Origin of the sequence: Castellaniella denitrificans (assembly GCF_042653765.1) — a bacterium.
Lineage (GTDB): Bacteria > Pseudomonadota > Gammaproteobacteria > Burkholderiales > Burkholderiaceae_B > Castellaniella > Castellaniella denitrificans.
Genome location: NZ_JBHSEZ010000009.1, coordinates 1 through 54111, shown reverse-complemented (window position 1 = coordinate 54111; position 54111 = coordinate 1). Strand labels below are relative to the sequence as shown.

Genomic DNA, 54111 nt, shown 5'->3' with positions numbered 1-54111 from the left:
GACCACTACCTGCGGCTGAGCAACGACATGGCGATTTCACCGGCCGTGCGCTACCACAGCATCATCGCCCGCCGCTCCATGGACGGTCCGCTGGAGGACTCCAACGACGGCCTGGTGCCCTGGCGCAGCGCCCACCTGGAAGGCGCGGAATCGGAAACGATCATCCCGGGCTCGCACAGCATCCAGGAAACCCCGCCGGCCATCCTGGAAATCAGGCGGATCCTGCACGAGCACCTGCGGGGGCTTGTGCCGTATCGCTGACGGCGCGGCCGGGCTACCCTTCCGAAAACCGTCCGGCGCCCGCCAGGATCTCCACCTCGGCGAGCCGTTCCTTGATGAAGTCGATGAATACCCGGGCCCGGGCCGGCATCATCCGGGACGGGAACAAGGCCGCCATGGGCATGGGCGCGAAGGACCAGTCCGGCAGCACCCGGACCAGGCCGCCGCCCTTCATGTCCTGAATGGACAGGGGCACGATGCCCATGCCCGATTCCCCCATGCGGCGCAGCATCAGCACCTGGTTCAGCGCGATCCGCCCCTTGACCCGGACCTGCCGTTCCCGGCCGTCACTGGAGAACAGCGTCCAGACGGAATCCCCCCGCTCGGTGGTGGACCGCAGGCATTCATGGCGCGCAAGGTCCGCCGGATCGGCGGGGATGCCCCGCGCGTCCAGGTACTCGCGGGATGCGTACAGCCCCAGGACGAGGGTCCCCAGCCGCCGCGACACGATCCCGGAATCGGGCGGCTCCCCCACCCGGATCACCACGTCGTAGGGATCCGACTGCAGGTTGATCCGGCGGATGCTGAGATCGTATTCGCATTCGATTTCCGGGTAGCGCAGCGAGAACTCCCGCAAGGCGTCCGAGAGCAGGGCCATGGCCAGCGTGGACGGCATCGAGACCTTCAGGCGCCCGCGCGGGTTGCTGGCCTCGTCCGCGAGCATCTCATGGGCGATGCGCGCCTCTTCCACGATGTGCTGGCAGCGCGCGAAATACGCCGCGCCCGCCTCGGTCAGGCTCACCTTGCGGGTGGAGCGGTTCAGCAGCCGCACGCCGATGGATTTTTCCAGCGCGGAGATCCGCCGCGAGAGGGTGGACGCCGGCATGTCCAGCGCCTCACCCGCGCGGGTGAAGCTGCTGCCGCGCGCCACCTCGACGAACAGCTCGATATCGTTCAACGAAGGAGACATGGCTTCTTTCCAGGACGGGGCCCGGCGGCCCCGGCATGGCATTGTCCCGCATTCCCAGCCTCATTGCTTTCATCAATGGAAAACTGAATTCGCATCCAGCCCATTTATCGCCAGGCAGCCACGGCGCAGAATACGTTTCACCGAGGCAGGACATGGCGCGCAAAACGGAAAGCCCGCAGCGCCCTGCCCCATTTACCCACTTTGATTGAAGGAAACCATCATGAAAGTCACCGCCACCCTCGCCGCCCTCACGCTCGGCCTCGCCACCGCCGGCCTGGCCCAGGCCGCCGACCTGAGCCGCGCCCAGGTCGTCGAGCAGTTGCACGCCGCCCAGGCCCAGGGCCTCGTCACCATCGGCGAGCACCCCGGCTATCCGGTCGAAAGCACGCCCAGCACCCTGAGCCGCGCGGAAGTGGTCAATGCGCTGCGCCTGGCCCAGGCCCAGGGCCGGATCGCGTCCGGCGAACAGGCCGACTACCCGCAGGCCCGGTCCGCCGGCGCGTCCAAGACCCGCGCCCAGGTCCTGGCCGAACTGGCCGCCGCGCGCGCCGACGGCTCGCTGATCGTCGGCGAAAGCGAACACTACCCGCTGTAATCCCCGGCGATCATTCCGGCGGCGCCCCGGGCGCCCGCGCCGGCCCGTCTGCCTCCGCCCGCCGCTCCCCGCGGGGGCGGGGGATAAGGCAGGACACGAGCCGGTCCCTTCGGACCGGCTTCGTGCCTGACGAATCCGAGCAGCATGCAAGCTGCGAGGTGGAAGTCATGAGGCTTCATTCCCAGTAATGAAGCTTCATTCCCAGTACATGGCGCCCACGTCATGGGCGAAGACCGGATAGTCCATCGGCACGCCGTTCAGGCCCTTGCGCACCACCGAGATGATTTCCGGCGAAAAGATCCAGGCGTTGACCGCGTCGTCGGCCAGATGGCGCTGGATCTGCCGGAACAGGCGGCTCTGCACGCGCGGGTTGGTGCTGGCGGCGTGCTCTTCCACCAGCGCCCGGAACGCCGGGCTGTCATAGCCGAAGTAATAATCCGGCCGGGTGTAGATGTCGTAATCCAGCGGCTCGACGTGCAGGATCAGGGACAGGTCGAACCGGCCGCGGAACACGCCGGACAGCCACTCGGCCCAGGAAACCCGCACCAGGCGGACCTGGATGCCCACGGCCTGGAGATCGCGCGCGATCACCGGACCGCCCGCCAGCGCATAGGGCGTCGGCGGCAGGGTCAGGTCCAGCGCGAGCGGCGTCCGCACGCCGGCTTCCTTCAGCAGCGCCCGCGCCCGGTCGGGATCGTAGGGATGGACCGCCGTCAGGTTGACGTAGTCCGGGTCGGTCGGCACGAAATGGCTGCCGATCGCCCGGCCCCGGCCATGCAGCACCTCGCGGATGAAGGCCTCGCGGTCGATGGCGTGCGTCAGCGCGCGCCGGACCCGCACGTCGCCCAGGGGCGCGCGCCGATGGTTGATGGCCACCATGCCCTTGCCGGAGGAACTGCCGGCCAGGACCTCGTAATCGCTGCTGGCGTCGAACCGGTCGATGCTGGTGGTCGCCGCCCGGAACAGCAGGTCGACCCGCCGATCCAGGACCGCCTGGATCTGCCGTTCGGGATCGGGAATGAAGCGGAAGGCCGCCGCATCGATCCGGATCGCCCCAGGATCGCGGAATCCGCTCCATCGCTCCAGCTCGATGTCGCCGTCCGGCCGCCGGGCCAGCCGATAAGGACCCGTGCCGACGGGGGCCTGCGAGGCCCGCCCCGCGCTGCCGGGATGCAGGATGACGGCCGGCGACTCGCCCAGCCGGAACGGCAGGAACGGATCGGCATGCCGCAGGACCAGTTCGACGGTCAGCGCATCCGGCGTCCGGACGGCTTCGATATTGGCCAGCGTCCCGGCCAGCTTGTTCGCATGGCCCAGGGATTTCGCCCGCTCCAGGCTGAAGGCGACGACCGCCGCGTCCAGCGGCGCCCCGTCGTGGAACCTGACGCCCGGCCGCAGCCGGAAGCGATGAAGCAGTTGATCGCCGGACACGTCCCAGTCTTGCGCCAGCAAAGGAGCGACCTTGCCGTCTTCTCCGATCCGGGTCAGGCCTTCGAGGACGTTGCCGTGCACGACTTCGCCGACCGCGGCGGCGGCCACCGAGGTCGGGTCCAGGCTTTCGGGCCGCAACGACAGGCAGATCACGAGGGGCCGGTCCCGTGGTCCCGCCTCGGCCCGCAAGGGCATTCCGGCGGTGGCGGCGGCCGCGAAAGGCAGGGAAATGAGCGCGCGACGGGAAATCACTTCGAGGTTCCTCGACCGGATCCGGGTGTTTCAACCATCAAGTGTCATGGGGGTGTGCGGTAAGATGCGAGAGGCCGCCGCCGGCGCAGCCGCGCCGCACGGGGAGAAAAGAGCGGGATTCCAGCCTGGACACCGGGTCGCCAGACATGAAGATGGCTCATGATAACTTGAACCCATGGCTGCGGTCAGCCCTGCTGATGGTGCTCGCCTCCGGCCTGCTGCTGATCCTGGGCGGGTTCCTGATCTACCAGGACATCAAGGAACGCCATCAGCACCTGGCCGAACGGGAACTGCTCCTGGTCAACCGGCTGCAGTTGCAGAACCTGAGGACCTGGCGCGAATCCCGGCTGGCGGATGCCCAGACCCTGATGGGCGACGTGCCGTTCAGCCGCGTCGTGGGCCAATGGCGCCTGGCCGTCTCCGCGGACCTGGCCGACGAGCCGGCGCTGCGCGCCCTGATCCAGGGCAGGCTGCGCCTGCTGCGCGAGCAGGCCGGCTACGACGCCGCCTACCTGGTCGATGCCGAAGGCGCGTTCCTGCTGACTCCCGAGGGCGGCGCCTCGGGGCACCTGCCTCTCGCCGAATCCGACGCCCTGCGCCTGGCCTGGACCCAGGCCCGGCCCGCGGAGGTCGAGCCCCGCCTGAATCCGGTGTTCGCCTTTCCCTTTTTCAGCATTCTGGCGCCGGTCTATTTCGACGACGAACCCATCGCGGCCGTCTGGATGGCCGTGGACGTGCGCGCCTCGCTGTATCCCCTGCTCGAAAAATGGCCTTCCGCCAGCCGCACGGCGGAATCCGCTCTCGTCGTCAGGGACGGCGACCAGGTGCGGGTGCTGAGTCCGCTGCGCGACCGGCCTGACGAGGCGCCGGGCCTGCGCATCCCGCTGAGCGACAAGGACGACCCGATGGTCCGGGCCATCTACGGCATGCGGGGCCTGTTCTACGCGCGCGACTACCGCGGCCAGCCCGTCATCGCCATGGCCTCGTCCATGACCGGCTCCCCCTGGTACCTGGTCTCCAAGATCGATACGCAGGAGGCGCTGGACAGCCGCTGGCGGGAACTGCTGCGCATCGCCGCGCCGATCGCATCCGGACTGCTGTGCGTGTGGCTCGTCCTGGCCTACGTGCAGCACCAGGCCTGGCGCCGCGAGCGCGCCCTCAAGCGCCTGCTGGAGCAGCAGGTGCGGCAAGACCCCCTGACCCGGGTCGCCAACCGGCTGGCGCTGGACGAACGGCTCAGGGAGGACTGGCACCGCGCGATCCGGAGCGGCGGGCCCCTGTCGGTGCTGATGATCGACGTCGACGATTTCAAGCGCTACAACGACCACTACGGCCACGTCACCGGCGACCAGTGCCTGAAACGCGTCGCGGCGGCGATCTCTTCGGTGATATCCCGCGCGACCGACCTGGTGGCCCGCTACGGCGGCGAGGAATTCGTGGTGCTCCTGCCGGACACCGGCCCCGACCAGGCCAGGGTCCTGGCGCAGGCGATCTGCGCCGCGGTGTCCGACGCCGCCCTGGAGCACCCGTTCTCGGCCCACGAGCGGCGCGTCACGGTCAGCATCGGAGTCGCGGGCATGGCGCGCGGGCCGGCCGTGGGCACGCATTTCGACGAGGCCCGGAAGAGCCTGCTGGAACGCGCGGACGCCGCCCTGTACGCGGCCAAGCACGCGGGCAAGAATCGGGTCGAGATGGGATGAGAAGGCGGGATGGTGGGCGGTACTGGGTTCGAACCAGTGACCCCTGCCGTGTGAAGGCAGTGCTCTACCACTGAGCTAACCGCCCAATCGGGCTGTTCAGGATCTGCGCGAAACGCGCGGGACCAGCCGACTGGAAAGACGATAATTATACATGGTTTTGGGGCGGATCGCAGGGCGCCGCCTCAGGCCGCCGCTTCGTCCGCTTCGGCGGGGGTGTCGATCCGGCGCCACAGGCAGGGCTTGCCCGCGGCCTTGTCGAGGCCGTCCAGATAGGCTTCGTGGGCCTGCAGGGTTCGGGCATCGACCTGGATGACCGGCAGGCCCGAGGCATCGAAACGCCCCGCCGCTCCGGCCACGCCGGCGCCGGCCCCGCCCGCCGCGTCGTCGGGCGCCTCGTCCAGCAGGGAATCCTGGCCGCGCGTCATGGCCAGCCAGACCTCGCCCAGCAATTCGGAGTCCAGCAAGGCTCCGTGCAGGGTCCGGTGCGCGTTGGAAATGCCGAACCGTTCGCACAGCGCGTCCAGGTTGTTGCGCTTGCCCGGGAACATCTCGCGCGCCACCATCAGCGAATCGGTGATCTTGGCGCACAGGTCGGTGAACGGCGGCAGCTTGGCGCGGCGCAGTTCGGCGTTCAGGAACTTCACGTCGAAGGCCGCGTTGTGGATGATGACCTCGGCGTCGCGCACGAAATCCACCAGTTGCTGGGCGACTTCCGGAAAGCGCGGATGCCCGGACAGGAATTCGGTCGTCAGCCCGTGGACCTGCAGGGCCTCGGGATCGCTGTCGCGGTCCGGGTTCAGGTACAGGTGCAGATGGCGGTCGGTGACCCGCCGGTTGAGGATCTCGACGCAGGCCAGTTCCACCACCCGGTGGCCCTGATCGGGCTCCAGGCCCGTGGTTTCGGTATCCAGAATGATTTGACGCATGGGTTTCCTTGCCGGTCCGCCGGGACCGGCCCTATCGCGAAATTCAGGAGGCGCGGGTGCCCTGGGGGTCCTCGACGCCGAGATTGGCCAGGGCGTCCGCCCGCTCATTACCCGGGTCGCCGGCATGGCCCTTGACCCACCGCCAGTGTAATTCATGCCCGGCGGCCAGCTCGTCCAGGAGCCGCCACAGATCGGCATTCTTCACCGGCTTCCTGTCCGCCGTGCGCCAGTCGCGCCGCTTCCAGTTGGGCAGCCATTCGGTCATGCCCTTCTGGACGTAGGAAGAATCGGTGTGCACCGTCACGACGCAGCGCCGCTTGAGCGCCCGCAGGGCCTGGATCACGGCCATCAGCTCCATGCGGTTGTTGGTCGTGTCCGGCTCGCCGCCGTGCAGGGCCTTTTCGTGCGGGCCCTGGCGCAGCAGCACGCCCCAGCCGCCCGGACCGGGATTGCCCTTGCAGGCGCCGTCCGTCCAGGCATCCACTCTAGGTTCAGCCATGTATATCCTCGTTGATTCGGTTGGCGACGGGCGCCACGGCGCCCCGGCGCACGCGGCGGCGGCGCGGCTCGCGCCAGGCGGGCCCGACCAGGCGCATGCCCGCCACCCGCTTGACCGCCGCGATCGCGTACACGGCGCCGCCGGCGGGCCACCAGCGGTCGCCTGCATGTTCCATGAAGCGCCAGCGATGCAGCCAGGACTGGGTCGCGCACAAGGGAGCGTAGCAGCCGAAGCGGCCCCGGTCCGGCTCGAAGGACAGCAGCTTGAACCAGTCCTTCAGGCGCGCCGGGGAAACCTGGGACGGTACCGGCACCGGCAGGCGCAGGTCCAGGCCCGGCAGGGATTCGCGCAGCCCCCACAGGCTGTAGGGGTTGAAGCCGGTCAGCACCACCCGGCCCTCGGGCATCAGGACCCGCTCGACCTCGCGCAGCGCCTGGTGCGGGTCCGCGCACCATTCCAGGGCGTGCGGCATGACCACCAGGTCGATGCTCTGCGTGTCGAAGGGCAGTTGCTCCGGTTCGCAGACCAGGCGGCCGGCCCGCGTACCGAAAGGCGCGCTGGGGCTGTGCGCCCAGGCCTTGTAGGGAATGCGGTTGGCCTGCAGCAGGTTCCAGTGCGGCAGCCCGATTTGTATGGCATGATAGCCGAACGCATTGCTGACCATGGCATCGACTTGGTGCTGTTCCCAGGCGCGCACGTACCGCCCCGCCGGGGTTTCCAGCCATTCGGCCAATTCGATCGGCATTTCGCGCTGCGGTGCCACCTTGACTCCCTTGCCATGAACCCGTCCGCCCCCGCTCCAGCCGCGCAGGCCGTCCTGACGCCCATCCCGGCCCTGTCGGACAACTATATCTGGATGGTACAGAAAAACGGCCACGCCCTCGTCGTGGACCCCGGGGAACCCGGCCCCGTCGAAGCCCTGCTGCGCGACGGGCCGATCCTGGAAGCCATCCTGATCACGCACCATCACGGCGACCACGTCGGCGGGGTGCGTGCATTACAACAGCGAACCGGGGCGCGCGTCTACGGGCCGCGCCACGAAAACATCCCGGTCCGCGACGTGGCTCTGTCCGAAGGCGACACCGTGGACCTGCCGGGCACGGGGCTGCGATTCCAGGTGCTGGACATCCCCGGCCACACGGCGGGCCACATCGCCTACGCCGGCCTGCTGGACCCCGGCCGGCCCGTGGTCTTCTGCGGCGACACGCTGTTCGCGGCCGGCTGCGGACGCCTGTTCGAAGGCACCCCCGCCCAGATGTCCGACTCCCTGGACAAGCTGGCCCGGCTGGCGCCGGACACCCTGGTGTGCTGCGCGCACGAATACACGGAATCCAACATCCGCTGGGCCCTGCGGGTCGAACCCGACAACGCCGCCCTGCGGCGCCGCGCCCAGGACGTGGCCCGGCTGCGTGCCCGGGGCATGCCCACCGTGCCATCCACGATCGGCCTCGAACGGGAAACCAACCCGTTCCTGCGCGCAGGCCGGGCCGAGGTCCGCGCGGCCGCCGAAGGGCATGCCCGGTCGGTCCTGGACACGCCCCAGGCGGTCTTCGCCAGCCTGCGGCAATGGAAAAACGACTTCAAGTAGGCTGCCGATTCGGGCGATTTCTGAAGTTCTCCGCACAAACACGTGATTCCGTGGGTAAAATCGGGAAATTCGCGCCTCAAATCCCCCCGATGATCCACCCATGAAAACCCTGCGACTTCTCCTGCCGCTGATCCTGGTGGTGCTGGCCGGCTGTGCCACCCGCCACCAAACGGCCGACCAGCGCCAGGTCTATGTGGCGGAAGACACCTCGCGCACCGTCGACCTGACCCACCCGCCCCGCGACATGTGGGACCGCATCCGGCGCGGCTTCGCCATCCCCAACCTGCGCAACGAACGGGTCGACTACTGGACGGACTACTACGCCTCGCACCCGCAATCGGTGCTGCTCATGAGCCAGCGGGCGGGCAAATACCTGTACTACATCGTCGACGAGCTCAACCGGCGCGGCCTGCCCACGGAACTGGCGCTGCTGCCCTTCGTCGAATCCGCCTACAACCCCAACGCCCTGTCGCGGTCCCAGGCATCCGGCCTGTGGCAATTCATTCCCAGCACCGGCCAGCACTACAAGCTGGAGCAGGACTGGTGGCGCGACCAGCGGCGCGATCCGGTGGCCTCCACCCAGGCGGCGCTGGACTACCTGAGCTACCTGTACGATTTCCAGGGCGACTGGTACCTGGCGCTGGCCTCGTACAACTGGGGCGAGGGCGCCGTGAAGCGCGCCATGGACAAGGCTTCCGACGCCGGCAAGCCCACCGGCTACACCGCCCTGGACATGCCGGAGGAAACCCGCAACTACGTGCCCAAGCTGCAGGCCATCAAGAACATCATCGCCCGCCCGGAAAAATTCGGCATCACCCTGCCCAACGTCAGCAACGCCCCGTACTTCACCACGGTGCACAAATCGCGCGACATGGACGTCGCCGTGGCCGCGGCCCTGGCGGAAATGCCGCTGGAAGACTTCCAGGCGCTGAATCCGTCGTACAACCGGCCCGTCATCCTGGCCGCGCACAATCCGGCCCTGCACCTGCCGCTGGACAAGGTCGGCGTCTTCAACGAGAACCTGGAATCCTACACGGGCCGCCTGTCGTCCTGGCAGGTCGTCCATCCGCAAAAGGGCCAATCCCTGGCCAGCATCGCCAAGGCGCACGGCATCACCCTGGACCAGCTGCGCCAGGCCAACAAGCTGGGATCGAAGCAGACCCGCGCGACCGTCGCCACCCTGCTGATCCCCGCCCGGGAAGCCCCGGCCGGCGGCCTCATGCTGGCGTCCTACCAGGCGTCCGCCACGGAACCGGCGGCCAGGTCCGCACCGGCCAGGCAGGCCGGCGCCCCGTCCCGCGCATCCGCCCGGCTGAACGCGCCGGACCTGCGGCCCAAGCCCAGCGTCCGCACCCACACGATCCGCCAGGGCGACACCCTGTATTCGCTGGCGCGGCGCTACAACACCTCGGTGGACGCCCTGCGCAAGCTCAACAACCTGAAGGGGTCCTCCCTGTCCGCCGGCCAGCGCCTGCGCGTACCGGGAACGGATGTACAAGGATGAGTCCGGTCACGGAACAGTCCCCGCGGACTGTTCCGTGCCTGACGAATCCGAGCCGCATGCAGGCGGCGAGGTGGAGAGATCTTCGCTCCAATTAAACTGTCTAGACTGGAACACACCATGGGTTTTCTTAACGGCAAACGCCTCCTGATCACCGGCGTACTCTCGAACCGATCCATCGCCTACGGCATCGCGCATGCCTGCCGCGCCCAGGGCGCCGAACTGGCCCTCACCTATGTCGGCGAGCGTTTCGAAGGCCGGGTGCGCGGCTTCGCCGAGGAACTCGGCAGCAGCATCGTCATCCCCTGCGACGTCGCCGACGACGCCCAGATCGAATCCACCTTCGCCACCCTGCGCGAGCACTGGGACGGACTGGACGGCCTGGTGCATTCCATCGGCTTCGCTCCGCGCGACGCGCTGGAAGGCGACTTCCTGGACGGCATGACGCGCGAGAACTTCCGCATCGCCCACGACATTTCCGCCTACAGCTTCCCCGCCCTGGCCAAGGCCGCCCTGCCGATGCTGGAAGGCCGCAACGGCTCGGTCCTGACCCTGACCTACCTGGGCGCGGAAAAAGCCATCCCCAACTACAACATGATGGGCCTGGCCAAGGCGTCCCTGGAAGCCAGCGTGCGCTACCTGGCCCGGTCCCTGGGCAGGAAGGGCCTGCGCGCCAACGGCATCTCCGCCGGTCCGATCAAGACCCTGGCGGCCAGCGGCATCCGCGACTTCTCCAACATGCTGAAGTACGTGGAATCCCAGTCCCCCCTGGGCCGCAACGTCACCATCGAGGACGTCGGCAACGCCGCCGCCTTCCTGCTGTCGGACCTGGCCAGCGGCATCACCGGCGAGATCCTGCACGTGGACTGCGGCTTTTCCAACACCGTGCCGGGCATGGACTGAAGCCCGGCGGCGCGCGGCCGGTCAGGCCTGCCAGCACGCCAGCGCCACCGGGGCGCAGCGCGTGATCCCGGGCGGCGCGGCCAGCAGCGCATCGAAGCGCCCCAGCGCCTCGCGCACCGGCTCCAGCGCCATGTGCGCTTCCCAGGCGGCCTCGTCCCGGTACCATTCGCACAGCAGGAACACATCGGGCCGATCCTCGCGGCGCTGCGCGGCATAGCAGGCGATGCCGGGCTCGGTCCCGGCCACCGCGGCCAGCGAACGCAGCACCGACTCCAGTTCGTCCAGGCGCTCCGGGCGGCCGCGCAATTCCACCATCAAAATGTACATGGCATGCTTCCTTCATCCAAACGGGATGGAGCGCACAGCATGCCAGCCGCCTCCAGGCGGGTATTGTAGAAATGCGTCCTGGCCCGCGCCGCCGCCAGCCAGGCGCCCGGTGCGATGCCGACCCGGCATCCGAAATCCCGGACGAAATGCGCCTGGTCCCAGTACCCGCCTTCCAGCGCCGCGTCGACGACGCGCACCCGCCGGTCCAGCATCAGGCGGCGCACCGTACGCTGGAATCGCGCCAGGCGCGCGAATTCCGCCGGCGACTGGCCTGTCCGCACCCGCCAGCGCCGTTCAAGCTGCCTGCGCCCCAGGCCCAGCCTGCCCGCCAGGCCATCCATCCGCAGCCGCCCGCCTTCCCGGTACGCCAGGGCCATGCCCGCCTCGACCCACGGGTCGGCGGCCTCGGGACGCAGGCGGGCCAGCAGGAAACGCTGCAGCAGCCCGGCGCGCTCGATCCGGTCCGCCGCGTCCGACAGCCGATCCAGCAGGATCCGGCCCTCCGGTCCCCAGACCTGGGCGAACGACGGCGCCTCGTCCCGCAGCGCGGATTCCGCCATCGGCACGAACCGGCACACCGCGCCGGCCCTGAAGCGGACCGCGACGAACCCGACCCCGGACTGAGGCGCCAGGTCCAGGACGGCGCTGCGCAGGCAGAGCAGGTGGCCCTTCCCCAGGGACGCCGCCGGGACGCCCGCCACACACGGGCGGAAGGGCGCGCCATAATGGAAATACAGTTCGGCGCCGGTGCCCGGCAGCAGGGCCGGCAGGGCGATGGACTCGCCGGGAGCCGCTTCCCAGCCCCACAGTCGGTCGATGAAAGGACGCAGCGCCGGGACCGGCGCTTGCTGGAATGTGATCATCGAGGCAGCGCTAATGAAAAAGCCCTTGATTCCGGGTGGAATCAAGGGCTCGAGTCCTGGCGGACAAGGGGGGATTCGAACCCCCGATACGCTATTCACGTATACACGCTTTCCAGGCGTGCGCCTTCAACCACTCGGCCACCTGTCCTGCACGCCCGCACGCCATGGCGGCAGACGAAGTCCGCTATTCTAACAGAAGAATGCCCGATTCGTCAGGGCCTGATCCGGACCTGGCACGGCCGGCGGTGCGCGCCGGGCCGAGACCAGGACGCATGCAGCGCACGTCCGGGCGCTCAGGCGGCGCCCAGGCCCGCGGGCGCGGCCGCCCCCATGCCGCCGACCATGCGCTCGACGTAGCGGGCGATCAGGTCGATCTCGAGATTGACGGGAGAGCCGACTTCCAGGTTGCGCAGGGTCGTGACCTGGACGGTGTGCGGGATCAGGTTGATGGAGATCTCCGTGCCCTCTTCCTGGTCGTCCACCCGGTTGACCGTCAGGCTGACGCCGTTGACCGTGACCGAGCCCTTGTAGGCTAGGTATTTCGACAGATGGGCCGGGACGATGATGCGCAGTTCGGTCGATTCCCCCACGGCGTCGAAGCAGGTCACGCGGCCCACGCCGTCGACGTGGCCGGACACCAGATGCCCGTCCAGGCTGTCGCCCAGCCGCAGGGCGTGTTCCAGATTGACCTCGCCGGGCCGGTCCAGGCCGCAGGTGCGGTCCAGGCTTTCGCGCGAGACGTCGACCTCGAACGCGTCCCCGTGCAGGGCGACGGCCGTCATGCAGGCGCCCTGGATGGCGATCGAGTCGCCCAGGCGGGTCGCCGCCAGCGGCAGGCTGCCGGCCTGGATGAACAGGCGCACGCCCGCGTCCTCGCCGTCCCCCAGGGGACGGACTTCGGTGATGCGGCCCACGGCCGCGACGATACCAGTGAACATGGATTACCCCATTTTCAAGCCGCAGGCCTCGACCAGCGTCCGCCAGCGGGCCGGATCGCGCAAGCGCAGGCGCATGTCCCGGCCCAGCGGCAGGACGTCCAGGAATTCATACCGATAGGCCCGGTCCAGGCCCTCGATGGGTGTCGGCAGCGCCGCCAGGCCCTGGCCGTCGCCGAGGACGCTGGGCGCAAGGTAGGCCACCCATTCGTCGACCAGGCCGGCCTGGACCAGCGCGCCCTGCAGCCGCGCGCCGGCCTCGACGTGGACCTCGTTGATCTCGTGGTCCCCCAGCCAGCGCGCCAGCGCCTCCAGGGAGAGGCCGCCGCGCTCGTCCGCGGGCAGCGCGATGACGCGCACGTTGCGCGCCGCCAGGCGGGCGGCCTTGCCGGCATCGGGCCGCGCGGTGAAGATCCAGACCGGATCGCCGTTGATGATCCGGGCCTGCTCGCCCAGGACAAACTGCGTGTCCAGCACGGCGCGGATCGGCTGGCGCGGGGTTTCGACCGCGCGCACGTCCAGCATGGGATCGTCGGCCAGGACCGTGCCGATGCCGGTTAGCACCATGCAGGCCCGGGCCCGCCAGCGGTGCCCGTCGTCGCGGGCGGCGTCCCCCGTGATCCATTGCGAGCGCCCGTCCGGCAAGGCCATGCGCCCGTCGAAGGACGAGGCGGACTTCAGCCACAGCCAGGGCGTGCCGCGCGTCATCCTGGCGCAGAAGCCGGGATTCTGCGCCAGGGCGTCCTCGGCGAACAGGCCGACGTCGACCTGGATGCCGGCGGCCCGCAGCCGTTCGATGCCGCCGCCGGCCACCTTGGGGTTGGGGTCCCGGAGCGCGACCACCACCCGCGCGACGCCGGCCGAGACCAGCGCGTCGGCGCACGGCGGCGTGCGGCCCGTGTGGCTGCAGGGTTCCAGTGTGACATAGGCCGTGGCGCCGCGCACGTCCACGCCCTGGAGGGCGGCTTCGTGCAGGGCCTGTGCCTCGGCGTGGCGCCCGCCCGCCCGCTGGGTGCTGCCCTCGGCCAGCCAGCGGCCGTCGCGCACCAGCACGCAGCCGACGCGGGGATTCGGACTGCTGACGAACATCGCCTGCTCGGCCACCCGGAGGGCGCGCCGCATCCAGCGGTGGTCCTCGGTGGAGAAAACGGGGCCCGATGGAGGGGTATTCTCAGTCCGTGTCATCGGCATCATCCGCGCGGCGGAATTCGTCGATGGCCTGGACGAATTCCCGAAGGTCCTCGAAGCTGCGGTAGACCGAGGCGAAGCGCACGTAGGCCACCGGGTCGAGCTGGCGCAATTCCGACATTACCAGTTCGCCGACATGGTCGGACGGCACTTCGCGCTGGCCGCTGGTCATCAGGCGTTCCTGGATGCGCGCCACGGCGGCGTCCAGCGCCGTCGCGCTGACCGGGCGCTTGCGCAGCGCGAGCGCCATGCTGCCATGCAGCTTGGCCGGGTCGAAATCCACCCGGGTCCCGTTGCGCTTGACGATGGAAGGCATCATCAGGTCGACCCGCTCGTAGGTCGTGAAGCGGCGGTCGCAGGCCGTGCAGCGGCGGCGGCGGCGGATCGTGTCGCCTTCCTCGGAGACCCGGGAATCCACGACCTGGGTATCGGCACAACTGCAGAACGGACACTTCATCTGCGCTGCGGGCGCGCGGGCGCCCGTTCCGGTTGGTTTAGCGATAGACCGGCAGGCGCGCGGTCAGCTCGTTGACCTGCGCGCGCACCCGGGCGATGTTGTCGGCATCATCGGGGTTGTCGAGCACGTCGGCGATCAGGTTGCCGGTGAGTTCCGCCTCGGCTTCCTTGAAGCCGCGCGTGGTCATGGCCGGCGTGCCCAGGCGGATGCCGCTGGTGACGAAGGGCTTTTCCGGATCGTTCGGGATGGCGTTCTTGTTGACCGTGATGTGCGCCTGGCCCAGGACGGCTTCGGCGGCCTTGCCGGTGATGCCCTTGGCGCGCAGGTCCACCAGCATCACGTGGCTTTCGGTGCGGCCGGACACGATGCGCAGGCCGCGCTTGACCAGGGTGTCGGCCAGCACGCGGGCATTGGCGGCCACCTGGGCGGCATAGGCCTTGAATTCGGGCTGCAGGGCCTCGCCGAAGGCCACGGCCTTGGCGGCGATGACGTGCATCAGCGGACCGCCCTGGATGCCGGGGAAGATGGCGGAATTGACGATTTTCTCGAATTCGGCCTTCATCATGATCACGCCGCCGCGCGGGCCGCGCAGGGACTTGTGGGTGGTCGAGGTGACGAAGTCGGCGTGCGGCACCGGGTTCGGGTAGACGCCGCCGGCCACCAGGCCCGCGTAGTGGGCGATGTCCACCATGAACAGGGCGCCGTTGTCGTGGGCGATGCGCGCCATGCGCTCGAAGTCGATGTGCAGCGAATAGGCCGAGGCGCCGCCGACGATCAGCTTGGGCTTGAGGGTGCGCGCGAGTTCCTCGAGCTTGTCGTAGTCCAGGACCTCGTTGGCGTCCAGGCCATAGGAATGGAAGTCGTACAGCTTGCCGGAGGCGTTCACCGGCGAACCGTGCGTCAGGTGGCCGCCTTCGGCCAGGCTCATGCCCAGCACGGTGTCGCCCGGCTTGAGCACGGCCATGTACACGCCCTGGTTGGCCTGGGAGCCGGAGTTCGGCTGCACGTTGGCGGCTTCCGCGCCGAAGATCGCCTTCAGGCGGTCGATGGCCAGCTGTTCGACCACGTCCACGTACTCGCAGCCGCCGTAGTAGCGCTTGCCGGGATAGCCTTCGGCGTACTTGTTGGTCAGTTGCGTGCCCTGGGCCTGCATGACGGCCGGGCTGGCGTAGTTTTCCGAGGCGATCAGCTCGATGTGCTGTTCCTGGCGGACGTTTTCCTGCTGGATGGCGGCCCAGATGTCCGGGTCGGCCTGATCGAGGGTGCGGGAACGGTCAAACATATGAGGTAGTGGTCCTGGAGGCAGAAAGTTCAGAAAGATCGGGGAAATCGGGTCATTCTAGCGCGAACCCCCGCGCGCCTACAGGGCGTGCAGGCGGGGGTTCAGGGTATAGGTGCCGGTCAGGGAAGCCTGGGCCAGGACGTGTCCCCGCATGGCCTCCAGGGCCTGCGCGCCGGTGAAGCGGCCGGACACGCCCAGCTCGGCCACGTCCAGCGCGTAGACCGTGAAGACGTAGCGGTGGACCCGCGCGTCGTTCCAGGGCGGGCAGGGGCCGTCGTAGCCGAAGTAGTCGCCGTTCATGTCGCGGTCGGCGGCGAACCAGCCGGTGTAGTCGTTCAGGCCCTGCCGCGTGCCGTCCAGGGCCAGGGGGCCGGCCTTGCCGCGCGGCGTGATGCCGTTGGAGTAGTCGCCTTCGGCGATGGCGCGCGTGTCGGGCGACACGTCCACCAGGACCCAGTGGAAGAAGTCGGTGCGCGGCAGGTCGGCCGGGACTTCGCGGCCTTCCTGGTTGACGTCGTCGGGCCGCGTCGGCACGTCCGGATCGACGCACAGGACCGCGAAGGATCGCGTGCCCTCGGGCACGTCCGTCCAGGCTAGGTGCGGATTGCGGTTGCCGGCCAGGGTGACGTGGGTTTGCGGATCGACCCGCGCGAAGGCGTTGCGTTCGGGAATGACCCCCTGGTCGGGGAAGGATTCGCTGTGCAGTTTCATGGGGTCCTCCGTGGGTGCTTCGGGCTCAGGTCAGGGTGACCCGGGCGAACTTGCGCTTGCCGACCTGCATGACGTAGGTGCCCGCCGGCAGCAGCAGGGACTTGTCCTCGACGCGGTCACCGTCGATGCGCACGCCGCCCTGCTCGATGTTGCGCTGGGCCTCGGACGCCGAGGCCGCCAGCCCCGATTCGCGCAGGACCTTGAGGATGCCCATGGGCGCGGCCCCGGCGGTGACTTCGGGCATGTCCTCGGGGATCGCGCCGTCGCGGAACCGGGCGTTGAACTGGTCCAGCGCGCGCGCGCCCGCGCCCGCGCCGTGGAACCGGTCGACGATCTCTCGGGCCAGCAGGACCTTGGCGTCGCGCGGATTGCGGCCGGCGGTGACTTCCGCCTGCAGGGCGCCGATGTCCTCCAGAGAGCGGAAGGACAGCAATTCGAAATAGCGCCACATCAGGGTGTCGGAGATCGACATCAGCTTGCCGAACATGGAATCCGGCGCTTCTGTGATGCCGATGTAGTTGCCCTTGGACTTGGACATCTTCTCGACCCCGTCGGTGCCTTCCAGCAGCGGCATCGTCAGGACGCACTGGGGTTCCTGGCCGTATTCCTTCTGCAGTTCGCGGCCCACCAGCAGGTTGAACTTCTGGTCGGTGCCGCCCAGTTCGAGGTCGGCCTTCAGGGCCACCGAATCGTAGCCCTGCAGCAGCGGGTACAGGAACTCATGCACCGAAATCGGCACGCCGCCCTTGAAGCGGCGGGTGAAGTCGTCGCGTTCCATCATGCGGGCCACGGTGTAGCGCGACGCCAGCTGGATCAGGCCGCGCGTGCCCAGCGGATCGCACCATTCGGAGTTGTAGCGGATTTCCGTGCGATCGGGGTCCAGCACCAGGCTGGCCTGGGCGTAGTAGGTCTTGGCGTTTTCGCGGATCTGTTCGGGCGTGAGCGGCGGGCGGGTGGCGTTGCGGCCGCTGGGATCGCCGATCTGGGCGGTGAAGTCGCCGATCAGGAAGATCACCGTATGGCCGAGATCCTGCAGCTGGCGCATCTTGTTCAGCACCACCGTGTGGCCCAGGTGAATGTCGGGCGCGGTGGGATCCAGGCCGAGCTTGATGCGCAGGGGCGTGCCGGTGGCGCGGCTGCGGGCCAGCTTGGCGGCGAATTCGGAGACGACGAGCAATTCGTCGCAACCCCGCTGGGCCACGCGCAGATCTTCGGCGATCCGGGGGTCGACGGGGTCGGAGGGGGACGACATGATATACGCTTTTACCAGAAAAAAATGAAAAACCGCTCGAAAAAACAGCAGGTATGCGCTAGCATAACGTGCCATCGCAGCTTCTGTACAACATATTCGACGCCAGTCCGGGCGGCGGGGATCTCATGTTAGCAGAACCCCCCTCCTCGCCCAGGACAAGTGCAGCCTGAATCCACCACACCGATTTCGCCCATGATGCCCGAGGCCCCCCAGCCGCAACGCCGCCGTCACATCACCCGCAGTCTGTTGTTCGCCGCCGGCGGCCTGTTCCTGACCGCGGCCGCACTGGCCGTCGTCCAGCCCTCCGCTCCTCCGGAACCCGTCTTCCAGGCCCGCCAGACGCTCGACCTGCCGCCCCTGGGCGCCCGGGCGGCCCACGACGCCGCGCCCTACATCGCCTCGACCCGCATCCGCCGCGGCGACACGGTGGCCGACCTGCTGAACCGCCTGGGCGTGAACGAAGACGGCCTGCTGACCTTCCTGACGCACGACGAACGCGCGCGTTCCATCTACAAGCTCTACCCCGGCCGCACGGTGCAGGCCGCCCTGGACGACCGGGGCCGGATGGTGTGGCTGCGCTACGCCCATACGCCGGGCGCCACCGTCAAGTCCGGCGTGGATTCCGCCTGGCTCGAAGTCCGGCCCGCGGACGGAGGCTTCTCCGCCCAGGAACGCACCATCGCCGCCGCGCGCGAAACCCGCATCGCCGAGGGCGAGATCTCCAGCTCCCTGTTCGGCGCGGCCGACCAGGCGCAGATCCCCGATGCCATCACCATGGAAATGGTGGACATCCTGGGCAGCCGCATCGACTTCCTGAAGGACCTGCGCAAGGGCGACCGCTTCCGCATCGTCTACGACGCCTACATGCACGACGGCGAGGAAGTCGGCACCGGCCACATCCGCGCCCTGGAATTCATCAACCGGGGCAAGACCTACAGCGCGGTCTGGTTCCAGAACGGCCAGGAGCCCGGCGGCTACTACGACTTTTCCGGCGCCAGCCTGAAGGGCGCCTTCCTGCGCACCGCGATCAAGTTCACCCGCATCAGCTCGGGCTTCGGCATGCGCATGCACCCGATCCACAAGAAATGGGTCGGCCACAAGGGCGTGGACTACGCGGCGCCCGCGGGAACGCCGATCCACGCCACGGCCGACGGCACGGTCGAATTCATCGGCCAGCAGAACGGCTACGGCAACGTCATCATCCTGAAGAACTTCGGCAAGTACTCCACGCTGTACGCCCACCAGAGCCGGTTCGCCAAGGGCCTGAAAAAGGGCGACCGCGTCCAGCAGGGCCAGCTGATCGGCTACGTGGGGTCGACCGGATGGGCGACCGGCCCGCACCTGCACTACGAATTCCGCATCGACAAGCAGCCGGTCGATCCGCTGTCCGTGGACCTGCCGGTGGCGCGCACGCTGGACGCGGCCGACCGCAAGGCCTTCCAGACCGTGGTGGCCCGCTACCAGCCGCAGATCGAACTGATGGCGCGGCTGCAGGACAGCCGCATCCAGGTCGCCCAGCAATAGCCGCGGCATGGCCCCCGACCGGGAAACCGAGCCGTACATCGGCCTGATGTCGGGCACCAGCACGGACGGCGTGGACGGCGTGCTGGCGGACCTGGCCGGCGGCGCGATCCGGATCCTGGCCAGCGCCGGCCTGGCCTTGCCGGACGAACTGCGCCATGAATTGCTGGCCCTGAACGCCCCCGGCCCCGACGAGCTCGCCCGGGCGGCCCGGGCGGCCAACGCGCTGGCGGACTGCTATGCGGCCGTCGTACGCGACCTGCTGGCCCAGGCCGGCCTGCCCGCCGCCCGCGTACACGCCATCGGCGCCCACGGCCAGACCGTGCGCCACGCGCCCGAATCGGGCTATACCATCCAGATCAATGCGCCGGCGCGGCTGGCGGAGCACGCCGGCATCGCGGTCGTGGCGGATTTTCGCAGCCGCGACGTCGCCGCCGGCGGGCAAGGCGCCCCGCTGGTACCGGCCTTCCACGCCGCGCGCTTCGGCTGCGGCGCGGGCCGCGCGGTCCTGAACCTGGGCGGGATCGCCAACCTGACCGTGCTGGAAGACCCGGTGCGCGGCTTCGACACCGGACCGGCCAACATGCTGATGGATGCCTGGGCCCGGCGCCACCTGGGCCAGCCCTACGACCGCGACGGCGCCTGGGCGGCGCGAGGCCGCCGCCACGACGGGCTGCTGGCCGCGCTGCTGGCCGAGCCCTGGCTCGACCTGGCGCCGCCGAAATCGACCGGACGCGACCTGTTCAGCCTGGCCTGGCTGGACGGCCGGCTCGACGCCCTGCCCGCGGACACCCGGCCGGAACCCGCCGACGTCCAAGCCACGCTGCTATGCCTGTCGGTGGAGACGATCGCCGCGGCCGTGCGCCGGCATGCGCCGGGCACACGGGAAATCCTGGCGTGCGGCGGCGGCGCCCGGAACCCGGTCTTCATGGCCGCCCTGGCGCGAGCCCTGCCCTGCCGCCTGACGACCACGGACGCCTGCGGCGTGCCCGCCCAGGACGTCGAGGCGCTGGCCTTCGCCTGGCTCGCGCAGGCGCACATCCAGGGCCGTCCCGCCTGCCTGCCCGCCGTCACGGGCGCGCGGCGCGCGACCATCGCCGGCTGCCTGTACCCTGTCTGATCAGGACGGAATCAGGGCGAGAACGAAGACCCGCAGCCGCAGGTGGTGTTGGCGTTGGGGTTGCGGATGACGAACTGCGAGCCTTCCAGGTCGTCCTTGTAGTCGATCTCGGAACCGACCAGGTACTGGAAGCTCATGGGGTCCACCAGCAGTTGGACGCCGTCGCGTTCGATGGTGGTGTCGTCCTCGGCCACGTCCTCGTCGAAGGTGAAGCCGTACTGGAAGCCCGAGCAGCCGCCCCCCTGGACGAAGACCCGCAGCTTCAGACCGGGGTTGTTTTCCTCGATCAGCAGCTCGCGGACCTTGGCGGCGGCGGCGTCGGTGAAGATCAGGGGGCTGGGCGGAACGTCGAGATCCGCGTGTTCGATGGTGCTCAAGGCAAGACTCCTGCGTGGTCGGAAACCGCGCGATTCAGATCGGCGTCCTGGGAGGCCCGGACCGTGTCGCCTTCGAGGATCTCGAGTCGGACCGACTGGATCGACAGATCCGGCACTCGTTGCAGGACGCCCGTACTGCGCTGGAACTGGTCGAAGACCAGGGCCAGCGGATCCGCCCCCGGGGCGGATGCGGCGGCCTCGCCGGCGGCGGGGGCCACCGGCGGGCTGAGTTCGATTTTAACGGCTTTGCCCTGCGAACGGCCATTGGCCACGAATCGCATGCGGCCTTTGAAGGGTTCCGCCTGGGGCGCGGCGTTGCGCGTCAGCAGCACCCGGTAGCGCAGGAACTCGCCGTCGGCCTGGATATCGAAGGCACGCACCGCCACGGCGCCCGCCGGCCCCGGCGGAATCAGCTGTTCATAGAAGGCCAGCTGGTCGCGGGTGCGGCCCAGTTCCTGCTGCAATTCGGCGTTCCTGTCCTGGAGCACGCGCTGGGTGCCGGCCTGGACTTCGGCCTCGCTGCGCAGGGCCGCCAGATCGGCCTGGGCGCGGGACAGTTCGGCCTGCAGGGATTCGATCCGGGACTGCCGCGCCTGGAGTTCGGCGCGGTCCTGCGCGTGCATGCCGAAATGCATGGCCAGCGCCCCGATGACGAACACCACCAGCAGCAGCACGAGCCGGGACAGGCCGCGCACCAGCCAGCTGCTGAAACCGCCGCCGCGCGCAGGGGAGGGTTGCTTCATGCGAGTCCCCGTCAGGGCAGAACCGCCACGTGCCGCAGGCCGGTGGTTTCCGGCAGGCCGAACATCAGGTTCATGTTCTGCACGGCCTGGCCCGCGGCGCCCTTGACGAGGTTGTCCTGGACCACCAGCACCACCAGCGTGTCGCCGTCCGCGGGCCGGTGCACGGCGATGCGCAGCATGTTCGAGGCGCGCACCGAGCGCGTCTGCGGCAGGCTGCCCGCCGGCATGACGTCGACGAAGGGTTCGTCGGCGTAGCGCCGTTCGTACAGCGCCTGGAAGTCAGTGTCCAGGGCATCCGGCAGGATGCGCAGGTACAGGGTGGAGAACATGCCCCGGATCATGGGCACCAGGTGCGGCACGAAGGTCAGGCCCACCGGCGCGCCCGCGATGCGCGCGAGGCATTCGGAGATTTCCGGATGGTGGCGGTGCCCGGCCACGCCGTAGGCCGCGAAATTGTCCGCGGCTTCCGAGAACAGGGAGCCGACCTGGGTCTTGCGCCCCGCCCCCGACACGCCGGACTTCGAGTCGGCGATGACGTGCGCGGTGTCGACCAGGGGGCGCCCGGCCTGCAGCACCGGCGCCAGCCCCAGCAGGACCGTGGTCGGATAGCAGCCGGGATTGCCCACGACCCGGGCCTGGCGGATGCGGTCGCGGTCCAGTTCGGGCAGGCCGTAGACGGCTTCCTTGAGCACGTCGGGGCTGCTGTGCGGCATCTTGTACCACTGCTGGAAGGTATCGACGTCCTGCAGGCGGAAATCGGCCGCCAGGTCGATCACCCGCACGCCGTGGTCCAGCAGGCCGCGCGCCTGTTCCATGGCCACGCCGTGCGGCGTGGCGAAGAACACCACGTCGCACTGGTCGAGAGCGGCTTCCTCGGGCGTCTGGAAGCGCAGGTCCACGTGGCCGCGCAAATTGGGGAACATGTCGGCCACCGGCATCCCGGATTCCTTGCGGGACGTGATGGCGTGCAATTGGACGCCCGGGTGCTGCGACAGCAGGCGCAGCAGCTCCACGCCCGTGTAGCCGGTGCCGCCGACGATGCCGGCCTTGATGGGTGTCGCAGTGTTGGTGCTCATGCGGTGGAATCCTGTCTGCTGTCCTGAAAAAGATCCGCCCGCCACGGAAGCGGGGCGGGGATTTTCCTAGATTATGGCACGTGCGGCAGCGCCGCACGATGCCCGCGGGCGCGCGCCCATGCCGGGCGCGCAACGAAAAAACGCCATCCGGACGGATGGCGTTTTTTCTGGCGCCGGGCGGCAAGCCGCCCGGATGCGGGATCAGCGCTTGCTGAACTGCTTGCGCCGGCGGGCCTTGTGGAAGCCGACCTTCTTGCGCTCGACTTCGCGGGCGTCGCGGGTCACCAGGCCCGCTTGCTTCAGCGGCGACTTCAGGGTTTCGTCGTAGTCGATCAGGGCACGCGTGATGCCGTGACGCACGGCGCCGGCCTGGCCGGATTCACCGCCGCCGTGGACGTTGACGTGGAAGTCGAACGATTCCAGGTGGTTGGTCACTTCCAGCGGCTGGCGCACGACCATGCGGCCGGTTTCGCGAGCGAAGTACTCATCGACGGGGCGGCCGTTGACGACGATCTTGCCCGTGCCTTTTTTCAGGAACACCCGCGCCACAGACGTCTTGCGGCGGCCAGTGCCGTAATTCCAGTTACCGATCATGATGGCCTATCCTCAGAAGTCCAGGGGTTGCGGCTGCTGCGCGGTATGCGGGTGCTCGGCACCGGCATAGACCTTCAGCTTCTTCGCCATGGCGTAGCCCAGGGGGCCCTTGGGCAGCATGCCCTTGACCGCCTTCTGCAGGGCGCGTCCGGGGAAGCGCTGCTGCATCTTCTGGAAGTTGGTTTCCGTGATCCCGCCCGGATAGGTGGAGTGACGGTAGTAGCGCTTGTCCTGCGCCTTGGCGCCCGTGACGACGATATCGGCGGCGTTGATGACGACGATGTAATCGCCCGTATCCACGTGCGGCGTGAATTCCGGTTTGTGCTTGCCACGCAGGCGGCGTGCGACTTCGCTGGCCACACGACCCAGGACCTTGCCCTTGGCGTCGATCACAAACCAGTCACGCTTGACTTCATGCGGCTTGGCCACAAAGGTCTTCATGATGGTGTTCCTGATGAAATGAATGAAAGGATTTTCGCCTGCTCCGCCAGGGCTTTATATGAGGGCGGCCAAGGCCGGTCCCATAGCCCGTACGGTGTAAACCCAAACGAAAATCCTACCATTGTACCCGGACAGTCCCAGGTAGACAAATCCTCCGTCCGGCGCCAACGGCGGAAGGCCCAGCCTATTCGCCGCTGGCGTACAGCCAGCGCGCCACCAGTGCGTCGGTGTCGCCGCCGAAGGACTCGCGCGGGCCGCTCGCGGCGACGGCGCCGCTCTTGACGACGTACACATGGTCGGTGATGTCCAGCGCGGCGCGGATGTCCTGGTCCACCAGCAGCACGGCCTTGTTCAGATCATGCGCCAGACTCGCAACGATATCGTAGATGCCTTCGCTGGTTTGCGGGTCGATGCCCGCCGTGGGTTCGTCGATCAGGTAGACGGAAGGATCGGCCATCAGGCTGCGCGCGATTTCCACCTGGCGCTGCTGCCCTCCCGACAACTGGCCGGCGGGCTGGCGGCGCTTCTCCCGGATCACGGGGAAGCGTTCGAACACGCTTTCCAGACGCTGGTTGATTTCGGCCTTCTTCAGGCTGGCATGCCACAGGCCCAGGCGCAGGTTCGACTCGACGGTCAGGTGCGGGAACAGGCTGGGACGCTGCGGCAGATACGCGATGCCCAGGGCAAGCATGCGGTAGGGCGGATTGCCGGTGATCTCCCGACCATCGAGCAGGATGCGGCCGGCGCTGGGTCGCAGGAAGCCGAACAGCGCCTTGAGCAGGGTGGACTTTCCCGTGCCGTTCGGGCCGACGACGCACGAGATGCGCCCCCGCCAGGCACCGGCGGACAGCCCCTGCAGGATGTCAATGTCGCGGGTATAGCCCGCGACGATCGCCTCGCCCATGAGATGAGGGCGTGTTTCGTAGTAGGGCCGCGACGCGGCGGCGGTCGCGGCGGCGGACGTGTCAACCATGGGCCCGGCCCTCCCTGTCCTTGCGCGACCCCGTGTAGGCATGGACGACGTCCGGATCGCGCAGCACGTCGTCGGCCGCGCCATCGGCGATCTTGACGCCCCGGGCCATCACGGCCGTTCGCCGCACGACGGACCGGATGGCATCCAGATTATGGTCGACGATCATGATGGTCAGTCCCTGCCGGTTCAGCGCCTTGATGTGGTCGATGATCTGCTCCAGCAGGCGCGGATGGACGCCGGCGAACGGCTCGTCCAGCAGGATCAGCCTGGGCTCCAGCATCAGCGCACGCCCTACTTCCAGCAGCTTCTGCTGACCGCCGGAGAGCGCCCGTGCGTACTCATGGGTCAGGCGATCCAGCCTCAGGAATTCCAGGACCTCGCGCGCCTTGCGTTCCGCATGCGCGCGCGAGGCACGGGGATTGGAAAGCGCGGGCACGACCAGGTTTTCCAGCACGCTCATGCGGCGAAACAGGCGCGGCACCTGAAAAGTCCGCGCCACCCCGTGACGCGCGAAGAAATGGGCCGGCTGGCCGTTCAGCGCCATGCCGGCCAGCCGGATCGATCCGCTGTCGGGATGCAGCGCGCCGGCCAGCATGTTGATGGACGTCGTCTTGCCGGACCCGTTGGGCCCGATCAGGCCGATGATTTCACCCTGGTCGATCTCCAGGGACAGGTCGGCGACGGCCCGGATCCCGCCGAAGTGCTTGGACAGGCCGTGCGCGGCGAAAAAGGGCGGTACGGTATCAGTTGGCATTGCACTCATCCACAGGGGCGCCGGGGGCGGCGGCCCGGACCTTGCGCCGGCCGAGGCGCTCGACCACCGGGAAGAACCCGTTGCGGGCGAACCGCTGCACGAGGATCAGCGCGAGCCCAAGCAGCACGAAACGCATCTCCCCGTAGTCGCGCAAGGCTTCCGACAGCAGGTAGACGATGGCGGCGCCGACGACGGCGCCGGGCAGGCTTTCGATGCCGCCGATGACGGCCATGGCGATCACGATGCCCATTTCAGGCAGGATCATCATGTTCGGCGTGAGGATGCCGACGAAGTGGGCGTAGTAGATGCCCGCCATCGCCGCGAGGCCGCTGGTCACCACGAACACCAGGATCTTGTAGCGCGTGGTGTGGACGCCGCTTGCCTGGGTGGCCCCTTCGTCCTCGCGGATGGCGCGCAGGAACAGGCCGATGCGCGTGCGCAGCAGCAGCCCCATCAGCAACAGCGACCCCGCCAGCAGCGCCAGGCCCAGGTAATAGTAGGAGACATCGGAATCCCCCGGGAAGAACCGCGGCACCTCCAGGCCCTGGCTGCCGCGCGTGAGGCCCGTTTCCGCGATGATGACCATGCGCAGCACTTCGGAAATCGCCAGCGTGAACAGGGCCAGATAGGGGCCCGACAGCCGCAGCACCATGAACCCGATGAGCGCGCCGATGGCCATGGCCAGGACGACCCCGGCCACGATGGCGAGACCCAGGTAGCCCGTGCCCAGATGGATGACGATCAGCGCGGATGTATAGCCGCCGAGGGCGGCGAACATCATGTGCGCGAACGAAAACTGGCCGGCGAAGCCCGCCAGCAGCGTCCAGCTGGAGGCCAGGATGGCGTAGTACCAGAGCAGCGAGCCGACGTGGACCCAGTATGCGCCGCCCCACAGGGGAACCAGCAGGGCGAACACGAGCAGGACGCCCTGGACCAGCGCGCCGGCGGACAAGGACCGCGGGTTTCCGGACTGCATCATTCAAGCCTCAGGTGTGATCTGCCGAACAGCCCCGTGGGCCTGATCAGCAGCGTGATGATCAGCAGCACGGCGCCAAAGGCCTGCGTATATGCCAGCGCGCGATTGGGGTCCGGCAGATAGCCCACCCCCCAGCTTTGGGCCAGGCCCAGGAGAATGCCGCCGATGATGCTGCCGCCCACGGACCCCATGCCGCCGATGACGATGATGATGAACGCCTGCACGGCGGGCAGGTCGCCCATGCTGGGCGACAAGGCGAACACGGGCGCGATCAGCGCCCCCGCGCCGCCCGCCAAGGCCGCTCCCAGGCCGAAGGCGATGGTGTACATGCGCCGCGGATTGATGCCGATGACGGCGGCGGACTCGCGGCTCTGGCTGACGGCATCCAGGGCCTGGCCCAGCGACGTGCGCGCCAGGAACCAGGTCGTGGCGCACAGCAGCACGATCGCGACGACCGCGGCGATGAGCCGGTCGTAGGGCAGGATGAGCGGCCCCAGGATGAGCGTGCCCGCCATGAAGGACGGGGGCGACTTGCTGAAGGGACCGAACACGACGATGGCCAGATTCGACAGCAGGATGGTCAGGCCGAACGTGACGATGATGGCGTATTCGTCCTTGCGTTCGACCTCGTCGGTGTAGACCGGGCGCATGACCAGCATCTCGAACAGCACCCCGAACAGGAACAGGACCACCATGGCCGCGACGACCCCGCCCAGCGGCGGCATGCCCAGATAGCGGATGGCGTAGTACGAGACGTAGCCGCCCACCATGTAGAGCGCGCCGTGCCCGAAGTTGACGACGCGCAATACCGAAAAGACCAGGGTCAGCCCCGCCGCCGTCAATGCATAGATCAGGCCGACGACCAGGCCATTGACGGTCAATAACGAAAAGTAGCTCACATGACTCTCCCGCTGTGTCGTGGTTCCGGCGCGCGCGGGCGGTCCGCGCCCGCGCGCCCGTGCGCTACTTCGTCGGCAGGATCTTGTCCGTCGTCGCCCATTTCCTGGGGTAGACGATGGCGGCTTCCTCCGGCGACTGGTTCATCGCCGTGTATTGGATGACGGTGAACGGCACGTCCATGAACTGGTGGTAGGCCCAGTCCGGCGTCTTGTCGGTCGAAAAGGAATAGGTGGCGTTGACGCCCGTATACTTGACCTGTTCCAGGCCCTGGATGATGGCCTTCGGATCGCTCGACCCCGCTTTTTCGATCCCGGCGGCCACGACGCCGACCGTGTCGTAGGCTTCCATGGCGACCCCGGTGGGCGGGCGATGGTAGCGCTCCTGGAACCCTTTGGCGAAGGCCGTCGCCTTGTCGTTCCACTGGGCCTTGGGCAGGGCCACGTTGACGATGAGCAGATGCTTGGCGCACTCGCCGTCGACCTCCCAGACATCCTTCTGCAACAACCCCGAAGAGCCGATCATTTTCGTATCGGCCGTGGGCGCGAAACCGAGCTGGCAGGCCTGCTTGACGATCTGGTACTGCGCCTGGCCGGCCACGACCATCTGCAGCAGATCGGGCTTCGGATCCTGGCTCATCAGGCGGATGAGCGATGGCGTGAAGTCCTGCTGGTTCAGGTCGATGGTGGCCGGGGTGTCCTGGATGCCCTTTTCCTTGAGCGTATCGATCACCACTTTCGCGCCGCCCTGGCCGAAATCGGTGTTTTCCGCCACCGTGGCGACATGCTTGAAGCCCTGTTCCGCGATCCAGTTCGCGACCTTCACATAGACCAGCGAGTTGGAGGGTGCCAGGCGGAAGACTTCGGGATATTGCTTCGCGGTAACGGCGTCGGACCAGACTTCGGTGCCCACCCACGGCACCCCGTACTTGTGCGCGACGTCGATTTCGGCCAGCGCGACCGAGCTGTGGAATTCGCCGAACAGGGCGGAAACCTTGTTCTTGGTGACGAGGCGCACGGCTGCGGCGCTTCCCTCGGCCGGCTGGCCCTTGGTGTCTTCGTAGAAAACCTTCAGGGGGCGGCCCAGCACGCCGCCGGCCGCATTGATTTCATCCACGGCCATCTCGACGGCCCAGCGCATCTCCTGTCCACTCGAATAATTCCCGGGCGCCGACAGCGGGCCGACCCAGCCCAGCGCGATGGGTTCGGCCGCCTGCGCCGACACGCATGCCAATGACAAGGCGGCGGCTGCCAGTACGGGAATGCCTTGAGAAAGTTTCATCATGTCCTCCTGGGGATGAGCCCGCGATACGCGCGATGCCGGCGGTGACATGGCCAATGGCGTCCGCAGCGATTGTGTTGAACCAAACGTTGCACAATCATGGTAATACAGAACATATGTTCTCAATGTGCTCGATTTCCCTAAGCCGCCGGAGCATCCGCCGGGACGTCGATGGCCTCGATCCGCCACGCGCGGCCCCAACGGAAAAGGCCTGGATCCGGCATGAACCGGACCCAGGCCTTCGGGCCGGGGCTTCCGACCGCCCAGTCAGCGGAGGTCGGACGACAGGAGACGTTTTCCCGCCGGAACCAGACTACTTCTTCCGGGCCAGGGCGGCGCCCAGGTAGTTGTCGTAGGAACCTTCGGCCACGCGGAACCAGGGCACGATGTTGTCGCGGAAGGCCATGTAGTTGTCGAAGATCTTCTTGAAGCCCGGATCCTTGTCGCAGAATTCCTTGTAGACCTGGTTGGAGGCCTCGAACGAGGCGTCCATGACTTCGCGCGGGAAGCTCTTGAGCACGGCGCCCCCGGCGATCAGGCGGCGCAGGGCCTCGGGGTTGTGGGCGTCGTAGTCCTGGACCATCTTCGAGCCCGCGGCGCGCGAGGCGACGTCGATGACGCGCTGGTAGGCCTTGGGCAGTTCGGCGTAGGCCTTGTCGTTGACGTACAGCGACACCTGGGCCGAGCCTTCCCACCAGCCCGGGTAGTAATAGTATTTGGCAACCTTCTGGAAGCCGAGCTTTTCGTCGTCCACGGGGCCGACGAATTCCACGGCGTCCAGCGCGCCCTTTTCCAGGGACGGGTAGATGTCGCCGGGGGGAATCTGCTGCGGGATCACGCCCAGGCGCGACAGGACTTCGCCCGCGAAGCCGGCCGTGCGCATCTTCAGGCCCTTCAGGTCGCCGACCGTCTTGATTTCCTTGCGGTACCAGCCGCCCATCTGGGTGCCGGTGTTGCCCAGGGGGAAGTTGACGATGCCGCGCGGCGCGAACAGTTCGCGCATCAGCTTCAGGCCGTCGCCCTCGTACATCCAGGCGTTCATCTGGCGCACGTTCAGGCCGAACGGCACCGCCGTGTCGAAGCAGAAGGAGGGGTCCTTGCCGTAGTAGTAGTAGGACGCGGTCTGGCCGCATTCCACGGTGCGGTTGCCGACGGCGTCCATCACGCCGTAGCCCGGCACCAGTTCGCCGGCCGGATACAGGCGGATGTTGAAGTTCCCGTCGGTGATTTCCTTGACCATTTCGCAGAACATCTGCGCCGTCGAAAAGAGCGGCGGCAGCGACGGCCCGTAGGTCGAGGTCATCTTCCAGTTGATCTGGGGGGCCGACTGGGCGATGGCCGGGGCGGCGACCGCCGCCGTGCCCGCCACCGCGCCCAGACCCGCCTTTTTCAGAAATGCGCGACGCTGCATGATGAAGGATCTCCTGTCTGTTGGAATATTTGGTATAGATTGCTACCAAGCCCTTCGATATTACACTGCGCGTCCCCGCGCTGCACGCCGCGCCGCGTGGAAAGCCGCGCGGCCTAAAGCCCGGCGACGGCCATGCGGTCGATCAGCACCGAACCGGTGGATTTGGCGCCGCGCGCATAGACGTCGGACCCCACGGCGACGATCTGGCGGAACATGTCGGCCAGGTTGCCGGCGATCGTGATTTCCTGGACGGGATGGCGGATGACGCCGTCCTGCACCCAGTAGCCGAAGGCCCCGCGCGAATAATCGCCGGTGACGTAGTTCACGCCCTGGCCGATGAGTTCGGTGACCAGCAGGCCGGTGCCCATCTTGCGCAGCAACGCGGGCAGGTCGTCGTCCGGCCGGGTCAGGCGCGAACGCAGGCTGAGATTGTGCGAGCCGCCCGCGTTGCCGGTGGTCGTCATGCCCAGCTTGCGGGCGGTGTAGGTGGACAGGAAATATCCCGTGAGCACGCCCTGGTCCACCACCCGGCGGGCCTGCGGGCGGACCCCCTCGGCGTCGAAGGGCGAGCTGCCCTGGGCGCCGGGCACGTAGGGGTTCTCGACCACGTCGACGTGATCGGCCAGGACGGACTTGCCCAGCGTGTCCAGCAGGAAACTGGCCTTGCGGTACAGCGCGCCGCCGCTGGCGGCCTGGACCAGCGCGCCCAGCAGGCCGACGGCCAGGGGGGCTTCGAACAGCACCGGATAACGGCCGGTCCTGACCGGACGCGCGCCCAGGCGCGACAGGGCGCGTTCCGCCGCGTAGCGGCCCACCTCGGCCGGCGCGGCCAGGTCGCCGGCCCGGCGCGCGGACGTGTACCAATAGTCCCGCTGCATGCCGTCGCCGCGCCCAGCGATGGGCGCCACCGACAGGCTGTGGCGCGAATAGGGATACCCCCCCAGGAAACCGCGCGAATTGCCCAGGATGAAATGGCCTTCCATGGTGTCCAGGGAGGCGCCTTCGGAGTTGGTGATCTGCTTGCTGGTCGCCAGCGCGGCGCGTTCGGCCTGGATCGCCAGGCGGGCCGCGCCCTCGGCGTCGATGGCCCAGGGGTGGTGCAGGTCCAGGTCCGGGTAATGCAGGGCGAAGAGTTCGGGCTCGGGCAGGCCGGCGGCCGGATCCTCGGCGGTGTAGCGGGCGATGTGCCAGGCCGCGTCCACGGTGCGGCGCAGGGCCTCGGCGGAAAAATCGGAAGTCGAGGCCGAGCCCCGGCGCTGGCCGGCGAACACCGTCACGGCCATCGACCGGTCGCGGGTCTGCTCGATGGTCTCGATGGCGCGCCGGCGCACCGAGACGGACAGCCCCCGGCTTTCGGAGATTTCCACGGCGGCATCCGAGGCGCCGGCCTTCCGGGCGTGGCGCAGCGCATCGCCGACCAGTTCGCGGAACTGGGCCTGCTGGGCGGGAACATCGAGGAAATCGTCGGTTCGTTGGTTCATGCAAAATCCGCTGGGTGAGACGGTTATCATAGACAATCACGGACCATTTTATGCTCGAACCCATGGATGACACGCCCCAGCCCGCCACGCCGGACGACTTTCCGGAAGACCGGCGGCCCAGCAAATCCCAGGTCAAGCGCGACATGCACGCCCTGCTGGACCTGGGCCGCGAACTGATCGCGCTGCCTCCCGCCAAGCTGGCCCGGCTGCCGCTGGACGAGCCGCTGCGCGAGGCCATCGCCCTGGCCCAGCGCATCCACAGCAACGAAGGCCGGCGCCGCCAGGTGCACTACGTCGGCAAGCTGATGCGCCATGCCGACGCCGACGCCCTGCGCGCCCAGCTCGACCTGTGGGCCAACGGTTCGCGCGAGGAGACCCGCGCCATGCACCGGCTGGAGGAACTGCGCGATCGCCTGATCGACAGCGACGAAGTCCTGACGCGGCTGCTGGAGCGGTTCCCCGGCCTGGACATCCAGTCCCTGCGCGCGCAGATCCGTGCCGCCCGCAAGGAAGCCCGCGACAACGACGCCCTGCCCCAGGGCCGCGAGCCGGCGCGCAAGCACTACCGCGCCCTGTTCCAGACCCTGAAGACCCTGGATTTCGAGGACGAGACCTTCCAATGACGCCGACACTGGAAACCATCGAACGCACGACCGGCCCCGAGCCCACGCACAGCGTGATCTGGCTGCACGGGCTGGGCGCCGACGGCCACGATTTCGAGCCCGTCGTGCCCGAACTGATCCACCCCGCCCTGCCGGCGCTGCGTTTCGTGTTCCCGCACGCTCCCGTGCGCCCGGTGACCCTGAACGGGGGCATGCCGATGCGCGCCTGGTACGACCTGTACGGCCTGGACCGCGACGCGCGCGAGGACATCGACGGCCTGCGCGCCGCCCGCCACGCGGTCACCGAACTGATCGAGCGCGAGAACCGGCGCGGCATCCCGGCCGAACGCATCGTGCTGGCCGGTTTTTCGCAGGGCTGCGCCACGGCCCTGTACACCGGCCTGCGCCACCCGGAGCGCCTGGCCGGCCTGATCGGCCTGTCGGGCTACCTGCCGCTGCGCAACACCCTGGCCGCGGAACGCCACCCCGCCAACGCCGGCACGCCGGTCTTCATGGCGCACGGCACGATGGACATGGTGGTGCCCATGACCTACGCCGAGACCAGCCGGGACGCGATGACCGCGCAGGGACAGCCGGTGGAATGGCACACCTACCCCATGCCGCACGGCCTGCATCCGCAGGAACTGGACGACATCCGGGCGTTCCTGACGCGGGTGACGGGCGCCTGATGGGCCGCAGAGTCCATCTCGGACCGGGGCATCCATCCACGTCGCACCCTGCAGGGTGCTCCGATTCACTAGGCGTGGCACAGTCCGTAGTGGACTGTGCCACGTCCGAGTTCATCCACCTCCCGGCTTGCAAGCCGGTCGTATGAACCAGGCACGTGACAGTCCGCAGGGGACTGTCACGTGTCCAGGTTCATCCACAGCCTTCGCATGCCGGGGTCGGATTCATCGGGGTCGTTGCGCATGCCCAGGGACGTCATCAGGCCCAGCATGGGCCGGTTGGTCGCCAGGACGATGCCTTCGATGTAGCTCAGGCCCTGGCGGCGCGCGACGTCGATCAGGCTGCGCATCAGCGCGGCCCCGACGCCGCGCCGCTGCCAGTCGTCGGCGATCACCAGCGCGTATTCCGCCCCCTGGCCGTCGGCGTTGCGCAGGTAGTGCGCGAACCCCACGATGCGCTCGCGCAGCAGGCCGCGGTTTTCCGGATTGGGCACCTGGGCCGTGGCGACCAGCGCGACTTCGCGGTCGTAGTCGATGCGGGTGTAGCGCGCCAGCATGCGCGGCGTGAGTTCGCGCAGCATCGAGACGAAGCGCATGTAGCGCGATTCGTCGGACAGTTCCCGCACGAATTCCTGCAGCAGCACGGCGTCCTCGGGCCGGATGGGCCGCAGCAGCCATTCCTGGCCGTCCTCGCGGCTCATCGGCCGGACCAGGCGGCGCGGATACGGATGGATCGCCATGTGGCGGTAGGCGCGGTTCTCGGGGCGTTCGCCGTCGTAGTCCGGATCCAGCCCGACCCGGACGCCGCCGGCGTACAGGCTGGTATCGTCCCACCAGAGCGGATCGATCGACAGGGTGCGGATGCCGGGCAGTTCGCTGACGATCTCGGAGATCCGCTCCAGCGCCTCGCGCAACTGCTCGAACGCGGCCGGGCTGAGATCGCGCTCCAGCACGCGCGACCAGAACTTGCCCCGCTGGATCAGCTGGCGCGCCAGGTAATTGTTCAGCGGCGGCAGCTCGATTTCCCGGTGCGGGGACGCCAGCCGGGCGGCATCGCCCCCGGGACCGAACTGCATGTACGGCCCGAAGCGCGAGTCCTGGCGCACGCGGATGGCCATGGGCACGTGTTCGCGGGCGGCGTCGGGCACGGGCTGGTCGTCCAGCCGGATCGGCACGTGAAAGCAATCCAGCAGCCAGCGGCAGCTGGACGGATCCAGTTCGGAACGGCCCGACATGATGGCGTCGTTCAGCAGCGCGCGGGCCTCGTCCAGGCGCGGAGGCCGGCTGAGCATTTCCGGCGGCAGCGTCTGCTGCGCCAGGGTCTGGTTGTACTGGTAGGACGCCAGGATGCCGAAGGCATTGGCGGCCGACTCCGGGGTGCGGAAGGCCGGCAGCCCCACCGAGTCCAGCCGGTGGCGCTGGGAGCGCATCGAGGCGTCGCCCAGGAAGCAGGACATGATGGGCTTGGAGGAAGCCTCGGAGAACCGGGCCAGGGCTTCGGCGGCGCCGTCCATGTCCGACAGGGCGTCCGGCGCGATCAGTACCAGCACGCCGTCCACGTTGGCGTCGCCCGCCAGCACGCCCAGGGCCTGCTGCAGCCGCGCGGGGTCGAGCGGAGCATGGCTGATGACGGGATTGCCCAGGGCCGCCCCCGGTTCCAGGACCGCCGCCAGGTCGCGCTGCGTCTGCATGGACAGGTCGGCCCGCGACACCGGGCCGCTGCCGTCGATGACGTCCAGCGCCAGGTGGGCCGCCCCGTAGCCGTTGGAGAACAGCGCGATGCGGCGTCCCCGCTGGCGCTTGGCGTGGACGAGAACCTTCAGCGCCGAGAACAGCTGCACGAAGAACCGGATCCGCACCGCGCCGGTGCGCCGCACCAGCGCGTCGAACACCGCGTCGGCGGCCGGATTGCTGTCCGAACGCCCGGCCTTCAGCAGGATGACCGGCTTGACGCTGGCGGCGGCCATCAGCGCGCTGGTGAAGCGGCGCGAGGAATCGGCTTGTTCGAGGTACAGCACGATGCTGTCCGTGCGCGAATCCATCGACAGGTATTCGAGGACTTCGGCCACGGTGACGCCGTCGGTATCGCCGGCCGACACCACGGCGGAAAAGCCGAGCTGGATGTCGCCCGCCCAGTCCAGCACGGCGGCGGCCACCATGCGGGACTGCGCGACCAGGGCGACCCGGCCCACGGGCGCGCCGCCCGGGTCGAGGCTCAGGTTCAGCCCCAGATGCGGACGCTGGATGCCCAGGGCGCCGGGGCCGAGCACCAGGCAGTCGTTCATCCGGCCCCAGGACTGGCAGTAGGCGCGGGTCTCGATGGGATCGGCGGCGGGCGTGGAATGCGGCAGCAGCATCAGGGCGCGCGGCCGGTGCTGCTTGAGCGCCCCCAGCGCGGCCGGCAGCAGGGCGGGATCCAGGCACAGCAGCGCCATGTCCAGGCGCTGGCCTTCCTGCAGGAAATCCAGCCGCTGGGGCATCTGCCAGCGGCCGTCGTCCCCGATCCGCACGTCGGCGATCCGTCCCTTGAGCAGGGCGGGCGGCGTTCGCACGACGGGCAGTTCGCGGGAACTCAGGATCAGCAGGGAACGCGGCTCGAACAAGGCCGCCAAGCGGTGGCGCAGCATGGAAAGCACTCCGGACGCCCCCTCACGGGTCGTCCCTTAAAATAGCATATCGACCTTCCGATTCTACAGGGGTTCTCCACCTTTCTTGTTGCGGTGCAACAACCCCACCCGAACCATCGCCATGACAGACTCCTCCTCGCGCCCCGTGCGCACACGCTTCGCCCCGTCCCCCACCGGCTACCTGCACCTGGGCGGCGCCCGCACCGCCCTGTTTTCCTGGGCCTTCGCCCGCCACTTCGGCGGCACTTTCGTGCTGCGCATCGAGGACACGGACCTGGAGCGCTCCACGCCCGAGGCCGTGCAGGCCATCCTGGACGGCATGCGATGGCTGGACCTGAAGGCCGACGAGGGCCCGTTCTACCAGATGCAGCGCATGGACCGCTACCGCACCGTGATCGCCGACATGCTGGCCCAGGGCACGGCCTACCATTGCTACAGCACGCCCGAGGAAGTCGAGGCCATGCGCGAACGCGCCCGCGCCGTCGGCGCCAAGCCGCGCTACGACGGCACCTGGCGGCCCGAGCCCGGCAAGACCCTGCCGCCGATCCCGGCCGGCGTGAAGCCCGTGGTGCGCTTTCGCAGCCCGCAGGACGGCGTCACCGCCTGGGACGACCTGGTCAAGGGCCCCATCAGTTTCGACAACGGCGAGCTCGACGACCTGGTGATCGCCCGGCCCGACGGCACGCCCACCTACAACTTCTGCGTGGTGGTGGACGACTGGGACATGCGCATCACCCACGTCATCCGCGGCGACGACCACGTCAACAACACTCCGCGCCAGATCAACATCCTGCGCGCCCTGGGCGGCGAGCTGCCGCGCTACGGCCACGTGCCGATGATCCTGGGGCCGGACGGCGAAAAGCTGTCGAAGCGCCACGGCGCCGTCAGCGTCATGGAATACGACCGCATGGGCTACCTGCCCGAAGCCATGGTCAATTACCTGGCGCGGCTGGGCTGGAGCCACGGCAACGACGAGCTCTTCACCCGCGAGCAGTTCGTCGAATGGTTCGACCCGCGCAATCTCAGCCGCTCGGCCGCCCAGTGGGATCCGAAGAAGCTGAACTGGGTCAACGCCCACGCGCTGCGCGCGCTCGATCCGGCCGACCTGGCCGCCCGCGTCGCGCCGCGCATCGCCCGCCGGGGCGGCGATCCGGCATCGGCCGACCTGCCCGCGATCATGGCGCTGCTGCGTGATCGCGGCGAGACCCTGGAAGACCTGGCCGAAGGCGCCATGCTGTTCTGCGGCCCCTACACGCCGGCCGACGACGCCCTGCGGGCGGAAGTCATGGACGACGCGGCGCGGGTCCTGCTGGACGACTTCCGCCAGCGGGCCGAAGCCCTGCCCGGCTGGACCGAGGCGGAACTCGACGGCCTGATCAAGGCCGTCCTGAAGGACCACGGGGCCAAGATGCCGAAGCTGGCGATCCCCCTGCGGGTGGCCGTCACCGGCCGCAAGCACACCCCGTCCATCGGCGCCGTCCTGGCCCTGCTGGGCCGGGAGACCGTGCTGGAGCGCCTGGCCCGGCCGCAATAGCGGGGAGCCGGCGGGCGCGTTCCTAGAACGGCAGGCGGTAGCCCGGCGACATGCGCCGCGCCTTCACGGCGCCGTTCGGGCCGCTCAGGCGCAGTTCCGTCGCATTGACCCGGTCCACGCGATGGCGGTTGGTGTAGATCGGGTCGTCCAGATTCACGGGCGATCCGTTCGATTCCAGGGTGCGCAGGATCAGCGTCTGCCCTTCGCGCGACCAGCAGCCGGATTCGTACAGCCCCTGGGACGGCGCGCGCGGACGCTTGACCTGCTCGACGTAGTTCATGGTGCCGTCGGGATTCAGCGTGTAGAGCGTGCGCAGCGCGCCCGCGACGCCCTTCTGCGAACTGACCGACAGCCAGTTGCCGACCAGGGGATCGCCCGCCGCCGCCGCGACGCAGGACGGCCGGGCGGCGGGCGCCTCGGCCGGCGCGGAGGCGGGCTTGATCGGCGCGCAGGCGGCCAGGGTGCCCAGGACAGCCGCGCACGCGGCCCAGGCATGAATACGAATGCGATCCATTGCTTGATTCCCATCCATGACAAATGTCACTCAATACCCAGGACCGGCACAGGGCCGCAACGGGGCGGCCGGGCCTTCCGGCCTACAATTTCCCGGTGCGCGCGCGTTCCGCGGGCAAGCCACCATTCTACCGACATGAGCCACTCACTACTCGTTACGCTGCACCTGTTCGCCGCCATCCTGTTCGTGGGCACGGTGTTCTTCGAAGTCCTCATCCTGGAAGGCATCCGCAAGCCGCTCGGCCGCGAGGCCATGCGCAACGTCGAACTGGCCATCGGCCGGCGCGCGCGGCGCATCATGCCTTTCGCCATGATCGTGCTGTTCGGCGCGGGCCTGGGCATGGCCTGGCAATTCCGCGAACCGCTCGCCCATCCCTTCGCCAGCAGCTTCGCCACGCTGCTGTGGATCAAGATCATCCTGGCCTTCAGCGTGCTGGCCCATTTCATCACCGCCATGACGCTCAGCGGCACCGGCAAGCTGAAATCCCGCCACTTCCAGATCATCCACATCAGCGTCTTCTGCCACGTCGTCCTGATCGTGTTTCTCGCCAAGGCGATGTTCTATCTGCAGTGGTGAAGGCCCCCACGCTGCACAGCCCATGGCTGCTTGCATCCACCTCGCGGCCTGCATGCCGCTCGGATTCACCAGGCGCAGGCCAGTCCGCAGGGACTGCCCCGCGTCCAGGCTCACCCCCCCGAGGGGGCGCTTTTCGCCTTGGGGCGGCCCGGCGGCAAAAAGGACGCTCACACAACCAGCGCGACTTTTTCGAGACAGGCGCAATCGAATATCGATCCCGCCGCGCGCCGCGCCGGGAATAATGCTTGGAACGCGACAGGGCTTACGCTAGACTTGAAGGCGTGCAATATTCATGATATTGCGCGCCTGCGCCATTTGAGATGGGCCGCGCATCCCGCGGGGGTCATATCAAATGGGTGGACACTCTCTTCGATCCCAAGGAGCATGACGATGGCAACCGCCAAGAAGGCCTCTGTCGCACCGGCCAAGAAATCCGCAGCCCCGAAGTCCGCATCCAAACCGGCAGCCAAGAAGTCCGCCCCGGCCGCCAAGAAAGCCTCCCCCTCGACCACCGTGAAAAAAGCCGCCCCGGCGAAGAAAGCCGCGCCGGCCAAAAAGGCCGCGCCGGTGAAAGCCGCCGCCAAGAAGGCCCCGGCCGCCAAGAAGACCGCCGTGAAGCCCGCCGCCAAGAAAGCGGCACCGACGAAGACCGCAGCGAAAAAGGCCGCGCCGAAAAAGGCGGTAGCGAAAAAAGCGGTGGCGAAAAAAGCCGCGCCCGCCAAAAAGGCCGCCGTGAAGAAGGCCGCGGCGAAGAAGGCCGCCGCGCCTGCCAAGAAGGCCGCCAAGCCCGCCGCCAAAAAGGCCGCGGCGAAAACCGCCGTCGCGAAGAAGGCGCCGGCGAAAAAAGCCGCGGCGAAAAAAGCGCCCGCCAAAAAGGCGGCGAAGCCGGCCGCCGCCGCATCCGAGCCTGCCGCGGCCAGGCCGGCGGCCAGGAAGGCCGCCAAACCCGAAGCTCCGGCTCCCGACGCCCGCACGGACATCAACCCGGCGGGCGCCTGGCCGTTCCCCACCGCGAAGCGCCCCTGAATCGGGCGCATCGTTCCCGCCCTCCGGGGCGGGAACGCGCGCGCAGCACCCCGGGCCCGGCGGCATCCCGCCGGGCCTTTCCATCCGCCGGACTATCATTCGCCACACGGGCGCGCTTGATGCGACAATGACCGCTTCTGTTTCGCAGCCCACGAGCACCGCATGGCCCAAGACATCCTGCAATTCCTGATCGACATCGTTTTCCAGCTCTTCGGCATCGGCCTGATCCTGCGGGCCTGGATGTTCGCCATCCGCCTGCACCCCTTCAACCCGTTTTCCCAGGCCATCCTGCGGGCCACGGAATGGCTGGTGGGTCCGATCCGGCGGATCGTCCCCGGCAGCGGCCGCTTCGACTGGCCCAGCATCCTGGCCTGCTGGATCACGGCGATCCTGTACCTGCTGCTGACCTGGCTGGTCGCCATGGGGGGCCTGATGCCCTCCGCCTCGGCCATCGGCCCCCTGCTCCTGTCGGGCCTGCTGGTCGGCCTGAAATGGCTGTTCAACGTGATCGTCTGGGTGACGCTGATCCAGGCCATCCTGTCCTGGGTCAATCCCCTGTCGCCCATCATGCCGGTGCTCTACACCCTGACCGCGCCGCTGCTCGATCCCATCCGCCGGATGCTGCCGCGCATGGGCGGGCTGGACCTGTCTCCCCTGGTGCTGCTGGTACTGGCGCAGATCGCCATGATGGTGCTGAACCACCTGGTCTTCACGACCTTCGGCGCCTGATTCGTCCCGACCAGGACCACCTCAGGTCCTGTTCCCGCACTCGGGCGGGATCAAAAAAATGCCACTGAACGCTTGCGCGCCAGTGGCATTTTCTTCCCGAGGACTTCTCTCAGCGCATCAACTGCGGCAGCATCAGCGCCATCTGCGGAAAGGCATACAGCAGAAACACGAACAGCAGCATGACCACGACGAACGGCAGGGCGCCCACGATCACGTCGAGCACACCACCCCGGCCGCGCACGCTCTGCACCACGAACAGGTTCAATCCGACAGGTGGCGTGATCAGGGCGATTTCCATCAGGATCACCACGATGATGCCCGACCAGACCGGATTGAAACCCGCCGCCGTCATGATCGGCGCAATGATCGGCACGCTGGCGACCATCATCGACAGGGTTTCCATGAACATGCCCAGCACGAAATAGAACCCTACGATCAGGCAGAAGAGTTCGAACGGCGACAGGCGCAAGGTGCCGATCCAGCGGCTGGCGGCCACTGGCAGTCCGATCGCGCCGAACACGAGGTTCAGAAAATAGGCGCCGATCATCACCGCCATGATCATGGCCGAGGTCCGCATTGTGCCCTCGAACGCCTGACGGATCACGGCCAGCGTCAGGCACCGATACGCAGCCGCGATCACGAAAGTGGTCAGCACGCCCAGCGCGGCAGCCTCCGTCGCAGTGGCCCACCCCATGTAGATCGTGCCGATCACCGCCAGAAAGATCACCAGCGGCGGCAGCAGATCCGGCAGCGCACGCATCCGCGACGGCCAGGACGCGCGCACAGACCGTCCGCCCCAGACAGGACGCCACAGACAGAGCAGCAGCACCACCACCGAGAACAGGCCGGCCAGCACCAGGCCCGGAATCAAGCCGGCCAGATAGAGCTGCGGAATAGAGGTCTCGGTCAGGACGCCGTAGAGGATCAGGTTAATGGACGGGGGGATCAGGATGCCCAGCGTGCCGCCGGCCGCGATCGTGCCGAGGAACAAGCGCTCGTTGTAGGCGTTCTTCTTGACCTCTTCCAACGCCACCGTGCCGATCGTGGCGGCCGTCGCCACGCTGGATCCCGAGGTGGCCGCGAACATCGCGCAAGCGGCAATATTGCTGTGCATCAGACCGCCGGGCAGCCAGGGCATCCACAGCACCAGCGCCGAATACATGCGCGAAGCGAGCCCCGAACGCAGCAGCAGTTCACCGAGCAGGACGAACAACGGAATCGCGATCAGCAGAAAGTTGTTGGATACCGTCCAGGTAATCTCGGCCAGCGCGTAATGCAAGGGCAGTGGCGAAAACGTGCCGGACAGAATGAGCCCCACCAGGGCCAGCGTCGCGGCCACGGGGATACCCAGAAACAGAAAGCCGAGCAGGCTTCCGAGCGAGGTGAATATCATGATCCGGTCCTTTCGTGAAGGGCGGCGGCATCCGCGGCATCGAGCTCCTCCTGGACCTCTTCTTCAGCGGACTTCATGCCGATCAGCGCGCTAGCGGCATCCGACCGACCCGAAAAAATCAGCTTCAGGGCCATGGCGAACAGCACCAGATCGGCAACCAGAAAAATGGTGATTCCCAATAGCCAGACCGCCTGGGGAATGACCATGGGAACCTGCAGGGCGGACGGCGATCGCGTCTGATTAGCCCAGGATTCTCCAACAAGACCCAGGCCGTAATAGAAGATCAGCGCGAACACGAGGAAGAACGCCACCAATCCCGCCAAGTCCATCGCAAGGCGCATCGTGCCGGGAAACCGCGCGTAGGCGGTGTCGACGCGGATATGCGCGCGATCGAGCAGCGCCCCCGCCAGCGCCCAGGTGGTGGAGATCGCAAGGGCGAAACGCGCCAGTTCATCCGTCCCGTCAATGGCATAGCCCAGGACGACACGCAGCGTCACGTCGCAGCCAATCAGCAAGGCGGCCAGGGTGATGATGCCACCGCCCAGCCAGAGGCCGAATCGGGCGATCATGCTTATGGCGCTGAACAGGCGCGCCATGCCGCCGGAGCCGCCCCCGGCGGGACCGTTCAGTGGGGAAGTCGCATGCGTCATTAAATGACTCCTGTTTCATGTGCGTACCCGATCCGGACGCGCCAGGCGCCCAGGCCGGATGGCGTGGATTACATTACTTCAGGGTGATCGAATGACCAGTGACCTTGCCGATACGGGCATTCCACTCGGTGACGCAATCCGCGCCGCAGCGTCGAGCCCAACCGGGCAGCACGCTGTCGGCCACAATCTTGCGAGCCAATTCAAGATCCGCTGCCGAAGCCGGGTTCAAGATCACTTTTGCCGGCTTGCCCATGGTGCAACCCGACGCCGAGGTATTGCACAATGCCGCCTGCTCGATGCTCGCATGCAGCGTGCCCCACATCTTGTCCTCGTAGGCCGCAAATTCGTTCGTCAGGAATTGGCGTGTGGCTTCGGGCAGGGCGTCCCAGCGCTTCTTGTTCACAGCCACGGCATTGAAGCTCCAACCCAGCGGCAGCATGAGGATCGACTTCGTCACTTCCGGCAAGCCGGCCGTGTTGCCCGACAGGGTGCCCGTCACGGCGCAATCCACCACCCCATTGTTCAGGGCCGGCACGACTTCCGAAAAGGCGATCGACACGGAAGTCGCGCCCAGGCCGGAAATGAAGTCCCGCAGCGTGTTGTTGAACACACGGATTTTCTTGCCCTTGAGTTCGGCCAGCGACTTCACGTCGTCCCGGCACCAGAAGACCTGAGGCGTGCTGGCGCCGATGGCCAGCAGCCTGCTGTTCCAGTTCTTTTCCATGCGCTCGCGCAGCACATCCTTGTAGGCGTTGCAGGCCTTGCGCGCCTGATCCACATCCGGCAAGGTCCCAGCCAGATCGCAGGCCTCGAAGCGGGGGTCGTCCCCAGCCATTCGCGTGATGTCCATGCCGGCAAAATCCATCACACCCATCTTCATCAGCCGCAGCATCGACTGGTCGTCCAGGCCCATCTGCTCGATCGGCGTCAGGTCGGCCGTCAGTTGACCGCCCGAATCCTTCGGCAGGGTTTCGGTCCAGAAAGGCTTTTCATCATAGATCGCAGCCGGAATCGTCGACGTGATCCCGATGACCTTGAAATGATCCTTCGGCAACTCCAGGGCCGCCATGGCGGCTGTTGCGCAGGCGGCCAGCAGTGCCCCAATCACCATCTTCTTCATGCTTGTCTCCTTGTGTTGCCCCCCGACCAGGGGGGCTTTTCGCGACCCCGCTACGCGGGGCTCATGGCTTACGCAATTTCAGCGATCGCTTCGATTTCCACGGCCATGCCCGAAGGCAAGGCATGCGTGCCCGAAGCGATGCGCGCGTGCGGGCCTGCCGCACCCAGCACATCGCAGATCAGGTCCGACGCGGCATTGAGCACCTTGGCCTGGTCGCCAAAATCGGCCGTACAGCGTACCAGCCCCGCCAGCCTGACCATGCGTACGATACGGTCCAGATCGCCATTGCAAGCCAGGCGTAGCTGCGCCAGCACATTGAGCACGCAAAGACGGGCGGCCTTCTGGCCTTCTTCCAGATCCAGGTCGGCACCGACGATGCCTCGATGGATCAACTCCCCCGCGCGACGCGGCCCCTGCCCCGCCACGAACACGAGATTGCCCGTGCGCACGAAGGGCAGGTAATTGCCCTGCGGCGGATTGGCCGGGGGCAATTCGAACCCCAGATCGGCCAGGCGTTGATCGACGATTCCCATTGATGCCTCCTTTATTTCAGTTGGCGCCAGTCGCCGCTGTCGCCCTTCCAGCCAATGACGCGGCCCGCCAGGCGGTCCAGCGTATTGCGCAAGGCATTCACCAGCCCCTCCCACTCGCCAGCCGAAATGCCGTCGACGGCGGGTTCGGGGCCCATGAACATGCCATCCACGCCGCCAAAGGACACACACTGTTCGATGCAGCGCCGTTCGAGCGCACCATCATGGAAGATCGAAGGCTTTTCCAGATAGGCGGACAAGGCCGCCACCAGGCCGGTCGCGCCCCAGTTCGAGACGTTGGACACGATCAACAGGTCGGCCGCCGTGGCGGAGGCGACGCCACCGCGTCCGGGATGGCCCGAGTCCCTGGCCTTGGGCGAAAAGGTCTTGAGCTCCTCAGCGATCACGCCCATGCCCAATTCGTTGCCGCCGTCGCCGATCGCAATGAAGGGCACCTGCTCGGCCTTGGCGCGGCGGAAGAACTGGTCGTAATCGGCGACCATGCCGTCCAGCGGGCGCCCGCCCAGGCCATGGTACAGACCGTTATCATTGGCGCCCGGCCGCTCGATCGAGATCACCAGGGAAGGCCGGGTCACGTCCAGCAGCGCATCGGTCACCGCGCGGCAGCCCGCATCATCCTTGGGCGTGCTGCGCAGATAGACAGGGCGGATGAATTCCACCGGGCGGATGACGCCGTCCACGGGGAAGGGCAGCGGCGCAAGCCCGGCGCCTCGGCAAGTGCCTTCCAGCGCAGCCAGCCAGTCCTCATCGGTGAGGATCACGGTCTCGATGCCCAGTCCCAGGAACAAGGCACGGGCGATGAAGGCCGCTCCGATCAGTCCATCGGTTTCCGGCACACCGGCTCCTTCGGGAAAGCCGGTGGCGATCACGACAGGACCGCCGTGCTCACGCACGCGCTCGACGATCTTCTCGGCAGCCATCATGCAGGCCGGGCCCGGCTGGCGGAATTGCTGGGCCTCGTACAGCTTACCGATCAGACCGACGCCGGTCAGATCCAGTGTCATGAAATTCTCGATCGTCTGCGCAACGATCCTGCCCTTCCCATTCTTGTAATCCAGCATCGCAATGTCTCCGGCCTTCAGGGGGTTTCGGTGATGTATTGAGCGAATTTCTCCGCATCGACATTGCCGCCGCTCAACAGAAGACCCACCGTCTTGCCCGCAACGTCGAACTTGCCAGCGAGAATGGCGGCCAGTGGCGCGGCACCGCCCGGTTCGACCACCAGCTTCAGTTCACGGTAGACGAAACGGATGGCATCCTTGAGCTCGGCATCGGTAACCGACAAGCCGCCCGCCAGATGCCGCTGGCACACAGGAAAAGTGAGCTTGCCGGGCGTGACCACCAGCAGCGCATCGCAGATCGAAGCCACGTCGGCCGGCGCCTTCACAGGCGCACCGGCCTGCAGCGACCGCGCTAGGCCGTCGTAATGCATGGGCTCCACGCTGTAAATGGCGGTATAGGGCGTCACGGCATGCACACCGCAGGCCGCACCGGACACCAAGCCGGCACCCGAGCAGGAAAACAGGGCGGCATCCAGGCCCAAGCCCAATTCGGCAGCCTGCTCGGCAAACTCGGCGCCCACAGTCGATTGGCCGGTCATCACGTAGGGATCGTCGTAAGGCGGCACGATCACTGCCCCCGTTTCCTCGGCGATCCGCGCACCGATCTCTTCACGCACTTCCCGGGTCTTGTCGTACAGCCGCACGGTGGCGCCATTGGCGCGCACGCCCTCGATCTTGGTCTTGGGCGCTTCCTGCGGCATCAAGACCGTCGCCTTGATGCCCAGTTCCCGCGCTACATAGGACAGGGCCAGCCCATGATTGCCGGAGGACCAGGCGACCAGGCCGCCCGCGCGTTGCGCCGTCGTCAACTGCAGGGCGCGGTTCAACGCGCCGCGGAACTTGAACGAGCCGGCCCGCTGAAGATTTTCCGGCTTGAAGAGAATACGGGCGCCCAGGCTGCTGTTCAGCTTGGGCGATTCCAGCAAGGGGGTGCGTACGGCGCGGTCGGCGATCCGCTGACGCGCTTCGGCGATCAGCTTGGCATCCGGTTCGAAATATTCCGAGGTCATCAAGAACTCCACATATCAGGGGACATGCAAAGTTTCACCGGACGGCCAGTTAAAGTAAAATTATAATATTGGATGTAGTTTCATTATAAAAATGAATATTATGAACGCGCAGATTCGGGCGTCACACCGTCGACGTTCGTGCGCCGCCGACCTGCGCCGCCAGCATGCGCACCAACGTCTTCACCGGATCCTTCAGGTGCCGGGGCGCCCGATGGACCAGACCAACATCGCGATGAAAGGTCTGCCTGCCCAGGTCAATGGCACGCACCGCGGCGGGCCAGCGCCGCTGCGCGGCGGTTTCCGGCACGAGCGCCACACCCACACCATGGGCCACCAGTTTGGCGATGACCTCCAGATCATCCGCTTCGCACACCTCTCGCGGGGCGAGATTCAGGTCCCGCAGGAATCGGCCTACCTGCCTACCGCCGAACGATGCCCGGTCATAGCGGATGAACGGCTGGCTGGCCAGCAACTCGACCCAGCCCTCGCCGGGCACGTCACGCGGCACGATCAGCCGAAAGGGTTCATGTGCCAGCACGGTCCAGCTCAGGTCGCTATGCAGCGCAAACGAAGGGCGGATGACCGCCGCCACGTCGATCTCACCGGCATCGACCAGATCCACCAGCTCGATCGACAAACCAGGAATCACGCGGGTGCGGCACCCCGGGTATTGCCGATGGAACTTCGCCAGCGCGTCCGGCAGCACCGAGCTTTGCAGGGAAGCGATCGCGCCGATGTTCACCAGAATGCCGTCAGGCTGGCCGACGGGCGCGGCGCCCAGCGCACCGTAGAGCCGGATCAGCTCCTGCGCCTGGGCCAGTGTCCGCTGACCCGCCTTGTTGAGCTTGGCGGCCCGACCGACGCGATCGAACAGCGCAAAACCCAGTTCGGCCTCGAGACGACGCATCTGGGCGCTGACGGCAGCCTGCGTCAGTCCGATCCTGTTGCCGGCAGCGGCAAATGTGCCTTCCCGCGCTACGGCGATGAGGGTCTTCAGCTCACGGATCATTGACCAATTTTATTTGATTAAATGGAAAATATATATTGATATTTTTTTTCATTCAAAGCTTCTAGGATTGAGCCGATCTTCAACCGGGCATGCGGATGGGACCACGAACGCATTCGACAGATCCGCGCATGCCCCGACCTGTTCAGGAGCAGAGGATGGATTTGGGCATTGCAGGTAAACGGGCGCTGGTCATGAGCGCCGGCGGCGGTTTGGGCAGCGCGATCGCGGTAGCGTTGGCACGCGAAGGCGTGACCTTGTGCATCGCCGACCGGGACGGAAAATCCCTGGAGTCGACGGCAGAGAGGATCCGCGCAGTATCGCGGCCGGATCAGCCATGCCACCTCTTCGTCTGGGACCTGGGCATGGCGCAGCAGTGGACGCAAGGCGTGGCCGAACTGCTGACCCGTGTCGGCGGCATCGACATTCTGGTGAACAACACCGGCGGCCCTGCCCCCGGTCCCGCGCAAGGCCATGCATCCGACGTCTGGCGCAATGCCTTCGAGTCCATGGTGATCTCCGTGATCGGCATCACCGATCTGCTGCTGCCGGGCATGCGCGAGCGCGGCTGGGGCCGAATCATCACCAGCACATCCTCCGGCGTCACCTCCCCGATTCCGAACCTGGGGCTGTCCAACGCCACGCGCATCTCTCTCGTGGGATGGAGCAAGACGCTGGCACGCGACGTCGCCAAGGATGGCGTCACATCCAACATCGTCATCCCGGGGCGCATCGCCACCGCGCGCACCCGGTCCCTGGATGCCGCCCGCGCCCAGCGCGAAGGCAGGGATGCCGCCAACGTTGAATCCGAAAGCGCCGCGACGATCCCCATGGGCCGCTACGGCCGCCCCGAGGAATATGCCGACATGGTTGCCTTCCTTGCCAGCGAACGTGCCGCATACGTGACCGGGTCATCCTTCCGCGTGGATGGCGGCCTGATTCCCACTGTCTGACCGCCGGCATGCGGCCCTCCCCCCATTCGACAAAGGTGATGAGCACATGACTTCCCCGCAAGAAGTAAAAACCTTCGAGGCCCTGACGCGCGTGACCACGGCCACCCTGACCACCGTCCTGCTCAAGAAAGGCTTGCGCAATGTCTGGATTCGAGGTGCGAGTCCGATCACGCCGGGAGCCAAAGGCAAGCGTGTCGTGGGTCGCGCCTTCACCGTGCGATTCGTGCCCGCCCGAGAGGACCTAGCCACGCCCGAATCCTGGAGCTCACCGAAATCCACCCGAGCGGCCATCGAACAGATGTCCGCCGGCTGCATCGCCGTGGTCGACGCCAACGGCGTCAAGGATGCAGGCTTTTGGGGCGACATCCTGTGTGCGCGCATGGTCCAGCGCGGCGTCGCGGCTCTGGTGAGCGACGGCGCGGTCCGCGATATCACCGGTGTGCTGTCCACAGGGCTGGCTGTGTGGGCAGGCGGCACGGCAGCCCCGCCCTCCGTGGCCCGCTTGACCTTCGTGGACTGGCAGCAGCCCATCGGATGCGGTGGTGTGGCCGTTTTTCCCGATGACGTCATCGTGGCCGATCAGGACGGAGCCGTGCTGATCCCTGCCGCCCTGCTGGATGAGGTCACGGCGCTGGCTGTGGAGCAGGAACGCTTGGAAGGATGGATCATGGGGGAAGTGGAGGCTGGCGCTTCGTTGCCGGGCCTTTATCCGCCTGGCGCCGAACACCGGGCGCGCTACGAGGCCCACAAGCGGAGGTCCTAGTCGGCCGCCTCGGCATGCTTCGAGGTCGTGGCGACGTGGCGGGCGATTTCCACCAGCCGCTCCAGGATCTCGCCGTTGACCCCCAGCACGTAAAAGGCGCAAAAACTGAGCGGCGGCATTTCCAGGTCGCTTTCCATGGCGACCAGGGCGCCGCGCACCAAAGAGAGCGAAAAAGCGTGCTGCGCCACCAGCGCGACACCGATGCGATCGGCGGCCATGCGTTCGATGGTCGCCAGCGATGAATTGGTGAAGATTCGCGGAGTCTGGTCCGTCAGCCGGAACAACTGTTCGCGCAAATGGCTGAAAGGATAGGCATTCCTGGGATAGGTGATGATGGGCAGGCGCTTCAGCTCTTCGATCGTCAACCGGTTGCCCCGCACGAACCCGGGTGCGGCATAGAACTGCAACGGGTAATCCACCAGATGCACACAGGCGATCTTGTCGTCATTCGCCGGCCCGAGCATCAGGGCGATATCGATCTCTCCGGCCTGCAAGGTGGACATCATCGACGGCGTGACGTCCACCGTGATGTCGAAATCGATATTGGGGAAACAGCGATGAGATTCTTCGAGGAACCGCGCAAGCCAGGTATGGACGATGGTTTCCGACACCCCCAGCCGGATCGTGCGCGGCACACGCCCGGACAAGCCGAGGTCATGTTCCAGCTTGGCCACCTGCCGCAGGATGAGTTCCGCATGCGCTAGCAACGCCCGGCCGCTCTCGGTCAGCGAGAATGGTTTGGTGGCGCGGTTGACCAGCCGCATCCCGAACTGCTCTTCCAGGCCCGCGATCCGCTGCGAAATGGTGGGCTGCGTGGTATTGAGCTTCTCCGCGGCCCGGGAGAAACTCTTGAGCTGCACGGCCCAATAAAAGATTTCAAGGCTGCGCAGATTGATCATCGGCTACGATTACATCGGCACCACGCGGGTGGGGCCGCCGCCGCTGATCACCTGGACGCGCTGGCCGGAGCTGAGCGCCACGTCGGCCGCCTGGGCGATGACGCGGGTCTCGCCGTTGTCCAGGCGCACGGTGATTTCCAGGCCGTTGGTCTTGTTGACCTGGTTCTCGACCGCGTTGCCAGCCAGGCCGCCCAGCAGGGCGCCGCCGATCGAGGTCAGGATCTGGCCGCGGCCGCCGCCGATGGCGCTGCCCGCCACCCCGCCCAGCGCCGCGCCGCCGATCGCGCCCACGCCCGAGGACTTGTCGGACTGGATGACCACCGGACGCACGGACACCACGGTGCCGTAGCGCACGATCTGTTCCTGCTGGGCCTGGCCGTAGGTGTAGACGGAACTGGAGGCGGACTGGCTGGCGCAGCCGGCCAGGACCAGCAGCGACAGGGAAACCCCGGCGACGGCGGCGAGGCGCGCCGCGCGGGAAGGAAGAGCATGCGTGAGGATCGCCATGGGCTGACTCCAGGAGTGAGAAAGAAATGCCCCCCAAAAAGGGGGCCGTGTCCGGATCAGGCGAGCATGCCCGCATCGATGCCGTAGTGCGTCCGCAGCGCCGCCGCGATGTCGGCGCGCGCTGGGCTATGGTTCTGCGGACCTCTATGGGCGATTTTAAAGCCGCCCATGACGTTCGCCAAGCAGCAGGCGTCCCGCAGGGACCAGCCGTGCGCCAGGCCATACAGCAGGCCGGCGCGGTGCGCGTCGCCGCAGCCGGTCGGATCCACGATCCGCTCCACGGGCGGGGCCGGGATGTCGGTGCGGCCATCGCCGACGAACAGCGAGGCGCCCTCGCCGCCCCGGGTCACCACCACCGCCTGCAGGCCGGCGGCCAGTTCCTGGACGGTCCGGCCGGTGCGCTCTTCGATCACGCTGGCCTCGTAGTCGTTGGCGGTCAGGATGCTGGCCATGTCCAGCATGCGCCGCAGGTCGTCGCCGTCGAACAGCGGCATCGCCTGTCCCAGGTCGAAGATGAAGGGGATCCCGGCCGCCCGCAGGCGCTCGGCATGGCTGAACATGCCATCCTTGGAATCGGGCGAGACGATGGCCCAGCACGCGGCGTTGCCGCTCAGGTCGTTCTCCGCCGAGCGCAGCATCGCCCCCGGGTGGAACGAGGCGATCTGGTTGTTTTCCTGGTCCGTGATGATGTGGCACTGGGCCGTGTAGGTGTCGGGCAGCACGCGCACCAGGCGGGTGTCGATGCCCAGGTCGCGCAGGCGCTGCAGGTAGTCGTCGGCGTCCTGCCCCACGGTGCCGACGGGCACGGGCCGGCCGCCCAGCAGCTTCAGGCTGTAGGCGATGTTGCCCGCGCAGCCGCCGTATTCCTTGCGCAGCGAAGGCGCGAAGAACGACACGCTGAGGGACTTGATGCTGTCGGCCAGGATGTGGTCGCGGAAGCGTCCCTCGAACACGGCGATGGTGTCGAAGGCGATGGAACCGCAGATCAGGACGTCCTTGGACATGGCGATGAAATTCCTTCAGGGATAGAAAAGGTCGAGCTGGTAGCCGTTGATGCGAATGCCGCTCAGGGTCAGGGGGATGCGCACCAGGACTTCGCTGCGGGCGGCGAAAGGCTCGGCGGCGCGGGCCGCCCCCAGGTAGTCGGCGGGCGACAGGTTGCGGCGCACCAGCAGCGTGCCGGCGGCGTCCTTCAGGTCCAGGACCAGGGTGGGCCATTCCTGCGGCTGCTCGGCCTGGTTGCGCAGCGTGGCGTGCAGCACGAAATGCTGTTCGGCGGGTTCCTGGCCGCCGGCGGGCCGATCCGACAGGGCGTCGGCGTCGGCCGCCTTGAGCGCGGAGCCCGTGATGGCGATCCGGGCGATGTCGCGGGCATACGGCACCCGGCAGCGCAGGGGCTCGCAGGCCCGTTCGAGGGCGGGCCGCAGCGCGGGCACCATCCGGGCGATGCCGGCCCGGTAGACGTAGACGGCCTGCGCGGCCAGCAGGAGCAGCAGCAGGACGAGCAGCAGCCGGGCGCAGAAACGCACCAGCGCATCCCACCAGCCCAGGGCGTCCTCGTCCCGCAGCAGAGGCGCGGCGGAACCGCCCTGGCTGCGATGGCCGGGCCGGGGTTCGACCACGAAGGGCGCCGCCTGAGCGGGCGGCTCGTCCCGGGCGGAAACCGGCGCCGCCCCGGAATCGGGCATCCACCCCTCATCGGCGAGGATCTCCTCGACCGGACGCGGATCGGCCCGGCCCGCCGCGCCTCCGATGCGGGGCTCGGGCCGGTCGTCGGGCCAGGGCGCGACGCCGATGCGGAACGCATGCGCCGGATCGGGCTGCGGCGCCGGAGGCCGGCCGGAACGGATCACCTGCGGCGGCGGTTCTTCCGGCGGCCCGGCCACGGGCGCGGTGGGCGCGGAGGCCGGGCGCGGCGCCGCCGCGGGAGCCCCGGGCGCGGACGCGTCGGAGACTACCTCGGCATAGCCGTCGAAGATATGGGCGCACTGCACGCAGCGGATGTAGCCCTTGCGCAATTGCAGGTCCGACAGGCCCGCCTGGAACACAGTCCCGCACTTCGGGCAGCGCGTGGTCAGGTCCATCACCGCCACACCCCGTCAGGCCCTGCGTCCCGCCAGGCAGACCCAGCCGTCGCGGGCAGCCCAGACCCGCAGGGGCAGATGAGGCGCATAGGCCTGGCAGACCTCGTCGGCCTGGCGTTCCAGGACGCCGGACAGCGCCAGCCGGCCGCCAGGGGCGACCCGGGCGGCCAGCATGGGGGCCAGGAGCTTGAGCGGATTGGACAGGATGTTGGCGACCACCACCTGGCTGGTCCCGGCGGGCAGGTCGTCCGGCAGGCATGCCGCGACGTCCACGCGGTTGGCGGCCGCGTTGCGGGCCGTGGCCTGCACCGCCTGCTCGTCGATGTCCACCCCCCGGGTCGGACCGGCGCCCAGCAGGCGGGCGGCGATCGCCAGGATGCCGGAACCGCAGCCGTAGTCCAGCACGGTCTCGCCGCCTTGCAGATGGGCCGCCAGCCATTCCAGGCACAGGTGCGTGGTGGGGTGGCTGCCGGTGCCGAAGGCCAGCCCGGGGTCGAGCTCGATGCGCACGATGCCGTCCCGCGCGCCGGCCGAAGGCAGGCCCGCGTCGTCGCGGTGCCAGCTCGGCACGATCCAGATGCGGTCGCTCACGACGATGGGACCGAACTGGGACTGCGTCAGGCGCACCCAGTCGGCGTCCGGCACGTCGCGCAGGAACCAGTCGTCCGCGCCGGGCGCCGGCCCGGCCAGGCCGTCCAGCGCGGCCAGCAACAGGGCGGGATCGTCGCCGTCGGCCAGCAGGGCCACCAGGCGGTTGCGCCGCCAGGCCAGGACCTCGGGTTCCGTGCCCGGCTCGCCGAACAGCGCCTGCTCGTGCTCCGTGTCGCCGTCGGCGTCTTCGACCGACACCGACAGGGCGCCGGCTTCCAGCAGGGCGTCGGACCAGGCTTCCGCCTGGTTTTCCGCGCAGTTCAGCACCAGCTCTCGCATCCCGGGACCTCAGGCGCGCGCGGCGAGCTTCTGTTCGAGGTAGTGGATGCTGGTGCCGCCTTCGACGAACCGGGCGTCCTGCATCAACTCGCGGTGCAGCGGGATATTGGTCTGCACCCCCTCGACGATCATTTCCGACAGGGCGATGTCCATGCGCATGATCGCCTGGTGGCGGTCGTCGCCATAGGTGATGAGCTTGGCGATCATCGAGTCGTAGTAGGGCGGCACGGTGTAGCCGGTGAACACGTGCGAATCCATGCGCACGCCCGGTCCGCCCGGCGTGTGCCAGTTGGAGATCTTCCCGGGGCTGGGCGTGAACTTGTAGGGATCCTCGGCATTGATCCGGCACTCGATCGCATGGCCGCGCAGGTGGACGTCGCGCTGGCGCAGGGTGAATTTTTCCCCGGCGGCGATGCGCAGCTGCTGCTGGACCAGGTCGATGCCGGTGATCATTTCGGTGATCGTGTGCTCGACCTGGATGCGGGTGTTCATCTCGATGAAGAAGAATTCCCCGTTCTCGTACAGGAATTCGAAGGTGCCGGCACCGCGGTAGCGCATCTGGCGGCAGGCTTCGGCGCAGCGTTCGCCGATGCGCTCGACCTGGGCGCGCTCGATGCCCGGGGCGGGTGCCTCTTCGATGATCTTCTGGTGGCGGCGCTGCATGGAGCAGTCGCGCTCGCCCAGCCAGACGGCCTTGCCCTCGCCGTCGGCCAGCACCTGGATCTCGATGTGGCGCGGGTTTTCCAGGAATTTTTCCAGGTAGACCTCGGGGTTGTTGAAGGCGGCGCCGGCTTCGGTGCGCGTCATCGCCACCGCGTTGAGCAGGGCGGCCTCGGTGTAGACCACCCGCATGCCGCGCCCGCCGCCGCCGCCCGCGGCCTTGATGATGACCGGATAGCCGACCTTGGCGGCGATGCGCTGGATTTCCTTGGGGTCGTCGGGCAGCGCGCCGCCCGAGCCCGGCACGACCGGCACGCCGGCGGCGATCATCGCCTGCTTGGCGCTGACCTTGTCGCCCATGGTGCGGATGCTCTCGGGACGCGGTCCGATGAAGACGAAGCCGCTCTTTTCCACCCGTTCGGCGAAATCGGCGTTCTCCGACAGGAAGCCGTAGCCGGGGTGGATGGCCTCGGCGTCGGTGACTTCGGCGGCCGAGATCAGCGCCGGCATGTTCAGATAGCTGTCGCGCGGCGTGGCGGGCCCGATGCAGACGGATTCGTCGGCCAGGCGCACGTACTTGGCATCGCGGTCGGCCTCGGAGTGCACGACCACGGTCTTGACGCCCAGTTCGCGGCAGGCGCGCAAGACCCGCAGGGCGATTTCGCCGCGATTGGCGATCAGGATTTTTTCGAACATGGCGCTCAGGCGATGATGAACAGGGGCTGGCCGTATTCGACCGGTTCGCCGTTTTCGACGAGGATTTCCTTGATCACGCCGGACTTGTCGGCCTCGATCTCGTTCAGCAGCTTCATCGCCTCGATGATGCACAGGGGGTCGCCTTCCTTGACGGCCTGCCCGACTTCGACGAAGGCCGGGGCGCTCGGGTTGGGCGAACGGTAGAACGTGCCCACCATGGGCGCCTTGACCTGGTGCCCCTGCGCGGCGGCGGGCGCAGGCGCGGGGGCGGCGGCCGCCGGCGCCGCGGC

The 54111-nt window shown here is 67.8% G+C and carries 57 protein-coding genes and 2 tRNA genes (1 of these 59 only partly in view); 16 read left to right on the top strand and 43 right to left on the bottom strand.

The window, feature by feature from the left end; genetic code table 11:
• Positions 1–261, top strand: partial view of an esterase/lipase family protein gene (locus ACFO27_RS10720; RefSeq protein WP_376817327.1) — the 3' portion only. 1653 nt of this gene lie to the left of the window's left edge; 261 of the gene's 1914 nt are visible here — the last part of the coding sequence; its start codon lies off the left edge, out of view; it ends in the stop codon at positions 259–261.
• Positions 262–274: 13 nt separating this feature from the next.
• On the opposite strand, the gene ACFO27_RS10715 is transcribed toward ACFO27_RS10720, so the two are convergent.
• The gene (locus tag ACFO27_RS10715) at positions 275–1189 is read right to left on the bottom strand and encodes a LysR family transcriptional regulator (protein WP_376817326.1); all 915 of its coding nucleotides are present in this window, start codon (positions 1187–1189) and stop codon (positions 275–277) included.
• 220 nt (positions 1190–1409) lie between these two features.
• Here ACFO27_RS10715 and ACFO27_RS10710 point away from each other — a divergent pair, with 220 nt between their 5' ends.
• Complete coding sequence (locus tag ACFO27_RS10710) at positions 1410–1784, top strand: DUF4148 domain-containing protein (protein WP_376817325.1); 375 nt, start codon at positions 1410–1412, stop codon at positions 1782–1784.
• 195 nt (positions 1785–1979) lie between these two features.
• Here ACFO27_RS10710 and ACFO27_RS10705 read toward each other — a convergent pair whose 3' ends face one another.
• Positions 1980–3467, bottom strand: a complete 1488-nt coding sequence (locus ACFO27_RS10705; RefSeq protein ID WP_376817324.1) for an ABC transporter substrate-binding protein — start codon at positions 3465–3467, stop codon at positions 1980–1982.
• Between the two features lie 167 nt (positions 3468–3634).
• Between ACFO27_RS10705 and ACFO27_RS10700 the strand changes: the two genes are divergently transcribed.
• A complete protein-coding gene (locus ACFO27_RS10700) occupies positions 3635–5167 on the top strand; it encodes a GGDEF domain-containing protein (protein ID WP_376817323.1) in 1533 nt (510 codons plus the stop codon).
• A 10-nt stretch (positions 5168–5177) separates the two neighbouring features.
• Here the strand turns inward: ACFO27_RS10700 and ACFO27_RS10695 are convergent.
• The 4 genes from ACFO27_RS10695 to ACFO27_RS10680 all read right to left on the bottom strand — a co-directional run bounded on the left by ACFO27_RS10695 (position 5178) and on the right by ACFO27_RS10680 (position 7355).
• Positions 5178–5252, bottom strand: a tRNA-Val gene (locus tag ACFO27_RS10695).
• A gap of 97 nt (positions 5253–5349) precedes the next feature.
• Positions 5350–6093, bottom strand: coding sequence for a DNA polymerase III subunit epsilon (gene dnaQ, locus ACFO27_RS10690; RefSeq protein WP_376817322.1), 744 nt, complete (start codon positions 6091–6093; stop codon positions 5350–5352).
• A 43-nt stretch (positions 6094–6136) separates the two neighbouring features.
• Positions 6137–6592, bottom strand: a complete 456-nt coding sequence (gene rnhA / locus ACFO27_RS10685) for a ribonuclease HI (protein ID WP_376817321.1) — start codon at positions 6590–6592, stop codon at positions 6137–6139.
• The gene (locus ACFO27_RS10680; protein WP_376817320.1) at positions 6585–7355 is read right to left on the bottom strand and encodes a class I SAM-dependent methyltransferase; all 771 of its coding nucleotides are present in this window, start codon (positions 7353–7355) and stop codon (positions 6585–6587) included. The genes rnhA and ACFO27_RS10680 overlap by 8 nt, the downstream gene beginning before the upstream one ends.
• 15 nt (positions 7356–7370) lie before the next feature.
• On the opposite strand from ACFO27_RS10680, the gene gloB reads away from it, so the two are divergent.
• The 3 genes from gloB to fabI all read left to right on the top strand — a co-directional run bounded on the left by gloB (position 7371) and on the right by fabI (position 10584).
• Complete coding sequence (gene gloB / locus ACFO27_RS10675) at positions 7371–8180, top strand: hydroxyacylglutathione hydrolase (RefSeq protein WP_376817319.1); 810 nt, start codon at positions 7371–7373, stop codon at positions 8178–8180.
• A gap of 100 nt (positions 8181–8280) precedes the next feature.
• On the top strand, positions 8281–9684 hold the full coding sequence (locus ACFO27_RS10670) for a transglycosylase SLT domain-containing protein (protein ID WP_376817318.1): 1404 nt from the start codon (positions 8281–8283) through the stop codon (positions 9682–9684).
• A gap of 117 nt (positions 9685–9801) precedes the next feature.
• Positions 9802–10584: an enoyl-ACP reductase FabI gene (gene fabI, locus ACFO27_RS10665; RefSeq protein WP_376817317.1), complete on the top strand. Its 783-nt coding sequence runs from the start codon at positions 9802–9804 to the stop codon at positions 10582–10584.
• A gap of 21 nt (positions 10585–10605) precedes the next feature.
• Here the strand turns inward: fabI and ACFO27_RS10660 are convergent, their stop codons facing one another.
• The 9 genes from ACFO27_RS10660 to tyrS all read right to left on the bottom strand — a co-directional run bounded on the left by ACFO27_RS10660 (position 10606) and on the right by tyrS (position 17599).
• Positions 10606–10911, bottom strand: coding sequence for a putative quinol monooxygenase (locus ACFO27_RS10660; protein ID WP_376817316.1), 306 nt, complete (start codon positions 10909–10911; stop codon positions 10606–10608).
• A complete protein-coding gene (locus ACFO27_RS10655) occupies positions 10899–11774 on the bottom strand; it encodes a helix-turn-helix domain-containing protein (RefSeq protein ID WP_376817315.1) in 876 nt (291 codons plus the stop codon). Before ACFO27_RS10655 ends, ACFO27_RS10660 begins: the two co-directional genes overlap by 13 nt.
• Before the next feature lie 57 nt (positions 11775–11831).
• Positions 11832–11922, bottom strand: a tRNA-Ser gene (locus ACFO27_RS10650).
• Between the two features lie 145 nt (positions 11923–12067).
• On the bottom strand, positions 12068–12712 hold the full coding sequence (locus ACFO27_RS10645; RefSeq protein ID WP_376817314.1) for a riboflavin synthase: 645 nt from the start codon (positions 12710–12712) through the stop codon (positions 12068–12070).
• Positions 12713–12715: 3 nt separating this feature from the next.
• Positions 12716–13894 (bottom strand): bifunctional diaminohydroxyphosphoribosylaminopyrimidine deaminase/5-amino-6-(5-phosphoribosylamino)uracil reductase RibD, encoded by a 1179-nt coding sequence (gene ribD / locus ACFO27_RS10640; RefSeq protein WP_376817313.1) that lies wholly within the window; start codon positions 13892–13894, stop codon positions 12716–12718.
• Positions 13881–14354: a transcriptional regulator NrdR gene (gene nrdR, locus ACFO27_RS10635; protein ID WP_376817312.1), complete on the bottom strand. Its 474-nt coding sequence runs from the start codon at positions 14352–14354 to the stop codon at positions 13881–13883. The genes ribD and nrdR overlap by 14 nt, the downstream gene beginning before the upstream one ends.
• A gap of 37 nt (positions 14355–14391) precedes the next feature.
• Positions 14392–15636 (bottom strand): serine hydroxymethyltransferase, encoded by a 1245-nt coding sequence (gene glyA / locus ACFO27_RS10630; RefSeq protein ID WP_323026320.1) that lies wholly within the window; start codon positions 15634–15636, stop codon positions 14392–14394.
• A gap of 78 nt (positions 15637–15714) precedes the next feature.
• Complete coding sequence (locus ACFO27_RS10625) at positions 15715–16347, bottom strand: YbhB/YbcL family Raf kinase inhibitor-like protein (RefSeq protein WP_376817311.1); 633 nt, start codon at positions 16345–16347, stop codon at positions 15715–15717.
• A gap of 25 nt (positions 16348–16372) precedes the next feature.
• Positions 16373–17599: a tyrosine--tRNA ligase gene (tyrS, locus tag ACFO27_RS10620; protein ID WP_376817310.1), complete on the bottom strand. Its 1227-nt coding sequence runs from the start codon at positions 17597–17599 to the stop codon at positions 16373–16375.
• Between the two features lie 192 nt (positions 17600–17791).
• Here tyrS and ACFO27_RS10615 point away from each other — a divergent pair, with 192 nt between their 5' ends.
• Positions 17792–19123, top strand: coding sequence for a M23 family metallopeptidase (locus ACFO27_RS10615; protein WP_376817309.1), 1332 nt, complete (start codon positions 17792–17794; stop codon positions 19121–19123).
• Positions 19124–19130: 7 nt separating this feature from the next.
• Entirely contained in the window at positions 19131–20240 is a 1110-nt protein-coding gene (locus ACFO27_RS10610) for an anhydro-N-acetylmuramic acid kinase (protein WP_376817308.1), read from the top strand.
• A gap of 11 nt (positions 20241–20251) precedes the next feature.
• On the opposite strand, the gene erpA is transcribed toward ACFO27_RS10610, so the two are convergent.
• From erpA to pmbA, 12 genes are all read right to left on the bottom strand, one after another.
• Complete coding sequence (gene erpA, locus ACFO27_RS10605; protein ID WP_323026316.1) at positions 20252–20617, bottom strand: iron-sulfur cluster insertion protein ErpA; 366 nt, start codon at positions 20615–20617, stop codon at positions 20252–20254.
• Positions 20614–21360, bottom strand: coding sequence for a DUF6776 family protein (locus ACFO27_RS10600; RefSeq protein WP_376817307.1), 747 nt, complete (start codon positions 21358–21360; stop codon positions 20614–20616). The genes erpA and ACFO27_RS10600 overlap by 4 nt, the downstream gene beginning before the upstream one ends.
• Positions 21361–21371: 11 nt before the next feature.
• Positions 21372–22436, bottom strand: a complete 1065-nt coding sequence (gene argC / locus ACFO27_RS10595) for an N-acetyl-gamma-glutamyl-phosphate reductase (protein WP_376817306.1) — start codon at positions 22434–22436, stop codon at positions 21372–21374.
• 201 nt (positions 22437–22637) lie between these two features.
• On the bottom strand, positions 22638–23030 hold the full coding sequence (gene rpsI / locus ACFO27_RS10590) for a 30S ribosomal protein S9 (protein ID WP_043685028.1): 393 nt from the start codon (positions 23028–23030) through the stop codon (positions 22638–22640).
• Between the two features lie 12 nt (positions 23031–23042).
• Positions 23043–23471 carry a 50S ribosomal protein L13 gene (gene rplM, locus ACFO27_RS10585; RefSeq protein WP_043685031.1) on the bottom strand — a complete coding sequence of 143 codons (429 nt, stop codon included), beginning with the start codon at positions 23469–23471 and terminating at the stop codon, positions 23043–23045.
• A 184-nt stretch (positions 23472–23655) separates the two neighbouring features.
• Positions 23656–24444, bottom strand: a complete 789-nt coding sequence (locus ACFO27_RS10580; RefSeq protein ID WP_376817305.1) for a branched-chain amino acid ABC transporter ATP-binding protein — start codon at positions 24442–24444, stop codon at positions 23656–23658.
• Positions 24437–25198, bottom strand: a complete 762-nt coding sequence (locus ACFO27_RS10575; RefSeq protein ID WP_376817304.1) for an ABC transporter ATP-binding protein — start codon at positions 25196–25198, stop codon at positions 24437–24439. The genes ACFO27_RS10580 and ACFO27_RS10575 overlap by 8 nt, the downstream gene beginning before the upstream one ends.
• Complete coding sequence (locus ACFO27_RS10570) at positions 25188–26177, bottom strand: branched-chain amino acid ABC transporter permease (RefSeq protein WP_376817303.1); 990 nt, start codon at positions 26175–26177, stop codon at positions 25188–25190. The genes ACFO27_RS10575 and ACFO27_RS10570 overlap by 11 nt, the downstream gene beginning before the upstream one ends.
• Positions 26174–27073, bottom strand: a complete 900-nt coding sequence (locus tag ACFO27_RS10565; RefSeq protein ID WP_376817302.1) for a branched-chain amino acid ABC transporter permease — start codon at positions 27071–27073, stop codon at positions 26174–26176. Before ACFO27_RS10565 ends, ACFO27_RS10570 begins: the two co-directional genes overlap by 4 nt.
• Positions 27074–27137: 64 nt before the next feature.
• Positions 27138–28355 (bottom strand): ABC transporter substrate-binding protein, encoded by a 1218-nt coding sequence (locus ACFO27_RS10560; protein ID WP_376817301.1) that lies wholly within the window; start codon positions 28353–28355, stop codon positions 27138–27140.
• Positions 28356–28665: 310 nt separating this feature from the next.
• Positions 28666–29763: a TRAP transporter substrate-binding protein gene (locus ACFO27_RS10555; RefSeq protein WP_376817300.1), complete on the bottom strand. Its 1098-nt coding sequence runs from the start codon at positions 29761–29763 to the stop codon at positions 28666–28668.
• A 113-nt stretch (positions 29764–29876) separates the two neighbouring features.
• Positions 29877–31244, bottom strand: coding sequence for a metalloprotease PmbA (gene pmbA / locus ACFO27_RS10550; RefSeq protein WP_376817299.1), 1368 nt, complete (start codon positions 31242–31244; stop codon positions 29877–29879).
• Positions 31245–31306: 62 nt separating this feature from the next.
• Between pmbA and yjgA the strand changes: the two genes are divergently transcribed.
• Together yjgA and ACFO27_RS10540 are read left to right on the top strand one after the other, a co-directional pair.
• On the top strand, positions 31307–31867 hold the full coding sequence (gene yjgA / locus ACFO27_RS10545) for a ribosome biogenesis factor YjgA (protein WP_376817369.1): 561 nt from the start codon (positions 31307–31309) through the stop codon (positions 31865–31867).
• Complete coding sequence (locus ACFO27_RS10540) at positions 31864–32535, top strand: alpha/beta hydrolase (protein WP_376817298.1); 672 nt, start codon at positions 31864–31866, stop codon at positions 32533–32535. Before yjgA ends, ACFO27_RS10540 begins: the two co-directional genes overlap by 4 nt.
• A gap of 176 nt (positions 32536–32711) precedes the next feature.
• On the opposite strand, the gene ACFO27_RS10535 is transcribed toward ACFO27_RS10540, so the two are convergent.
• Complete coding sequence (locus tag ACFO27_RS10535; protein WP_376817297.1) at positions 32712–35159, bottom strand: bifunctional acetate--CoA ligase family protein/GNAT family N-acetyltransferase; 2448 nt, start codon at positions 35157–35159, stop codon at positions 32712–32714.
• 121 nt (positions 35160–35280) lie between these two features.
• Between ACFO27_RS10535 and gltX the strand changes: the two genes are divergently transcribed.
• A complete protein-coding gene (gene gltX, locus ACFO27_RS10530) occupies positions 35281–36693 on the top strand; it encodes a glutamate--tRNA ligase (protein WP_376817296.1) in 1413 nt (470 codons plus the stop codon).
• A 22-nt stretch (positions 36694–36715) separates the two neighbouring features.
• On the opposite strand, the gene ACFO27_RS10525 is transcribed toward gltX, so the two are convergent.
• Positions 36716–37207: a hypothetical protein gene (locus ACFO27_RS10525; protein WP_376817295.1), complete on the bottom strand. Its 492-nt coding sequence runs from the start codon at positions 37205–37207 to the stop codon at positions 36716–36718.
• A 135-nt stretch (positions 37208–37342) separates the two neighbouring features.
• Between ACFO27_RS10525 and ACFO27_RS10520 the strand changes: the two genes are divergently transcribed.
• The 3 genes from ACFO27_RS10520 to ACFO27_RS10510 all read left to right on the top strand — a co-directional run bounded on the left by ACFO27_RS10520 (position 37343) and on the right by ACFO27_RS10510 (position 39538).
• Positions 37343–37783, top strand: a complete 441-nt coding sequence (locus ACFO27_RS10520) for a CopD family copper resistance protein (protein WP_376817294.1) — start codon at positions 37343–37345, stop codon at positions 37781–37783.
• A gap of 390 nt (positions 37784–38173) precedes the next feature.
• Positions 38174–38809 carry a histone gene (locus ACFO27_RS10515; protein WP_376817368.1) on the top strand — a complete coding sequence of 212 codons (636 nt, stop codon included), beginning with the start codon at positions 38174–38176 and terminating at the stop codon, positions 38807–38809.
• 162 nt (positions 38810–38971) lie between these two features.
• Positions 38972–39538 (top strand): YggT family protein, encoded by a 567-nt coding sequence (locus ACFO27_RS10510; protein ID WP_376817293.1) that lies wholly within the window; start codon positions 38972–38974, stop codon positions 39536–39538.
• Between the two features lie 109 nt (positions 39539–39647).
• Here ACFO27_RS10510 and ACFO27_RS10505 read toward each other — a convergent pair whose 3' ends face one another.
• From ACFO27_RS10505 to ACFO27_RS10475, 7 genes are all read right to left on the bottom strand, one after another.
• Positions 39648–40931 carry a TRAP transporter large permease gene (locus ACFO27_RS10505; protein WP_376817292.1) on the bottom strand — a complete coding sequence of 428 codons (1284 nt, stop codon included), beginning with the start codon at positions 40929–40931 and terminating at the stop codon, positions 39648–39650.
• Complete coding sequence (locus ACFO27_RS10500) at positions 40928–41581, bottom strand: TRAP transporter small permease subunit (protein ID WP_376817291.1); 654 nt, start codon at positions 41579–41581, stop codon at positions 40928–40930. Before ACFO27_RS10500 ends, ACFO27_RS10505 begins: the two co-directional genes overlap by 4 nt.
• A gap of 73 nt (positions 41582–41654) precedes the next feature.
• A complete protein-coding gene (locus ACFO27_RS10495) occupies positions 41655–42701 on the bottom strand; it encodes a TRAP transporter substrate-binding protein (protein WP_376817290.1) in 1047 nt (348 codons plus the stop codon).
• 68 nt (positions 42702–42769) lie between these two features.
• The gene (locus ACFO27_RS10490; protein WP_376817289.1) at positions 42770–43234 is read right to left on the bottom strand and encodes a RidA family protein; all 465 of its coding nucleotides are present in this window, start codon (positions 43232–43234) and stop codon (positions 42770–42772) included.
• 11 nt (positions 43235–43245) lie between these two features.
• Entirely contained in the window at positions 43246–44256 is a 1011-nt protein-coding gene (locus tag ACFO27_RS10485; protein ID WP_376817288.1) for a DUF4392 domain-containing protein, read from the bottom strand.
• 74 nt (positions 44257–44330) lie between these two features.
• Positions 44331–45323, bottom strand: coding sequence for a threonine/serine dehydratase (locus ACFO27_RS10480; RefSeq protein ID WP_376817287.1), 993 nt, complete (start codon positions 45321–45323; stop codon positions 44331–44333).
• 121 nt (positions 45324–45444) lie between these two features.
• Positions 45445–46332, bottom strand: coding sequence for a LysR family transcriptional regulator (locus ACFO27_RS10475; RefSeq protein WP_376817286.1), 888 nt, complete (start codon positions 46330–46332; stop codon positions 45445–45447).
• A gap of 155 nt (positions 46333–46487) precedes the next feature.
• On the opposite strand from ACFO27_RS10475, the gene ACFO27_RS10470 reads away from it, so the two are divergent.
• The gene (locus ACFO27_RS10470; protein ID WP_376817285.1) at positions 46488–47282 is read left to right on the top strand and encodes an SDR family oxidoreductase; all 795 of its coding nucleotides are present in this window, start codon (positions 46488–46490) and stop codon (positions 47280–47282) included.
• 46 nt (positions 47283–47328) lie between these two features.
• Entirely contained in the window at positions 47329–48045 is a 717-nt protein-coding gene (locus ACFO27_RS10465; RefSeq protein ID WP_376817284.1) for a ribonuclease activity regulator RraA, read from the top strand.
• Here the strand turns inward: ACFO27_RS10465 and ACFO27_RS10460 are convergent.
• The 7 genes from ACFO27_RS10460 to accB all read right to left on the bottom strand — a co-directional run.
• A complete protein-coding gene (locus ACFO27_RS10460) occupies positions 48042–48944 on the bottom strand; it encodes a LysR family transcriptional regulator (RefSeq protein WP_376817283.1) in 903 nt (300 codons plus the stop codon). The two genes, ACFO27_RS10465 and ACFO27_RS10460, sit on opposite strands and share 4 nt — an antisense overlap.
• 9 nt (positions 48945–48953) lie before the next feature.
• Positions 48954–49451, bottom strand: a complete 498-nt coding sequence (locus ACFO27_RS10455) for an outer membrane lipoprotein (protein ID WP_376817282.1) — start codon at positions 49449–49451, stop codon at positions 48954–48956.
• Between the two features lie 56 nt (positions 49452–49507).
• Complete coding sequence (locus ACFO27_RS10450) at positions 49508–50455, bottom strand: carbohydrate kinase family protein (protein WP_376817281.1); 948 nt, start codon at positions 50453–50455, stop codon at positions 49508–49510.
• A 15-nt stretch (positions 50456–50470) separates the two neighbouring features.
• Positions 50471–51535, bottom strand: a complete 1065-nt coding sequence (locus tag ACFO27_RS10445) for a zinc-ribbon and DUF3426 domain-containing protein (protein WP_376817280.1) — start codon at positions 51533–51535, stop codon at positions 50471–50473.
• A 15-nt stretch (positions 51536–51550) separates the two neighbouring features.
• Complete coding sequence (gene prmA, locus ACFO27_RS10440) at positions 51551–52465, bottom strand: 50S ribosomal protein L11 methyltransferase (RefSeq protein WP_376817279.1); 915 nt, start codon at positions 52463–52465, stop codon at positions 51551–51553.
• 9 nt (positions 52466–52474) lie between these two features.
• Positions 52475–53821 carry an acetyl-CoA carboxylase biotin carboxylase subunit gene (accC, locus tag ACFO27_RS10435; protein ID WP_376817278.1) on the bottom strand — a complete coding sequence of 449 codons (1347 nt, stop codon included), beginning with the start codon at positions 53819–53821 and terminating at the stop codon, positions 52475–52477.
• A gap of 5 nt (positions 53822–53826) precedes the next feature.
• Positions 53827–54111 (bottom strand): acetyl-CoA carboxylase biotin carboxyl carrier protein (accB, locus tag ACFO27_RS10430; protein WP_376817277.1); only part of this gene is annotated, 285 nt, incomplete at its 5' end.

What these genes read in the sequence shown, in the direction of transcription:
- ACFO27_RS10715 (WP_376817326.1), bottom strand. Translation starts at nt 1,189, where the DNA reads ATGTCTCCTTCGTTGAACGATATCGAGCTGTTCGTCGAGGTGGCGCGC.
- ACFO27_RS10710 (WP_376817325.1), top strand. Translation starts at nt 1,410, where the DNA reads ATGAAAGTCACCGCCACCCTCGCCGCCCTCACGCTCGGCCTCGCCACC.
- dnaQ (WP_376817322.1), bottom strand. Translation starts at nt 6,093, where the DNA reads ATGCGTCAAATCATTCTGGATACCGAAACCACGGGCCTGGAGCCCGAT.
- rnhA (WP_376817321.1), bottom strand. Translation starts at nt 6,592, where the DNA reads ATGGCTGAACCTAGAGTGGATGCCTGGACGGACGGCGCCTGCAAGGGC.
- gloB (WP_376817319.1), top strand. Translation starts at nt 7,371, where the DNA reads ATGAACCCGTCCGCCCCCGCTCCAGCCGCGCAGGCCGTCCTGACGCCC.
- ACFO27_RS10670 (WP_376817318.1), top strand. Translation starts at nt 8,281, where the DNA reads ATGAAAACCCTGCGACTTCTCCTGCCGCTGATCCTGGTGGTGCTGGCC.
- fabI (WP_376817317.1), top strand. Translation starts at nt 9,802, where the DNA reads ATGGGTTTTCTTAACGGCAAACGCCTCCTGATCACCGGCGTACTCTCG.
- ACFO27_RS10660 (WP_376817316.1), bottom strand. Translation starts at nt 10,911, where the DNA reads ATGTACATTTTGATGGTGGAATTGCGCGGCCGCCCGGAGCGCCTGGAC.
- ACFO27_RS10655 (WP_376817315.1), bottom strand. Translation starts at nt 11,774, where the DNA reads ATGATCACATTCCAGCAAGCGCCGGTCCCGGCGCTGCGTCCTTTCATC.
- ACFO27_RS10645 (WP_376817314.1), bottom strand. Translation starts at nt 12,712, where the DNA reads ATGTTCACTGGTATCGTCGCGGCCGTGGGCCGCATCACCGAAGTCCGT.
- ribD (WP_376817313.1), bottom strand. Translation starts at nt 13,894, where the DNA reads ATGACACGGACTGAGAATACCCCTCCATCGGGCCCCGTTTTCTCCACC.
- nrdR (WP_376817312.1), bottom strand. Translation starts at nt 14,354, where the DNA reads ATGAAGTGTCCGTTCTGCAGTTGTGCCGATACCCAGGTCGTGGATTCC.
- glyA (WP_323026320.1), bottom strand. Translation starts at nt 15,636, where the DNA reads ATGTTTGACCGTTCCCGCACCCTCGATCAGGCCGACCCGGACATCTGG.
- ACFO27_RS10625 (WP_376817311.1), bottom strand. Translation starts at nt 16,347, where the DNA reads ATGAAACTGCACAGCGAATCCTTCCCCGACCAGGGGGTCATTCCCGAA.
- tyrS (WP_376817310.1), bottom strand. Translation starts at nt 17,599, where the DNA reads ATGTCGTCCCCCTCCGACCCCGTCGACCCCCGGATCGCCGAAGATCTG.
- ACFO27_RS10615 (WP_376817309.1), top strand. Translation starts at nt 17,792, where the DNA reads ATGATGCCCGAGGCCCCCCAGCCGCAACGCCGCCGTCACATCACCCGC.
- ACFO27_RS10610 (WP_376817308.1), top strand. Translation starts at nt 19,131, where the DNA reads ATGGCCCCCGACCGGGAAACCGAGCCGTACATCGGCCTGATGTCGGGC.
- ACFO27_RS10600 (WP_376817307.1), bottom strand. Translation starts at nt 21,360, where the DNA reads ATGAAGCAACCCTCCCCTGCGCGCGGCGGCGGTTTCAGCAGCTGGCTG.
- argC (WP_376817306.1), bottom strand. Translation starts at nt 22,436, where the DNA reads ATGAGCACCAACACTGCGACACCCATCAAGGCCGGCATCGTCGGCGGC.
- rpsI (WP_043685028.1), bottom strand. Translation starts at nt 23,030, where the DNA reads ATGATCGGTAACTGGAATTACGGCACTGGCCGCCGCAAGACGTCTGTG.
- rplM (WP_043685031.1), bottom strand. Translation starts at nt 23,471, where the DNA reads ATGAAGACCTTTGTGGCCAAGCCGCATGAAGTCAAGCGTGACTGGTTT.
- ACFO27_RS10580 (WP_376817305.1), bottom strand. Translation starts at nt 24,444, where the DNA reads ATGGTTGACACGTCCGCCGCCGCGACCGCCGCCGCGTCGCGGCCCTAC.
- ACFO27_RS10575 (WP_376817304.1), bottom strand. Translation starts at nt 25,198, where the DNA reads ATGCCAACTGATACCGTACCGCCCTTTTTCGCCGCGCACGGCCTGTCC.
- ACFO27_RS10570 (WP_376817303.1), bottom strand. Translation starts at nt 26,177, where the DNA reads ATGATGCAGTCCGGAAACCCGCGGTCCTTGTCCGCCGGCGCGCTGGTC.
- ACFO27_RS10560 (WP_376817301.1), bottom strand. Translation starts at nt 28,355, where the DNA reads ATGATGAAACTTTCTCAAGGCATTCCCGTACTGGCAGCCGCCGCCTTG.
- ACFO27_RS10555 (WP_376817300.1), bottom strand. Translation starts at nt 29,763, where the DNA reads ATGCAGCGTCGCGCATTTCTGAAAAAGGCGGGTCTGGGCGCGGTGGCG.
- pmbA (WP_376817299.1), bottom strand. Translation starts at nt 31,244, where the DNA reads ATGAACCAACGAACCGACGATTTCCTCGATGTTCCCGCCCAGCAGGCC.
- yjgA (WP_376817369.1), top strand. Translation starts at nt 31,307, where the DNA reads ATGGATGACACGCCCCAGCCCGCCACGCCGGACGACTTTCCGGAAGAC.
- ACFO27_RS10540 (WP_376817298.1), top strand. Translation starts at nt 31,864, where the DNA reads ATGACGCCGACACTGGAAACCATCGAACGCACGACCGGCCCCGAGCCC.
- ACFO27_RS10535 (WP_376817297.1), bottom strand. Translation starts at nt 35,159, where the DNA reads ATGCTGCGCCACCGCTTGGCGGCCTTGTTCGAGCCGCGTTCCCTGCTG.
- gltX (WP_376817296.1), top strand. Translation starts at nt 35,281, where the DNA reads ATGACAGACTCCTCCTCGCGCCCCGTGCGCACACGCTTCGCCCCGTCC.
- ACFO27_RS10525 (WP_376817295.1), bottom strand. Translation starts at nt 37,207, where the DNA reads ATGGATCGCATTCGTATTCATGCCTGGGCCGCGTGCGCGGCTGTCCTG.
- ACFO27_RS10520 (WP_376817294.1), top strand. Translation starts at nt 37,343, where the DNA reads ATGAGCCACTCACTACTCGTTACGCTGCACCTGTTCGCCGCCATCCTG.
- ACFO27_RS10515 (WP_376817368.1), top strand. Translation starts at nt 38,174, where the DNA reads ATGGCAACCGCCAAGAAGGCCTCTGTCGCACCGGCCAAGAAATCCGCA.
- ACFO27_RS10510 (WP_376817293.1), top strand. Translation starts at nt 38,972, where the DNA reads ATGGCCCAAGACATCCTGCAATTCCTGATCGACATCGTTTTCCAGCTC.
- ACFO27_RS10505 (WP_376817292.1), bottom strand. Translation starts at nt 40,931, where the DNA reads ATGATATTCACCTCGCTCGGAAGCCTGCTCGGCTTTCTGTTTCTGGGT.
- ACFO27_RS10500 (WP_376817291.1), bottom strand. Translation starts at nt 41,581, where the DNA reads ATGACGCATGCGACTTCCCCACTGAACGGTCCCGCCGGGGGCGGCTCC.
- ACFO27_RS10495 (WP_376817290.1), bottom strand. Translation starts at nt 42,701, where the DNA reads ATGAAGAAGATGGTGATTGGGGCACTGCTGGCCGCCTGCGCAACAGCC.
- ACFO27_RS10490 (WP_376817289.1), bottom strand. Translation starts at nt 43,234, where the DNA reads ATGGGAATCGTCGATCAACGCCTGGCCGATCTGGGGTTCGAATTGCCC.
- ACFO27_RS10485 (WP_376817288.1), bottom strand. Translation starts at nt 44,256, where the DNA reads ATGACACTGGATCTGACCGGCGTCGGTCTGATCGGTAAGCTGTACGAG.
- ACFO27_RS10480 (WP_376817287.1), bottom strand. Translation starts at nt 45,323, where the DNA reads ATGACCTCGGAATATTTCGAACCGGATGCCAAGCTGATCGCCGAAGCG.
- ACFO27_RS10475 (WP_376817286.1), bottom strand. Translation starts at nt 46,332, where the DNA reads ATGATCCGTGAGCTGAAGACCCTCATCGCCGTAGCGCGGGAAGGCACA.
- ACFO27_RS10470 (WP_376817285.1), top strand. Translation starts at nt 46,488, where the DNA reads ATGGATTTGGGCATTGCAGGTAAACGGGCGCTGGTCATGAGCGCCGGC.
- ACFO27_RS10465 (WP_376817284.1), top strand. Translation starts at nt 47,329, where the DNA reads ATGACTTCCCCGCAAGAAGTAAAAACCTTCGAGGCCCTGACGCGCGTG.
- ACFO27_RS10460 (WP_376817283.1), bottom strand. Translation starts at nt 48,944, where the DNA reads ATGATCAATCTGCGCAGCCTTGAAATCTTTTATTGGGCCGTGCAGCTC.
- ACFO27_RS10455 (WP_376817282.1), bottom strand. Translation starts at nt 49,451, where the DNA reads ATGGCGATCCTCACGCATGCTCTTCCTTCCCGCGCGGCGCGCCTCGCC.
- ACFO27_RS10450 (WP_376817281.1), bottom strand. Translation starts at nt 50,455, where the DNA reads ATGTCCAAGGACGTCCTGATCTGCGGTTCCATCGCCTTCGACACCATC.
- ACFO27_RS10445 (WP_376817280.1), bottom strand. Translation starts at nt 51,535, where the DNA reads ATGGACCTGACCACGCGCTGCCCGAAGTGCGGGACTGTGTTCCAGGCG.
- prmA (WP_376817279.1), bottom strand. Translation starts at nt 52,465, where the DNA reads ATGCGAGAGCTGGTGCTGAACTGCGCGGAAAACCAGGCGGAAGCCTGG.
- accC (WP_376817278.1), bottom strand. Translation starts at nt 53,821, where the DNA reads ATGTTCGAAAAAATCCTGATCGCCAATCGCGGCGAAATCGCCCTGCGG.